The sequence below is a fragment of the Paraburkholderia sp. 31.1 genome, assembly GCF_014397645.1.
Lineage (GTDB): Bacteria > Pseudomonadota > Gammaproteobacteria > Burkholderiales > Burkholderiaceae > Paraburkholderia > Paraburkholderia tuberum.
Genome location: NZ_VZQN01000015.1, coordinates 114180 through 163381 on the forward strand (window position 1 = coordinate 114180; position 49202 = coordinate 163381).

At 60.4% G+C, this 49202-nt stretch carries 40 protein-coding genes and 4 pseudogenes (1 of these 44 only partly in view); 26 read left to right on the top strand and 18 right to left on the bottom strand.

All coding sequences use genetic code 11. From position 1 onward, the window contains the following. Nucleotides 1-161, top strand: the 3' portion of a protein-coding gene (gene folE / locus F6X37_RS14005) for a GTP cyclohydrolase I FolE (protein WP_187611726.1). Its footprint begins 475 nt before the window's first position; only the last 161 of its 636 coding nucleotides appear in the window; the start codon falls outside the window, past its left edge; it ends in the stop codon at nt 159-161. Between the two features lie 102 nt (nt 162-263). On the opposite strand, the gene F6X37_RS14010 is transcribed toward folE, so the two are convergent. The 4 genes from F6X37_RS14010 to F6X37_RS14025 all read right to left on the bottom strand — a co-directional run bounded on the left by F6X37_RS14010 (nt 264) and on the right by F6X37_RS14025 (nt 3449). Further along, nucleotides 264-806: a nuclear transport factor 2 family protein gene (locus F6X37_RS14010; protein WP_184032187.1), complete on the bottom strand. Its 543-nt coding sequence runs from the start codon at nt 804-806 to the stop codon at nt 264-266. An 11-nt stretch (nt 807-817) separates the two neighbouring features. Beyond that, nucleotides 818-1132: a hypothetical protein gene (locus tag F6X37_RS14015; protein ID WP_187611727.1), complete on the bottom strand. Its 315-nt coding sequence runs from the start codon at nt 1130-1132 to the stop codon at nt 818-820. 480 nt (nt 1133-1612) lie between these two features. Further along, complete coding sequence (locus tag F6X37_RS14020) at nt 1613-2398, bottom strand: SDR family NAD(P)-dependent oxidoreductase (protein WP_090808728.1); 786 nt, start codon at nt 2396-2398, stop codon at nt 1613-1615. Between the two features lie 151 nt (nt 2399-2549). Next, nucleotides 2550-3449 (bottom strand): LysR family transcriptional regulator, encoded by a 900-nt coding sequence (locus tag F6X37_RS14025; protein ID WP_090808726.1) that lies wholly within the window; start codon nt 3447-3449, stop codon nt 2550-2552. A 229-nt stretch (nt 3450-3678) separates the two neighbouring features. Here F6X37_RS14025 and F6X37_RS14030 point away from each other — a divergent pair, with 229 nt between their 5' ends. The 5 genes from F6X37_RS14030 to F6X37_RS14050 all read left to right on the top strand — a co-directional run bounded on the left by F6X37_RS14030 (nt 3679) and on the right by F6X37_RS14050 (nt 9074). Continuing rightward, nucleotides 3679-4107, top strand: coding sequence for a carboxymuconolactone decarboxylase family protein (locus tag F6X37_RS14030; RefSeq protein ID WP_008917662.1), 429 nt, complete (start codon nt 3679-3681; stop codon nt 4105-4107). Continuing rightward, the gene (locus F6X37_RS14035) at nt 4058-5131 is read left to right on the top strand and encodes a phytanoyl-CoA dioxygenase family protein (RefSeq protein WP_262419906.1); all 1074 of its coding nucleotides are present in this window, start codon (nt 4058-4060) and stop codon (nt 5129-5131) included. The genes F6X37_RS14030 and F6X37_RS14035 overlap by 50 nt, the downstream gene beginning before the upstream one ends. 264 nt (nt 5132-5395) lie before the next feature. Further along, nucleotides 5396-6313, top strand: a complete 918-nt coding sequence (locus tag F6X37_RS14040; RefSeq protein WP_187611728.1) for an NmrA family NAD(P)-binding protein — start codon at nt 5396-5398, stop codon at nt 6311-6313. Nucleotides 6314-6361: 48 nt separating this feature from the next. Further along, a complete protein-coding gene (locus F6X37_RS14045; RefSeq protein ID WP_187611729.1) occupies nt 6362-7255 on the top strand; it encodes an alpha/beta fold hydrolase in 894 nt (297 codons plus the stop codon). Between the two features lie 22 nt (nt 7256-7277). Next, entirely contained in the window at nt 7278-9074 is a 1797-nt protein-coding gene (locus F6X37_RS14050) for an AMP-binding protein (RefSeq protein ID WP_262419907.1), read from the top strand. A gap of 18 nt (nt 9075-9092) precedes the next feature. Here F6X37_RS14050 and F6X37_RS14055 read toward each other — a convergent pair whose 3' ends face one another. From F6X37_RS14055 to F6X37_RS14065, 3 genes are all read right to left on the bottom strand, one after another. Continuing rightward, on the bottom strand, nt 9093-9968 hold the full coding sequence (locus F6X37_RS14055; protein ID WP_187611730.1) for an enoyl-CoA hydratase-related protein: 876 nt from the start codon (nt 9966-9968) through the stop codon (nt 9093-9095). Between the two features lie 43 nt (nt 9969-10011). Next, a complete protein-coding gene (locus F6X37_RS14060) occupies nt 10012-10299 on the bottom strand; it encodes a spirocyclase AveC family protein (RefSeq protein ID WP_262419908.1) in 288 nt (95 codons plus the stop codon). A 175-nt stretch (nt 10300-10474) separates the two neighbouring features. Continuing rightward, complete coding sequence (locus tag F6X37_RS14065) at nt 10475-11617, bottom strand: phosphotransferase (RefSeq protein ID WP_187611731.1); 1143 nt, start codon at nt 11615-11617, stop codon at nt 10475-10477. A 341-nt stretch (nt 11618-11958) separates the two neighbouring features. Between F6X37_RS14065 and F6X37_RS14070 the strand changes: the two are divergent. Both F6X37_RS14070 and F6X37_RS14075 read left to right on the top strand, forming a co-directional pair. Continuing rightward, a pseudogene (locus F6X37_RS14070) lies at nt 11959-12159 on the top strand (NAD(P)-dependent oxidoreductase); the annotation flags it as partial. A 119-nt stretch (nt 12160-12278) separates the two neighbouring features. Continuing rightward, on the top strand, nt 12279-13010 hold the full coding sequence (locus tag F6X37_RS14075; RefSeq protein WP_262419909.1) for an SDR family NAD(P)-dependent oxidoreductase: 732 nt from the start codon (nt 12279-12281) through the stop codon (nt 13008-13010). Between the two features lie 233 nt (nt 13011-13243). Here F6X37_RS14075 and F6X37_RS14080 read toward each other — a convergent pair whose 3' ends face one another. Both F6X37_RS14080 and F6X37_RS14085 read right to left on the bottom strand, forming a co-directional pair. Further along, nucleotides 13244-13828, bottom strand: coding sequence for a hypothetical protein (locus F6X37_RS14080; RefSeq protein WP_187611732.1), 585 nt, complete (start codon nt 13826-13828; stop codon nt 13244-13246). Beyond that, nucleotides 13825-15288 carry an MFS transporter gene (locus F6X37_RS14085; protein WP_262419910.1) on the bottom strand — a complete coding sequence of 488 codons (1464 nt, stop codon included), beginning with the start codon at nt 15286-15288 and terminating at the stop codon, nt 13825-13827. Before F6X37_RS14085 ends, F6X37_RS14080 begins: the two co-directional genes overlap by 4 nt. A gap of 333 nt (nt 15289-15621) precedes the next feature. On the opposite strand from F6X37_RS14085, the gene F6X37_RS14090 reads away from it, so the two are divergent. The 3 genes from F6X37_RS14090 (at nt 15622) to F6X37_RS14100 (ending at nt 20949) form a co-directional block, all read left to right on the top strand. Beyond that, the gene (locus tag F6X37_RS14090; RefSeq protein ID WP_187611734.1) at nt 15622-16776 is read left to right on the top strand and encodes a helix-turn-helix transcriptional regulator; all 1155 of its coding nucleotides are present in this window, start codon (nt 15622-15624) and stop codon (nt 16774-16776) included. Between the two features lie 686 nt (nt 16777-17462). Next, entirely contained in the window at nt 17463-18920 is a 1458-nt protein-coding gene (locus F6X37_RS14095) for an NCS1 family nucleobase:cation symporter-1 (RefSeq protein WP_187611735.1), read from the top strand. 988 nt (nt 18921-19908) lie between these two features. Then, nucleotides 19909-20949 (top strand): AraC family transcriptional regulator, encoded by a 1041-nt coding sequence (locus tag F6X37_RS14100; protein WP_187611736.1) that lies wholly within the window; start codon nt 19909-19911, stop codon nt 20947-20949. A gap of 175 nt (nt 20950-21124) precedes the next feature. Here the strand turns inward: F6X37_RS14100 and F6X37_RS14105 are convergent, their stop codons facing one another. The 6 genes from F6X37_RS14105 to F6X37_RS14130 all read right to left on the bottom strand — a co-directional run bounded on the left by F6X37_RS14105 (nt 21125) and on the right by F6X37_RS14130 (nt 28728). Continuing rightward, nucleotides 21125-22363, bottom strand: coding sequence for a porin (locus tag F6X37_RS14105; protein WP_187611737.1), 1239 nt, complete (start codon nt 22361-22363; stop codon nt 21125-21127). A gap of 283 nt (nt 22364-22646) precedes the next feature. Continuing rightward, a complete protein-coding gene (locus F6X37_RS14110) occupies nt 22647-23984 on the bottom strand; it encodes an MFS transporter (protein ID WP_187611738.1) in 1338 nt (445 codons plus the stop codon). Nucleotides 23985-24148: 164 nt separating this feature from the next. Further along, nucleotides 24149-24847 carry a carboxymuconolactone decarboxylase family protein gene (locus F6X37_RS14115; protein WP_316251964.1) on the bottom strand — a complete coding sequence of 233 codons (699 nt, stop codon included), beginning with the start codon at nt 24845-24847 and terminating at the stop codon, nt 24149-24151. Between the two features lie 190 nt (nt 24848-25037). Continuing rightward, on the bottom strand, nt 25038-26093 hold the full coding sequence (locus tag F6X37_RS14120) for a 3-keto-5-aminohexanoate cleavage protein (protein WP_187611739.1): 1056 nt from the start codon (nt 26091-26093) through the stop codon (nt 25038-25040). Between the two features lie 454 nt (nt 26094-26547). Then, complete coding sequence (locus F6X37_RS14125; protein WP_187611740.1) at nt 26548-27756, bottom strand: CaiB/BaiF CoA transferase family protein; 1209 nt, start codon at nt 27754-27756, stop codon at nt 26548-26550. 150 nt (nt 27757-27906) lie between these two features. Continuing rightward, entirely contained in the window at nt 27907-28728 is an 822-nt protein-coding gene (locus F6X37_RS14130) for an SDR family NAD(P)-dependent oxidoreductase (RefSeq protein ID WP_187611741.1), read from the bottom strand. A 726-nt stretch (nt 28729-29454) separates the two neighbouring features. Between F6X37_RS14130 and F6X37_RS14135 the strand changes: the two genes are divergently transcribed. Next, a complete protein-coding gene (locus F6X37_RS14135; RefSeq protein ID WP_187611742.1) occupies nt 29455-31134 on the top strand; it encodes a fatty acid--CoA ligase in 1680 nt (559 codons plus the stop codon). 300 nt (nt 31135-31434) lie between these two features. Here F6X37_RS14135 and F6X37_RS14140 read toward each other — a convergent pair whose 3' ends face one another. Next, a complete protein-coding gene (locus F6X37_RS14140; RefSeq protein ID WP_262419911.1) occupies nt 31435-31875 on the bottom strand; it encodes a transposase in 441 nt (146 codons plus the stop codon). Between the two features lie 333 nt (nt 31876-32208). On the opposite strand from F6X37_RS14140, the pseudogene F6X37_RS14145 reads away from it, so the two are divergent. Further along, nucleotides 32209-32772, top strand: a pseudogene (locus tag F6X37_RS14145) (transposase); the annotation flags it as partial. Nucleotides 32773-32998: 226 nt separating this feature from the next. Next, a complete protein-coding gene (locus tag F6X37_RS14150; protein WP_187611744.1) occupies nt 32999-33367 on the top strand; it encodes a hypothetical protein in 369 nt (122 codons plus the stop codon). A 27-nt stretch (nt 33368-33394) separates the two neighbouring features. On the opposite strand, the gene F6X37_RS36840 is transcribed toward F6X37_RS14150, so the two are convergent. Continuing rightward, nucleotides 33395-33547, bottom strand: a complete 153-nt coding sequence (locus F6X37_RS36840; RefSeq protein WP_410451335.1) for a LysR family transcriptional regulator — start codon at nt 33545-33547, stop codon at nt 33395-33397. Between the two features lie 56 nt (nt 33548-33603). Here F6X37_RS36840 and tcuA point away from each other — a divergent pair, with 56 nt between their 5' ends. The 8 genes and pseudogenes from tcuA to hfq all read left to right on the top strand — a co-directional run. After that, nucleotides 33604-35007, top strand: a complete 1404-nt coding sequence (gene tcuA, locus F6X37_RS14160; protein WP_187611745.1) for an FAD-dependent tricarballylate dehydrogenase TcuA — start codon at nt 33604-33606, stop codon at nt 35005-35007. Next, nucleotides 34994-36163, top strand: a complete 1170-nt coding sequence (tcuB, locus tag F6X37_RS14165) for a tricarballylate utilization 4Fe-4S protein TcuB (protein WP_187611746.1) — start codon at nt 34994-34996, stop codon at nt 36161-36163. The genes tcuA and tcuB overlap by 14 nt, the downstream gene beginning before the upstream one ends. Nucleotides 36164-36294: 131 nt before the next feature. Then, entirely contained in the window at nt 36295-37608 is a 1314-nt protein-coding gene (locus F6X37_RS14170) for an MFS transporter (RefSeq protein ID WP_187611747.1), read from the top strand. Nucleotides 37609-37627: 19 nt separating this feature from the next. After that, nucleotides 37628-39055, top strand: coding sequence for a CoA transferase (locus F6X37_RS14175; RefSeq protein WP_187611748.1), 1428 nt, complete (start codon nt 37628-37630; stop codon nt 39053-39055). Between the two features lie 1062 nt (nt 39056-40117). After that, on the top strand, nt 40118-40570 hold the full coding sequence (locus F6X37_RS14180; protein WP_187611749.1) for a hypothetical protein: 453 nt from the start codon (nt 40118-40120) through the stop codon (nt 40568-40570). Nucleotides 40571-40755: 185 nt separating this feature from the next. Next, nucleotides 40756-41463, top strand: coding sequence for a phosphate signaling complex protein PhoU (phoU, locus tag F6X37_RS14185; protein ID WP_184060934.1), 708 nt, complete (start codon nt 40756-40758; stop codon nt 41461-41463). Between the two features lie 60 nt (nt 41464-41523). Further along, nucleotides 41524-42045: pseudogene (locus tag F6X37_RS14190) on the top strand (OB-fold nucleic acid binding domain-containing protein); the annotation flags it as partial. A 309-nt stretch (nt 42046-42354) separates the two neighbouring features. Then, nucleotides 42355-42603, top strand: a pseudogene (gene hfq / locus F6X37_RS14195) (RNA chaperone Hfq); the annotation flags it as partial. A gap of 23 nt (nt 42604-42626) precedes the next feature. Here hfq and F6X37_RS14200 read toward each other — a convergent pair. Next, nucleotides 42627-42890: an XRE family transcriptional regulator gene (locus F6X37_RS14200; RefSeq protein WP_184055994.1), complete on the bottom strand. Its 264-nt coding sequence runs from the start codon at nt 42888-42890 to the stop codon at nt 42627-42629. A gap of 817 nt (nt 42891-43707) precedes the next feature. On the opposite strand from F6X37_RS14200, the gene phaP reads away from it, so the two are divergent. The 4 genes from phaP (at nt 43708) to F6X37_RS14220 (ending at nt 48989) form a co-directional block, all read left to right on the top strand. Beyond that, complete coding sequence (gene phaP / locus F6X37_RS14205; RefSeq protein ID WP_187611751.1) at nt 43708-44280, top strand: TIGR01841 family phasin; 573 nt, start codon at nt 43708-43710, stop codon at nt 44278-44280. 1280 nt (nt 44281-45560) lie between these two features. Next, nucleotides 45561-46112, top strand: a complete 552-nt coding sequence (locus F6X37_RS14210) for a hypothetical protein (RefSeq protein ID WP_187611752.1) — start codon at nt 45561-45563, stop codon at nt 46110-46112. Between the two features lie 373 nt (nt 46113-46485). Further along, the gene (locus F6X37_RS14215; protein ID WP_187611753.1) at nt 46486-48261 is read left to right on the top strand and encodes an SWIM zinc finger domain-containing protein; all 1776 of its coding nucleotides are present in this window, start codon (nt 46486-46488) and stop codon (nt 48259-48261) included. 380 nt (nt 48262-48641) lie between these two features. Next, a complete protein-coding gene (locus tag F6X37_RS14220; RefSeq protein ID WP_187611754.1) occupies nt 48642-48989 on the top strand; it encodes a response regulator in 348 nt (115 codons plus the stop codon). The last annotated feature ends 213 nt before the right edge of the window (nt 48990-49202 follow it).

Below are 49202 nucleotides of genomic sequence, written 5' to 3' on the forward strand. Positions count from 1 at the left end.
AAGCCGCGCATCAGTGCATGAGTACGCGAGGCGTGCACAAGCCCGGCGCATCGCTGGTGACGAGCCGAATGCTGGGCGCATTCCGTGACGATCCTTCCACCCGCCGCGAGTTTCTGTCGATTGTCGGTCACAGCACGATTGCGCCATTACCCAATAGCTGAAAGCCAACGTCGGCTTGCTGCCGACGTTGGCTTTCATGGCAAATCGATGCTGGGATCCGTGGTGCCGTGGTGGCAAGCGTCGTTGCAGGCTTGCGTCTGGCCTTAAACCTCGCTGGGTTGGCGCGTCTTTAAAGGCCGTTCGTAAGAGACGTCTTCACGATTTCGTGCACTGACGCCATTGCCCATCAGGATTTCTCGCCACGCAGTAGGCACTTCCGCAGGGGTCAGTTCGTTGATCGCTTCGGAGATGCAGACGCGGGCGGCAATCGCCCACACGCCATCACGCTTTTCGAAGCGGTCGATATAGCGCCCCACCGCTAGCGTGTCTGGCTTGACGCGATTTTCTCCGAAGAAGAGCCAGTACGTCTCCCCGTGCGCCTCGTCGCCCTGCAATTCGACGCTGTGATTGAACACCATATGGTGGTGCGACAACTGATGCTCGGTATGGTACGCAAAGGCCCAGTCGACGAATTCCTCTGCATCCCCGACGAATGCGCCGTGGTCGTCGATTGCGTCCGGATGGTACGCCGACAGCGTCAACTTCCGGTCCATGCGATCGACCCCGCGGCAATAGCGGTGTACGCATTCGAGTATGTCCTGCTTATCCAACAGTGCTTCGACGCGCGCGCTCAGTTCTTCATTCATGGCTTCTACCGTTAGATAGTCATGGCGACAAAAAAGACGACCGCACCGATCACGGCGCCAATGAAGCAACAACCCTCGCCTGTCGACAAATCGGCTTCCTGCGCTCGCGCACGGCTCGCAATCGCACATCCGATGATGCCCGCCAATGCCGTCGCCCCGAGCACCGCAAACATCATCACGACGTCGAAGAGCGCGGACCGGCCTAGCTCTTCCATGCGCACATCGCGTTGCAGCAGCCAGACCGCCGCCGCCGAAATCGACAGGAGAATGAGTGGGAGCCATACTCTACGCGCTTCCCGAGCGCTCTCGCGAGTCAGCGTTTTCATCGCGCCCGGCCCTCCGTCCGCAGCTTGCCCAGAGCACGAGGCGCCACCGCGCCCAACACGCGCGCCGCCCAATTCGATTGTTTTGCGCGAGCCGATTCGTCCGACGACGGAGCGCCCTTTTCAGCGCGCTGGCGACGATAGTCGTACGTATAGTCCGCAAGAGGACCACGTAAATCGCTGTCGAGCAAGTACATCGCATGTCTCCGATCAGGCTTATGCCTCTCGGGCGCTTGCATGGCGCCTCTTGATGAACATCCTAGGCGATGGAATATGGTTATGCAACAAGTCGTTCAATTAATGGCGTCGGTGTTTTCACTACCCGACAAGGCACAGACCGACGCGCATGCGCGAGCGCCCGCTGCACACACATGGACGTGTGTGCGAACGGGTCGGCACAATCAATCGGGGAAAGGGAATGGCAGCGCCAAGCCGCGTTCTCGACGCAGCTTAGCGATTCGAAAATGACACGCAGACGAGTGATCAGGAGACCTGGAAGCCGCCGTCGACAGCGAGAAGCTGACCGGTGACGTAGTCCGATGCCGGCGACGCGAAAAACAACACTGCCCTGGCGATATCGGAGGCGACGCCGATGCGGCCCAGCGGCATGCGGCCAGGTTGGGTGATCGGCCCGTGAGCCTGATGAACCTTCGTCGATGCGGCGGCGCCCTCGGTTGCCACGCCGCCGGGCAGCACTGCGTTCACGCGAATTCCGTCTGCTGCGAATTCGAGCGCTGCCACCTTGGTGAGGTTGTTGACACCCGCCTTCGACGCGCCGTAGTCACCGTTGTCGAAAATCACCGGCTGCAGCGAAGCCACCGACGAAATATTGATAATGGAACCGCCGTTTTTGGCACCTTGCATTCGCTTGATCGCTTCTCGCATGCAGAGGAAGGTGCCGCGCAAGTTGATGCCGAGCACCTTGTCCCACTTTTCTACCGACGTCTCGACGAATTTCGTCTTCGGATAGATGCCCGCGTTGTTCACGAGAATGTCGAGGCGCCCAAGTTTGGCCTGCACCGTTTCGTACATCGCAAGAATCGACGATTCATCGCTGATGTCCACTTTGATCGCGATAGCCTTGCCAGACGCACTTTCGATTTGGCTGGCCGTCTGCTGCGCCGCTTCCTCATTCAGGTCCGCCGCGACCACCGCCGCGCCCGCCGACGCCAGCAGCAAAGCCGTCTCGCGGCCGATGCCTGAGCCTGCCCCTGTTACCACCGCCACTTTCTGATCGAGATTGAAAAGACTCGCCACATTCGTGCTCATTGCTCCTCCTTTGGCTCGCCGCGCGAGCGGGTTATTTTCTGAACGTCATTCGCAAAGATAAACACACCACTTTGGCGTGTCAAGATGAACGAGAAGCGGATGACGAAAGGAGCAGCATGGACGAAGCTGTCGAGCAGTGCGATTGCGCGTATCACCCCGCCGCCGGCGACGCGATATCGCGCATGATGTCGAGCATCGAACGGTGGTAGGGCTTGTGAGGTCTATCGGCCCACACCAGCGACACCTCAGTTTCGCCTGAAGCCGGAACATCCTCGATGTCGACGAAGGCGACACCCTCCACGGGCAGGTATCGCGCCGAATCCAGCATCAGACCGATGCCCAGTTCATGAGACACGAGGTTGAGCATCGTGTATGGATGGCGCGCTTGCTGGGTCACCCGCGGCGACAGCCCCGCCTCGCGGCGCGCTGTCTCGAACGCAGCGAACAGCGGCTGCGACATCTGCTGAGGGAACATGATGAGCGGGTATCGCGCGAGATCCGCGATACGAATTGAAGGCTGCGCCGCCACGGGCCACTTCGCCGGAACCGCGGCCACCACACGCAGACGCTCGATGACCACGCTTTCCAAACCGGAGACGTCCGCCGAGCTGGTGACTACCACGCCCAGGTCGATGCTGCCGTTTTTCACGCTGGCGACGGTCAAAGCACTGCCGCGCTCGATCAACCGGACGTCAACGCCCGGCCATTGCTTGCGAAGCCCCTGAATGGCTAGCGGCATGATTCGCAGCGCACACATCGGCACGAACGCTACGCTCAGGCTCGCCAGTTCGTCGGCGGCTTGCCGCACGCGCCGCTCGGCCAGTTCCGCTTGCGCGATCAGTGGCTTCGCTTCCGCGAGCAACGCGGCTCCGGCGGCTGTGAGCGAAACGCCTCGCGGTGTACGTTCGAGCAGCTTGATACCGAGCTGCTCCTCCAGCCGCATGATCGACTGGCTGAGCGGCGGCTGCGCCATGCCCAGGCGCGCAGCCGCACGGCCAAAGTGCTGGGTCTCCGCAACCGCAACGAAGTGTCTGAGATGCCGCAATTCCATGACGTGATATGGCTTTGATATCGGGTGTCCCCAGCTTATCGCCTTTGTCCCGTTGCGGTGCACTACGGACGAACCCTGGTCATATCGGGTGCGCACTATCTTGACGTCCAGCACCGTTCAACATACATTTTGGAATGTCGTTCTACAATACGAATAACGACCAAGGCGGCTCGGGTGAGTCGCATCCGCTATCAATAGCCGCGCCGCCGCGGTTAAACAGGAGACACAAGTGAAGAGCCTCGAAGAAAAACTTGCCTATGGCTTAAAGGTATTCGGCGAAATCATGGGTGAAGACAAGGCAGCCGGCTTACGGGCCGCAAGCGAGTCCACCGGCTTTGGATCCGACATTTCACGCCTTGCCATCAACTACGCGTTCGCGGATGTCTGGGGCGACGACAAACTCGAGCGCAAGCAGCGCAGCCTCGTCACGCTGGGCATTCTGATCGCGAGCCGGCAGACGCTCGAACTGAAGAACCACGTCCGCATTGCCGTGCGCAACGGTCTGAGCGCACGCGAACTCGAAGGGGTGCTGATTCAGGCGCTTCCGTATGCCGGGTTCCCAGCCGTCGCCTCCGCGACCACGGCCGTTCTGGAGACACTGCGGGAACTTGGCATCGACACCACGACCCGCACTTCGGAAGAACGCGGATTGCTGTGAGCCGACATCAGAGCGCCCCCGCGACCAAAGGAGACAATTTATGAGCACACCAGGCGTGGATATCGTGCCGACGATGCGCGAATTCAACGTTTCCAATGACCTGCTCGGCAATCACGCCGAGTTGCAAGAACGCTGGAACGAAGACGGCTACCTGTTCTTTCGCGACGTTCTCGGCCACGAGCCGCTGGAGCGCATGCGCGGTCTGCTTGTTGATCACCTCGACAGCAACGGCTTCGTGGACCGCAACGACCGAGACGTGCGATGGACTGGCAAAGACCGCGAAAATTTCAGCTTTTTTCCCGTGAAGGCGATGAACGAGCAGCGTGCGGCACGCACCGTGATGGAAGACCCCGCGGTTCGTGCATTCTTTCAGCGGCTCTTCGGCGTACCGCTTTATTGGGTACCTTTCACCGAATACCGCACGTCGCCGCCCGCTATCGACAAAAGCCGCACACGGTTCGACTTCATTCATGAAGATGCGATCTACAGCGACCGCCTCGATTTCATCATCTGCTGGATTCCGCTCAGCGATATCGATGCGCAAGTCGGCGGATTGGCCGTCGCGGAAGGATTGCATAAGCTTGCGTGCCTGCACAGGAAGGACGGCGACAAAATCGTTCCCATCGATCTCGCGAGCGTGCCAGAAGACGCATGGCGCCGCACGAACTACCGCCTGGGCGACGTCCTGTTGATGAGCCGACGCACGCCGCACTCTGGTCTCAGCAATCATTCGGACCGTTTTCGTCTGTCACTCGACACGCGCATCCTGCCGCACGGCGGAAGTTTCCCGTTTGAGCCCCGCCTGCCCTATGTGGGCACGCTGACGTCGATCGCATCGGACCAGATCGTCGTGCGCGACGCGCATGGTGAACATGTGTTGCGACTCGACGACACGAGTTATCTGCGCGGCCTCCAGGGCAACCGCCTGCGCGCAGACGAAATTGCCGGCGTTTATCAGCCGGGATCCGAGGTGATCGTTGCACATGAAGGCGGCCTCGTTCAAACGCTGCGCCCGCAGCATTGATCGTCGTGTCAGGCGCAAAGACGAAGCTTCGTCTTTGCGCCTCGCGCCATTCGCCTTGCTCTCTGGCGTGGCAACTCTGAAGCATCGATCACTGGCATCCTTTGCTCGCGGTTTTATGAACATCGTGCTAATATCGGAACGATACGCTTGTGAGCACCAGGCCGCGAGCCTGCAATGGCTGTCACAGGGTTAGCGGCATCGCGCGCAAGCCGCCCAGGCGTGACACGCCTGGCCAACGTCTAACGTTCGACCTCGGGACAAGTCATGATCGATTCATCCGCCGCGGTACTCGTCATCGGCGCCACTGGCGCACAAGGAGGCGCCGCGGCTCGCCATCTTCTTGCGGCTGGACGCAAGGTACGCTTCCTGACACGAAATCCGGACTCGCCGGCTGCGCGGGCACTCGTCGACATGGATGCGCAGGCGCTACGGGGAGATCTGGACGACCGCGACTTGCTCGCAAAAGCGATGGAGGGCGTCGGTTCCGTCTTCTCCGTTCTCCTGACTGATTTTGATCGCAGCGACAGGGAGCGCCGCCAGGGTTTTGCGCTCGTCAACGCAGCGCGCAACGCGGAGGTCCCGCAGTTCGTTCACACCTCCGTGGCGCAGGCCGGCAATCATGAGACGTTTCCTGGCTGGAGCGAGAAACGTTGGAACCGAAAATACTGGACGGACAAATGGGAAGTGGAAGAGGCCGTTCGCGCCGCGGGTTTCGAATCGTGGACGGTCTTGCAGCCTGCATTCATGATGGACAATCTCGCTGAGCCGAAAGCGGGCGCGATGTTTCCGCACCTGCGCGAAGGCTTGCTGCTCAGCGCGTTGCTACCCGACGCACGACTCGACTGGATTGCCGCCGACGACGTGGGCGCGCTCGCGGCCAGCGCGCTAAACGATCCGCAACGCTGGCACGGTGAGACTGTGCCGCTGGCATCGGAAAGACTCACGATGTCTGAAGTTGCGAATCGCCTCGGCAACGTTCTGGGCGCACAGATCAACGTTTTGCACGTGTCACCGGATGAAGCCCGAGCAAAAGGTCTCGCACCCGGATGGGTGAATGCACAGGAATGGATCAACGCAGTCGGGTACCGCGTCGATATCGATTCGCTTTCCAAACGTGGTGTCCAGCTCACCCCGATGGTGGACTGGATCGATGCGAATCGACAGCACATCGTACTCGCATAGCTGGTCGATGGACCGCGTGTGCAAGCCTCAGGTAATGGAAAATCCGCAATGAATGATCGTGTGCCCTCATGGTTCGACCACGCCATGGCCCAGCCGCGTCGATCTCACTTCACCGAAGGCGGCGGGGTGACTGTCCATTATGTCTCGTGGAACGCCGCAGACACCGGTAAGCCGCCACTTGTCTTCGCACACGGTTTTCTCGGGCACACGCACTGGTGGGACTTCATTGCGCCCTTCTTCATCGATCGCTTTCGCGTCTTTGCTCTGGATTTCCGCGGCATGGGCGACAGCGCCTACAGGCAGGAATACAGCGCCGACGTTTTCGTGCGCGACCTCGTCGCTGTCGTGGATGCAATCGGCTCTGGACCGTGTGTCGCGGTGGGCCACAGTTTCGGCGGATCGCGTCTGCTCCAGGCGTGCGCGACCTTTCCCGATCGTCTCTCGCATGCAGTCGTGCTCGATTCGTATTTCATGCTACGCGGCGAAACCTTGCCTGCAGTGGAACGACGCCCGCCGCCCCGCCCCTATCCGGACTGGCATACTGCACTCAGTCGCTTTCGACTCATCCCGGAACAAGATTGCGAGCCGTGGCTGCTCGAGCATCTCGCGCGGACATCACTTCGTCAAACCGCCGACGGCTGGGTATGGCGCTTCGACCCGAAGTTGCGGAATCTCCAGCCGGTCGAAGGCGAAGAAGACCTGCTGACCCGCATCGCGGTTCCCGTCAGCTACGTGCACGCCGAGTGCAGCAGCGTGGTCAGCGCCGATCGCGCGCGCCGCATCGTAGCTGCGATTCCCGGCGCGAAGGGTCCCATCACGATGCCACGCGCAGGCCATCACATGATGCTTGACCAGCCACTCGCGCTGGTGAGTCTCTTGCGAGCCTTGCTAGGGCCTGTTCACGCTAATAACGGGCTTGCGAACGTGCCTTTGCGCGCGTAGTGCAAGGAGAGAGGAGCGCCGTTTGGCCGAGCCAAACAAGCGACGACCGACGCCGCAATACGGGCGCAAAGGCACGTTCCCCTGTTTTAAAAAAACCTTCCAGGGGCTGGCCGCCAGAAGGGCCGATCGCCGCGTCATGCTCCTTGCGAATACGTCGAGTATTCGTTGCGTCGCAATCCTTGCGCTCGGCCCTTCTGGCGGCCAGCGCAAGCCCGTTATTAGCGTGAACAGGCCCTACATGAATTCCAATCTGCGCGAATCGAAAACTGCGCCGTGGTCGAGCGGTTTGCCTCTTGCGGCCCTGATTGCGCGCGCCGTCGCAAAGCACGGCGCGACGCCACTCCATTTTCATACCCAGGCCGGCGCCTATACTTGCACCACCGAGTCCCTGCTGCGCGACGCGAAAGAGATTGGCAAGGCACTCACAGCCCTCGGTCTGCGTCGAGGCGATGTGATCGCGATACAGCTTCCCACACAGCGCGAGACTGCGCTTCTGTATCTGGCTGCACTGGAGATCGGTGCGGTACTCGTGCCGATCGTACACATCTACGGTCCCGCCGAAGTCGGCTTCATCCTTCGACAATCCCGCGCCCGCGTTCTGTGCGTGCCCGATTTCTGGTCCCGAACCGACTACCTGGGGCGTGTCGCCGCGCTTGGCGACACGCCCGACCTCGAGCGCGTGATCGTCGTTGGCGATCGGGCGCCCTCGAACGGCATCACGTTTGGCGCGCTGCAACGACTCGCCGCGACAACGCATGAACAACGCCCTGCCGACCCGCCAACGTCGGAAGACATCTGCCTGCTGCTGTACACGTCAGGAACGACAGCTTCGCCCAAAGGCGTGCAGCACTCTCATCGCACAGTAGGCGCAGAGTGGCAGATTCCGTTCATCGACGGGCCTGGGCCGTACCTCACGCCCTTCCCTGCTGGCCATATTGCAGGCTTCAATTTCCTGTTGCGTCCATTCATTACAGGCACCGAGATGGTGTTCATGGACCGATGGGACGCCTCGCTTGCCGCGCGACTGGTCGATGAGTATCGCGTGCGCCTCTCGGGCGGCACACCGTTTCATCTCCAGGGGCTCCTCGAAGCCGCCCGCCGCGACGGGCGCAGCCTGGTGTCCCTCGCTTCTTACGGTCTGGGCGGCACGGGTGTCACGCCCGAGCACGTCGCCATGGCCGATCGGGCCGGCTTCGCGGGAACCCGCGCGTACGGGCTGACCGAGCATTCGACAGTGAGTGTCGGCTGGGCCGATTCGCCTTTTGATATCCGGGCCTGCACGGACGGTCGCATTCAGCCCGGCTCGCAGGTGCGCGTTGTCGACGAGTTGGACAGCGACCTGCCTGCCGGACGCGACGGCGAGATTCTGATCAAAGGACCGGAGCTGTTTGTCGGCTACACCGACCCGGCGCTCAATGCGGCCGCGTTCACTCACGACGGATGGTTCCGGACCGGCGATATCGGCCGTCTCGACGCAAACGGCTGCCTGACCATCACGGACCGAAAGAAGGACATCGTGATTCGCGGAGGAGAAAATATATCGTCGCTCGAAGTAGAGCGAGTACTTGCCACTCACCCGGCCGTGCGCGATGTCGCCGTCGTGGCGCAGCCAGACGCACGATATGGAGAAAGAGTCTGTGCGGTCGTCGTCTTGCACGAGCGCACGTCGCTCGACCTGATCGCAGTCCAGACCCACTTTGCCGGCGCGGGCGTGGCGAAGCAAAAGACGCCCGAGCAACTTTGCATCGTTGCAGAGCTGCCGCGCACGCCTTCGGGAAAGGTGCGAAAAGGCGATCTGCGCAAGCACCTTTCCGCGTAGTAGCAAATCAGCTGGTGCTTATCGAGCGGAGCCGTCCCGGCGCGACTTGAAAAACCGATCTCGTTGCATTGACACCTGATCGGACGAAACGAGCCGATCGTAGATCGCACGCGCTGCGGCCATGCCGGCATCGAAATCGGGCGACTCGGCTGCGGCGGCGATGGCATCCAGACACTGGCTTTCTATTGCATCCCTACAGCTGAGGCGTGAGCGCGCTTCAGCGACAATGGAAACCGGATCGCTATCAGGCAATGGCAACCGGCGAATCAATGGCAACGATGTACCGCCTATCTTCTCACGCGCAAGCTCGATCGCAAGGCGCGACATTTCATGCTCATCGCCATCGACGATCCGGTCAAATAACGCGGTGCCCCGGAAGGTTCCCGCGCGCACGATTTGAGCACCAAGAATGAATTCGATCGACTTCGCGAAGCCCAGCACACGCGGCAAGCGCTGCGTGCCGGACAAAGGGATCACGCCGAGCTTGCATTCGGGCAGACCGATCTGCGCATTGTCCGCGACCACACGGTAGTGGCACACCAACGCGGTTTCCAGACCACCGCCAATGGCAAACCCGTGGATAGCGGCTACAACCGGCTTGTCGCTCGCCTCGATCACCGGATGAACGTGCAGCGACAATGCTGGCCAAGCTGTGGCAGCGGAAGTGCCGAACTCGCGAATATCACCTCCCGCGGAAAAGCCGCGTCCACTGCCATTGAGTACGATCGCGCGAACCCGCGCGTCGCACCGGGCCGCTTCAAACGCAGCAACGAGTCCGCGACGGATTCCCAGACCTAATCCGTTGACTGGCGGATGGCTCATCGTGACGATAGCGATTTCGTCTTCTACACGATACTCGACGTCGGCGAAGCGATGCGGCTTGCAATGCGTCATCGGTTATCCGCTGTGGCGTTTGACGATGGCGGGCACTGTGCGCCTAACGGTTGTTAGCGAGCCAGCTCGGCATATCCGCCGGCCACGGATCGGCATACACCGCGTGCACACCCATCGCGCTCGTGTAGGCCAGATTCAGTAGGTTGCAAAACGCGATGAAAGCCAGCACCCGAAGCGCCGTGCGCACCGCTGGATGGCACCCGGCACGATCGACACCTCGCTCGATGACCGTATATCCGTCTTCGTCGACGTTCAGCAGAAGGAAGGCCGACGCCACGAAAGCAGACGAAAACAGCGTAGGTGAGGATTTGTGCAAAAGCGAAAAGCGCACCGAGCCCTGCCCACGCATACACGCTGGGCCAGGTTGTGCTGCGTCGAGCGACCATTTCCGACATGCTTTGCCTCCATTATTATTCCGCGCAATTCACATTTATGAATATCGATCGTAAAAATGTACTCCCGCGGAAGTGGCGACGTCAAGTGCGTGTCGCTCAGCGCCTGGTGGGTTATCGGCCCATGAGGTCATGAATCTCGTGATCGAGTGCCGCCATCGCGAATCGGGGCGCAACTGCACAATTGTTGACTTCGACCTGCCACTCCACCGGATTCACGAGCCAGAAGAACAGCCCATAGACGATGTGGCGCCGGTAGGCATCTAGCGCGCTTTCAAATGACGGCGGGTTGTTGACGCCGTGAAAGGCGAGCCGCTCAAGATAGTATTCGAGCAACGCGCGCTCCCATCTCGGCCGATCCGCGATATCCAGAGCCGATATCAGGAAGTACGTGACGTCATGAGCCCACGGTCCGCGTCGATATGACTGCCAGTCGAGAAAGCCGGGCGTGCCGTCGCGGTCGAAATACAGGTTTCCGAGGTGAACATCGCCATGGAGAAACGTCATCGGCCCGATGCGGTCGAAAGCGCGCAGATCGAGGAGCGCCCGCTCCATCCAGTCACGATCGTGAAACCGCTTTGGCACGGCGGCCCCGCCCGGCAACTGTGTATAGCTGGCGAACACCTCGGGTTTCAACTGGCCCCAGTGATAGGTGCCGGACTCGCCATCGGGCAGCGGGTCTTGCGACGCGAGCCACGCCAGTTCGCCATCGCTTTCGAGCGCAGGCGATTGCCAGAACTGCGCGTGCCACCGCGCTTGCGCGTCCAGGTTTGCCGCCGCCTGCGCAAACGTCAGCGTCCGCTGCACGCGACAGAATTCCACTTCCCGTGAACGTAGATCCTCGAGGATCACGATCGACTGCCCGCTTCGACTGTCGGTCTCTGCATAGAAGCAGGCAGGCACATTTGCACGCAAGCAGGGATGGACTTCCTTGAAGAACTTCGCCTCGTATTCGTATATGTAGGCGTTCAAGTTCCGGTACTCGGGAACGAAACCGCCTTTGACGATCAGAGACTCCGGCAAGCCAAGCTCGCGCCCTGTTGCGTTGTAAGCAAGACGCACCCTGACTTTGGTAGCCGTGCCGTACATCACCTCGTCGATGGCCAGTGATTCCACGGCTACCCCTTCATGGCTGCGCGCGAGCGCCGACGTCAGCCACGAAGAGGTGATGTCCTCAACCTGCAAAGGAAGCGTGCCGGTATCTGGCTGCGGTCGGTGCGATTCCGTCTGGGCGGGGCTTCTTTTCGCAACATTCATCTTGGCGCCTCCTGTGAGGTTGTATGTGCGTTCGTGCCGACATCATCATTGCCGGACCGACGTTCTCTACGCGCATGTTGCGCGGCACGTCTGAAGACCCGCAACGAGGGAAATCCCGGCTGGTATTATCGTTGCGTTTTTAGAACGGTGTGCGTATTTTCGCTCACCGTTTCGACGAGGCCCGCTAGCACCGCGCTGAGTCGCTTCATTCCTGCCGTTCGTTAGAGCGCGGGATTAGTGAAACCAGTTCACTCTAATTGTTCCCCACGGTAACCATTGCGCGTCGGACGTTGTCGCTAGAATTCGTAAAAAACGACACGCAGCCCCCTGGAGATAACTCGATGACCACATCCTTGCTTGAGCGGCTATTCGGCATCAGCGGAAAAATCGCTGTCGTGACTGACAAGGGATGCAATTCCAGCATCGATATCGCCCCTGTACTGGCCGAGGCTGGCGCACGGGTCGTAGTCGCCGATCACAGCGCAGCGCACATGCAATCGGTCGTCGACAAGATCGTTTCGGCGGGCGGCGAAGCAATCGCTATCGAGGCAGACGTGGAACGTGAAGCCTCCGTGATTGCGTTGTTCAATCAGGTCAGCGCAGCCAGACTGAAGCGAACCGAACAGCGCGACCTTCATCGACACTCAAAACGGAGCATTCCATGTTTAGTGAAACACAGATCGGCGCGCACCTCGCGCAGAGGTTCAATCTCACGGGCAAGACCGCCGTTGTTACCGGCTCTGCGCAAGGTCTCGGTCGCGAGACTGCGCGACTGCTCGCCGAGGCCGGCGCCAAGGTCGTGATTGCCGACTTGAACCCCGATGCGGCGTCTGCAACAGCGTCGGATATCGATGCGGACGGCGGCATTGCGATGCCATGCAAAGTCGACGTGGCCGACGAAGCATCCGTCAAGGCACTATTCGCAGCCGTCGATACGAAGTTTGGCGGTGTCGACATTCTGATCAACAACACGGCGCACCGTTCGAAGGCCGAATTCTTTGAAATGTCCGTCGAACAATGGGACCAGATGCAAGACGTCACGCTGCGGGGCACGTTCCTGTGTTGCCGAGAAGCTATCACGCGCATGAAGGCGAACGGCGGCGGCTCGATCGTCAACATCTCCTCCGTTGGCGCGCTTCGACCCACGCTGTGGGGCGTCAACGCCCATTACGACGCCGCGAAGGCCGGCGTGGACAGCATCACGCGATCACTGGCCAGCGAGTTCGCGGCCGACGGAATCCGCGTCAATTCAATCCTTCCAGGCGGCATGGCCAGCGAGGGCCGCAAGAACATCAGCGCGACGTTCAAGATTCGAGGGCCGATCGTAGGCGCAGGACGGATTCCGATGGGACGAATGGCCGCCCCGGTCGAGGTTGCACAGAGTGGGCGATGAAGCCTTCCACCGCGACAGGGAGGTGGAAACTAGAGACACGAGCGCACCGGTACGAAAAGAAGCATCCCATAAGCATAGTGACATTCATTCAGGCCGCAAGTCGGGCTTGAACGTGGAACATCGCGCGTGAAACAGCGGCGGAGCGAAGCCGCTGTTTTCCAAGCGATTCCGGCCATGCGTCATAAGAGTCAGCGAGCCTCCCGCTGCCCCCGCGACGATCCGTCGAGGCACGGTCAAGCGTGGTCGATACGCGTTCGGATGAAGTGGTCGAGCGAATTCGCGATGCCGATATCGTGGTCACGAAGAATGTGAAGTTGAGCGCCGAGGCCATCGAGCAGGCGAGGAGCCCCCCGTTTATCGAATTTGCGGCTATCCGAGCAAACCGGCCATTCGAATGACGGCTTCGTCAGATGAGCGAGCGGCGGCAAGTGGCCGAACCCAGTCCCACGGATAGCTTGCGTGACAGGACTAAACGCGGCGGGCCGCGACGGCCGCCCTCGACCCACTTCAGCCAAGGATACAGCGGCCGTTCGCCGAGGTGCTGTAGGTGACTGTGGAGGCGAAACGGTGGTCATCTGCTCCCGTCCGCAAACAACATTTAATGAGGGGTCGATGTTACTGACACAGACGCGATCACATCTTTCGCGACGATGGACGGTGGGTCGCTGCAAAACGCTGGCGGTCCGGTTGCTTGCGGTGCCGGTCGAGGCTTCGTGTATGGCTTCTGCTACCCGGTCCAGTGCGGCATTGATGACGGTACGGCCGCTATCCGTTTCCGGATCGGCGTCCATCGCTGGGCGGTACGTTAATTTGGTCATGATGGACGCTCCCGGCTACCACTTCGCCTCGGCATACCGAATATGATTGCCGCCATTGCGAGCAGGGCCATTGTCACGTTAAACCACAGTGCAGCGGCAGCTGCGAATCGAAGCTGATTGAATCCGAGGCCAGCCAAGGATTGTGTCGGCGATACGCCATTGACCTCTGTGAGAGCCGTAAAGATGGCCGCCGATATCGCCACGCCAAACGCGGTCCCCAACGATGACGCCATCTTGTAGATTCCTGACGCCGTTCCGGACCTCGAATCCGCGACGCTAGACAATGCGGCATCCGTGGAAGGTGTTGCGTAGATGCCTAGCCCGACGCCGAACAGAGTGAAGCCGACGAATGCGACAGTCACGTACTGCGCAACAGGCAGATACGTGAACGTCGTGAGCAATAGACCTCCCCCCGTGGTCGCACAGCCGAGAATCATGGGCCGACGTGGTCCGCCCCAACGTTGCTGCAACTTTTCGCCGACCCGGATCATTATCAGGATGGCGACGAGGTACCCCGCTGTCATCGAGCCAGACTGCAGCGATGAAAGTCCGAAAGCGTCCTGAACGAGCAATAACACGATGAGTAACGCCCCCGCGACCCCGTTCAGGAAAAAATTGGACAGCGTCGCGGCCAGGTACACGGTGTTGCCGAATAGTCGAAAATCGACCAATGGGTGACTGCAGTAACGTTCGGAGAGAATGAAAATGGCCACAGCCAATGCGAATGCGGCAGACAGAGCGAGTATGACCGGACTTAGCCACCCTAGCTCCGCGCCTTGCGCGACCACCATGTTGAAAGCCACCGTTGCAACGAGGAAGGCGCCTAATCCGGTCCAGTCGATCGGCGCTGTGCTGCACTCGACGACTTTGCTCTCAGGTGTTCCACGAATGAGCGTCCAGCTCGCGACCGCAACAACGATTGACATCCAGAAGATGGCGCGCCATCCCATCGTCGAGTCGACTACGCCGCCTAGGAGTGCACACAGGCCCGATCCTCCCCACGAACCGATTGACCAGAAACTGAGTGCCCGCTGACGAGCCTCGCCGTCGTAATAAGCCTTCATTAGCGACAAGGTCGCCGGCATAATGCACGCCGCTGACACGCCCTGAATGATGCGTCCGGCCATCAGAAAAATTGCGGTACCGCACGGGGTGGCTGCAATGAGCAACGAACCGGCGGCGCTCAGTGCGAGCCCCGCGTACGTCATTCTCATACGGCCGAACCGGTCTGCAAGTCCGCCTGCGACGACAATAAAGGCCGCGGAAAACAGCGCGGTTATGCTTACGGCCATATCGCCGACACTGTTGTTGATCCTTAGCTCGGTCCTCATGGAAGGCAAAACGTTGAACGTCGTCTGAGCGAACAGCCAGAAGGTGACAACCGCGAGCACAATGCCCACGATGAGTCTATCGTTGCCCTTGTATGCGGGGTTGCCGGCCGTATTGGTGGAATGGGCCAATTTTGTTCTCCGCAGTATTGATACCGGCAGGCGACATTTTGCCGTCGCGCCTTTGCACCGACATGGAGCGCCGACAGTCATATGCCGGCGCGCTTGCTCGCACAAAGGCCTTGAAGAGCATCGCTGCTTCGTTTCGCTACAGGATGGTTTAAGTACCGAGTTAACCGACCGTCAGCCAGGAGCAGACTGTGGTTGCGCGCTATCCCGTTCGAGCGTGCGGCATATCTCACTCGAATCGGATCCGACGGGAATATTTGCCTATACTTTCGTCCAACCTACATACGCCGAACACTCCCATTTGGGAGGGAAATCGGATGCCGGAGGGAAGTAAGCATGACGCGCGTCGAAACTATCCATCGAGCGATTCGGCACATATACGGGGCAGTGCTCGCCCCCAATGACTGGCCGACTGCGCTGACCTCGATCACGGAGGCAATCGGTGCGCAGAAGGTGATGCTGAATGAAACGATTGCCGATGCTGCCGGTTTGGCTGTTTCCATGGGGATAGTCCCCGTCAATGCGGCGCGACTTCAGCACGAGTTCGAAACCCGTCTTCCGGACTGGATCAAAGCCATACCGGTTGGCACTCCGCTGCGGCAAACGTCGGCGATTTCCGATGCGGACTTCAGACGTTCGGATATTTACAACGAAGCAGTTCGCCCAGAGGGCGGCTTCTATGGAATTGTTGCGCCGCTTGTACGGCTGCCTGGACGACAGATTCATTTTTCTGTCGGGCGAAATCTGGGTGCGGTGGATTTCAGCGACGCGGATCTCGATGCGGCGAATCTCATCGTCCCGCACCTGAGGACGGCGCTGGAGATTCAAGGCCGTCTGGCTGCCGCCGATTTGCGGGCCCAGGGTGCGCTCGACGTTGTCGCTGAACTGAATGTCGGCGTGATCCTGCTCGACGCGGCCATGCGTCCGGTTCTCGTGAATCCCTGTGCCGAGGCACTCGCCGCACGTAGAGACGGTTTGCTGTTGAACAGGGAAACGGTCATTGCTTCCCAACATTCCGACACGGAGGATTTGCGCCGCGCCATCGCGACTGCGGCCCGCTGGCACGACTTTAGCCGGGACGGTCGCGAAACGGCAATACGGCCCGCAGTGCCGATGCGTTGCTGTCTGTCGCGCCAGCCGCCACGTCCACCGCTCATCGTCAGCGTTATGCCTGTCTGTAGGGCTGTTAGTCTGGGCGAACGGAATCTCGCAGCGCGGGTGGTTCTGTTTGTGATGGAACCAGACAGAGCGTGCGACATCGATCCGATCGTTCTCGTCAAGACCTTTCACCTTACCCGTCGCGAGGCTGCGCTTGCCAACCTGCTTGCGGGTGGATCGGACCTTGCGGAAGCGGCTTCGCGGCTGGGCATCGGCATTGGAACGGCAAGAGGCTATCTTAAGCAGATACTTGCCAAGACCTATACGCACAGGCAGGCCGAACTTGTTGCACTGCTCCTGCGTAGCAGTACGCAACTAACTCAATGTAGATAACAGCCGCCGGATGTCCTCGCAGCTAGAAGATGGGTTCCTTACCGTCAACGCAGGGGCCAGGGCGGACAACGACGCGACGCGCATCATCCGCTCGGAGAATGTCTGCTGTTTTGGGCCGAACCGACGTTCAACTGTCCGCGTAAACGCACGCGCCAACGGCCGCAACTGGCCGAACCCGGTCCGACAGCAAACTTCGGTGAGGGGGCTGAGCACCGCCGGTTGCGTTTCGGCGGCACCCGATCCACTTCTACCATTTGAGATCGCATCTGAACTGACGAACGCCAGCTGTCGCCCGATGCGGGACCATCGGAGGTCAATCAAACACGGCATTTGAATCGGGCTGCCCTCACATCGAACCCTTCGACGAGGGGGGGCCTCCGGCCATCTCCACATCAACGGCCCCATAGATTGCGAGCGGGACGCAGCAACGGTAAGCATCGCGCAATTTTATTGATTTGCGCGGTCACATGGACAACAACGACGAATTTGCGATTGCGCTCATTGTGCGTGGGATCGGATTGTTGGCTTGCGCCGACATGCCTCTCGATTAGGGTTAACCCATTCAGAGCTGTGCCGCAAAGTACATACAGTTCTTGCATACGAGCTTGCTTCAGACGCGGGGGCATCGCCGCCCAGGGTCGTCTGGCGGTGGTTCCTCATTTCCACGAACTCAAAGGAGACGACAGATGGAAATCCGCAACCCTTCCCCCGGCCTCTACAACGAAGATCTCGCACCCGCCAGGGTGCGCAACTGGGGTGCCTTTAGCATTTTCAACGTCTGGACCTCGGACGTGCACAGCCTCTGGGGCTACTACCTCGCCGCCAGCCTGTTCTTGCTGTGCGGCAGCTTTACCAACTTTGTGCTGGCGATCGGGCTCGGCTCACTCGTGATCTTCGCGCTGATGAATCTGATCGGCTACGCCGGCGAGAAGACCGGCGTGCCATACCCGGTGCTTGCGCGCGCCTCTTTCGGCGTGTGGGGCGCCAACCTCGCGGCGCTGGTGCGCGCCGTGGTGGCCTGCTTCTGGTACGGCGCGCAGACAGCAGCGGCTTCGAGCGCGATAGTCGCGCTGTTGATCCGCAGCACCAGCCTGATGGAGTTCCACAAGGGCACGCACTTTCTCGGCCACTCGGGGCTGGAAGTGATCTGCTACTTCATCGTCTGGGCGCTGCAGCTGCTCATCATTCAGAAGGGCATGGAAACGGTGCGCAAATTCCAGGACCTGGCCGGTCCGGCGGTGTGGATCGCGATGCTGATCCTGGCGATCGGCCTGTGCGTCAAGGCGGGCGGCTTCTCGTTCGAGCATGGCATTCCGATGGACGCGCTGCTCGAGAAGACCAAGGACGCCGGCGTCAGCGGCGAGCCCGGCTCGTTCTGGGCGCTGATGGCCGTAGGCGCGACCTGGATCACCTACTTCGCGGCGCTGTACCTGAACTTTTGCGACTTCTCGCGCTACGCGAAAAACCGCGACGCAGTCAAGAAAGGAAATCTGTGGGGCCTGCCGGTCAACCTGATTGCGTTCTCGCTGGTCGCCGGCGTCACCACCATCGCCGCCTTCAAGGTGTACGGCGAAGTGCTGCTGCACCCCGAGCAGATCTCAGCCAAGTTCGATAGCTGGATACTGGCACTCATCGCGGCGGTGACTTTCGCAGTCGCCACGCTAGGCATCAACGTGGTGGCCAATTTCGTCTCGGCGGCGTTCGACATCTCCAACACGTTCCCCAGGCAGATCAGCTTCAAGAAGGGCGGTTTCATCGCCGCAGCCATCGCGCTGGCGCTCTACCCGTTTGCGCCGTGGGAAGGCAACGCCGCGCACTTCGTCAACGCCATCGGCGCCACGATGGGCCCGCTGCTGGGAATCATCCTGGTGGACTACTATCTGGTGGCCAAGGGCAACGTCAACGTCGCGGCGCTCTACCAGGAGCACGGCGAGTATCGCTACGAAAGCGGCTGGAACGTCAACGCGCTGGCCGCGGCGGCGGTCGGCAGCGTGTTTTCGACCTTCCTGCCCAACTTCACTAACCTGCTGCCGGCCTGGTGGAATACATATGGCTGGTTCTTCGGCGTAGCGATCGGCGGCGGCATGTACCTGGTCATGGCGACGCTGCGGCCGCGTACCGCGATCGCCACTACCCGCGTTTAAGGCTCTTTCCATCCCGATCAGGTAGGGTCAAGCACTGGCACGGCACCGCCGGGTGCCTCCCGGAAGCGGGCGGTCGGTCACGATAGCCGCGTGCGACTCGCGAATCGCAGATTTGGCCGACGATCCGCCTGATGGCATCGTTCAAAGAATGGCACTTTCGGCCACAACTTGCCGTTCAGCGAGCCGGGAAATCTGCCGTTGGAGCGGCCGCATTACTCCGGAACCTGACGGACGAGCTACCCGCACAATTCGGCCATTGCCGTTATTCGAGAATCGGCTTTGGTCAGGCAGCTGAGCGTCACTTTGCGGACATTCGCACCTCGGCGGTCGCGAGTGATCAGCCTCACTGAGACTGAACGCGTGCTTACGACCCGTTGCTGCCGGTCGAGTCGTCGCGGTTCCAAGGGCAGGTATCGGAGCGATTCGGACGCTCATTTTAAAACCTTGATTCCGAAAAAGATTGAGGTGGTGTTTCAGTTGCGACGAGAGCCGTCGCGTTGCGCCAAGGCGTGTCGCTGGTTGCCAGCCTGATTTCCCCTTCTGGCACAAACCGCCAGATGCACCTGGCGCAGCTTCATGCTCGCGATTGCGCGATGTCTGGTCAGATCAACGGATGCGGCGAAGGCTCGCTGGCCGCTTCGTCAATGGAGGCATTTCCAACGTGATCCGCAAGAACCACTTCGTAGTCGCCAGCGCGTCGCCGATCGCGCAGCGGGGGGCACCATCAAGGCGACATAGAGGCCAAAACGTCATGGTCATGTCTTGCGCAAGCGCGTGAATACGAACGCGTTGTGCTTCTTTCGTTTCCCACTGCTGTGACGCCAGTCGGTCGCTTTGTTGATAAAATCATGTCCGGCAACACCTCTGTTTCTTCAAGTGAAATCACCCAGGAACCGCCAAAGAGCGCGCGTTGCCCGGCACTACGATATCGCGCCGCCATCAAGATCCTGAACCCCTTAATGCACGAACTCCGGCAGGAGACCCAAAGATGAAGGGCGCATCCAAAGAGGAGAAGTCCATCCCGATCGGCGCGCTCAATTCGCTGCCCGTCGTCATGCTCGAACACGGTGTGGACCCATGGGCGCTTCTTGAATCCTTCGGTGTCACCCGAGAAGCGATGGCTTCGCCGTTGACTCCTCTCGCCACGGTAACGCATGGTCGGATCCTGGAAGCCGCAGCAAAGCGGATGCGCTGCGAACACGTAGGATTGCTCCTCGGCCAACGTGCGACGCTCGATAATGTGGGGCCGTTGCGTTTCCTTGTCCTCAATGCGCCAACAGTGCGTGAGGCGATCGAAAGCCTTATTCGTTTCTGCGGACTCTGGTATCGGGGATTGCACGTTCGGATGACTGAAGACGAAGGCTACGCCTGCATGTCGGTTTCGATCGACCCAAACATTCCTGGTGCACGGCATTTGCTCACGGCGTACCTCGCGGCAAATGTCCGGATTCTGGAGTTGATCCTCGGTCGGGCGTGGCGGCCGACTCTCGTACGGATCGCGTTCCCCAAGCCAAAAGCAAGCGCCTTGTACGAGCAATATTTCCAGGCGCCGGTCTGGTTTGGCCAGGCTCAATACGAGGTCCTGTTTCCACAGTTGCTGCTCGACCAGCCAAGGTCTAGTCACGACCGGCAACTTGCGCGTTTCCTTTATCAGCACATAAGTGAGCTGCAGGATCGCCAGGGCGGAGACTTCAGCTCTCGTGTCAGAGAGGTGATCGAAAAGCTATTACCTGATGGCTGTACGTCGCAGAAAGTCGCTGAGTTCTTCGCGATACATCGGTTCACGCTCTATCGCCATCTTGGCGAACTCGGCACCAGCTATGACTCAATGTTTGAAGATGTCAGACGCAATCTGGCAGATCAGTTGCTAAGCCAGACGGATATACAGATTGCCGAAGTGGCGACGCGGCTGGGGTATGAGAATCAAGGGAACTTTACGCGGGCCTTCAGGCGGTGGTACGGCTGTACTCCCAGCGAGTGGCGCAAGTCCAAAGCACGCGTTCGGGCTGGCTCCGTCGACGCGCCGTGAACCGCACCTACGCCCGAAGCCAATCCGGGATAATTAGCTTCGCACGTTGAATACGATACCTGCGGTTCAAGTCTGCCTCTGCTGAAGCTCGCGCGGCATTGGTGCCGCGCCGTGCGACGGGCGACGAAACAACCGGCCTGCCGAGGCATGTCGCGCGAGCCGGTTTCTCAACCGGTCAGAAGTTATGACGCAATCCGATATTGACCGCCGCCGTGCCCATTCCCGGCGCGACCAGTGCGCCATAGGTAATGCCTTGAGTCATAACGCCGTGGTTATTGACCCAACCCACCTGTGCATAGGCGACGGTTGACTTGGAAAGGCTGTAGTCAGCTCCGGCCGCCACTTCGAGCGAAGTGTTCTTTGAATCGTTTCTGTCCTTGATGTAGTAGAGACCACTCGAAACATTGAACGCCGGCGTGAACCGGTAGCCGAGGCCGACTGAATACAGATCGAGGCTCGTACCGCCATTCGGATTCAGCGCACTGCGCGGAGCCGGATTCGCGCCATTGCTATATGACGCCGAAACCGAGAAGTCCTTGATCGTGTAGAGCGCGCCAACGTACCAGTAGCGGTTATTGTTCAGCCCATTCGCGGGCACTGCCGTCGCGGCCGTGGACGACACCGTCGTGAACGGATTCGTATCGTGTCCGGTGTAGTACAGCGCAGCGAGCCTCAGACCATAGCCTGAGTATTTCAGCACCGCCGACTCGCGCGTGCCGCCCTGAAAATGTCCCCCGACACCGCCCGGCGCATATTCCAGATCAGCGCTGAAGCCGTAGAACTTCGGCGATCTGTAGACAATCGCGTTACTGTCGTATAACGCGCCGATGGGTCCATTGGTGCTGGTGCCAGGCCAGCCCGCCGCTGAGTTCAGGCCAATCCAGGCACCCAGAATACTGCCGAAATACTGTGCGTGGCGAGCGTCCGTCTCCCCCATCGCATAGATCATTGGCGCAATCTGCCGACCTGCATTGATCGAGCCAAACGGGCCACTTACGCCGGCTGTCGCGATCTGGTTGAAGAACCCCGGGACGGCCGCCGTGTCCGACTGACCATTCTTTCCGGTGCCAGTGTCGAACGTGCCTTGCAGCCTGAAGTTTGCCGCGTAACCGCCGCCTAGATCCTCGGTTCCCTTCATACCCCAGACACTTGAATAGATGCCCCCGTCCTTGAAGCGATAGACCGCCCCGAGGTTGCGCAGCGCATTCGCGACCGAAGCCGCCGCAGCCGGCGGCAGACGAGTACCCGGCGGCAGTCCAGTCAACGTCGAAGGGTTGGCGCTAACGACCGCCGCGGAAGTGCTCTGATACAGCAGACCCGAGTCAAGGACGCCATACAGCGTTACTGACGAGTCCGCGTGAGCCGAGTTCCCGATCACGGCTATAGCGGCTGCAGCTACCCATTTCAACTTCATACAGTCTCCTGATTGTCAATTGCATTGGTAAATCTACAACTGCCTGCGTGCGAGACTGCTCACGCCATACGCTTCACATGGCGCCGCAATCCTTCTCTTAATGCCGGTTCGCGCTCTATACATTTCGGATGTCTAAGTGGCTCGCTTACGCCGGTCAAGATGAGACAAGCGCTGATCCCAGACTGTTACGGCGACTTCGAACGGACGGCCGTCCTACCCTTTCCAAACGGACCCCGGCACTCCGCACGGGCCGTGTTATCGGAAATATGAATGACCACAGGCCTTACTGGCGTTCACGAAGCCGGGCGGCCGGTATGCCGGCGAGCAGCGCGACGGTGCCGATCAGCAACATGCAGCCGATGACATCAAACGCGACATACAGGCTGCCAGTACGCGCTTTGATCGCACCAACCGTGATGGGACTCAGTACTGCCGCCAGCGAACCGATGCTGCTGACGAGCGCAATGCCGCCCGCCGCGGCCCTTGCGCTGAAAAACGCTGGCGGGATCGTCCAAAAGAGCGGTACCGCGGCCAGGCATGCGGCTGCGCCAATGGTCATGAAGACAGTCGAGAGCAACACGTTGGCTTGCAGCACATGCATCACCCCGAACGAGACCGCGGATGTCAGCATCGTCGCGGCGAGGTGCCAGCGGCGTTCGAGCCGCCGGTCCGAACTCCGTCCGAGCAGATACATCGAGGCCAGCGCGAGGAGGTAGGGGCCACTCGCTATCAAGCCAATGCGGTGCAAATCGGTGATGCCGCCCTCTTGCAGCAATGAAGGCATCCAGTACGCAACCGTGTTGGTCCCCGAATAGAGCGCGAAAAACACAATGCCGGGGACATAGGCCCGCGGGTCCCGCACGACCAGTCCGAATGACTGGCTTTCGTGCGTGCGCGAGTCCTGATCCAGCCGAAGGTTCTCGGCCACAATGACCTTTTGGCGATCGGTAAGCCACGTGACGTGCGAAGGACTGTCGTCGAGCCAGAACCACGCGAATACGCCAAGCGCAATTGCGGGCAGTCCTTCGAGGACGAAGAGCACTTGCCAGCCCTTCATGTCGTACCAGCCTTCGAGACCGGTCATGATCGCACCGGCGAGCGGCCCGCTGACCATCCCGGCGACAAATCCCGACATGAAGAAGATTGCGGTCACGCGCCCCCGTTTCCATGACGGAAACCAGTAAGTGAGGTAAAGGATCACGCCCGGAAAGAACCCTGCTTCCGCGACGCCCAAGGCGAAGCGGGCGATATACAGACGCGCCGGTGTGTTGACGAAGCAGGTCAGCGCGGTGACCATGCCCCACAGCACCATGATGCGCGTGAGCGTCGCGCGCGCACCGACGCGCTGCATGTACAGGTTACCGGGTATTTCGAACAGGATGTAGCCGACAAAGAACGCGGTGGCGCCAAACGCATAGGCTGTATCGCTCAGACCGAGATCGTGCGCCATGCGCAACTTGGCAAACGAAATGTTGATCCGGTCGATCGAGTTGACCGCATAGGCGAGAAACAGAAACGGCAGCAGGCGCCATGCAATCCTGCGGTATGTCTGCCGCACTTCGGGTGACGTGCGCGACTCGCCCATTGCTGCGGCCTGGGGCTGCAAAACGCTATCACTCATGGTGTCTTCTCCTCTGAACAAGGCGGCTCGCGTGACTGGGCGCCGCTTCCATCACAGCATTTGATGCGTCGGCGTCTGGGCCCTGGACATCGGGTTATCGCAGACTCCGCCCCGCTGCTTCGCAGGCGCAGACACGGAGCCTGCACGTCCGGTTAACCTCGTTCTCATCGGCGAGTTCGTTCGTATTCTTCAAATTCCGCCTGAAGCAGCGGCACGCCGAGCTCGCAAGCTTCGATCCCCTGGAGGCTGACGATCTTCAGCACTTCGAGAATCTGCTCCCGGCTGGCACCCAACTCGAGTGCTGCGCGGATGTGACGGCGTGTGCCATGCGCATACAGATGGGTGATGGCGGCATCACCGGCGATGCACAGAAACTCGATCCATAGCGGCGGCAAAATGTTGTCGGTCCACAACCCCAGTCCCATCGCGAGAAATTTCTCAAGGTACTGCGGGTCCCAGCGATAAATCGTTTCCCACAACGGGTTGAACATACCGTTCGCGCGCACCTTATCGCACACAGGCGTGGCCGAAGCGGGAGCGGCTTCGTCGGCAATACCCGCGTGCGCCAGCTCTTCGGCGAGAATCGGCACCCCCAGCGCGCAGGCATGAATGCCGATCACGCTTGCGAGCTTGAACACCTCCATGATCTGCGCGCGGGTCACGCCCAGGTGCAACGCATCGCGCACGTGGCGGCGAACGCCGGGACCATACAGATGGGTCGCCGTCACATCGATGTTCAGCCGGACGAGTGCGGCCAGTTGTGGCTCGAGGACGTCGCTCGTCTGCGTGCTCTGGCCGAGCTTCATGAAGGACTCGGTCCATGTGGGGTCCCACTGGGCGAGCGGGTCCAGCGTGGCGTCCACGAGGCCCGCGGCGCGCATCACGTCGTAGTTAGGTGTTGGTTGTTTTGCGGTCATTTGACTGTGTGTACTGGAAGATGGAGGTTGCCGCGCCGCGCGAGACTTTTTCAGCCGATCAATCGCGCACCGGCTTGCCGATAACCGATCGGCCGCCCCGCTCCTGGGCCAGGACTCCGGCCGATGCGCTCGTGGTTTAGCCGTGGCCCGGCACCGTAAACCCGCGCTGGGCGGATTTGCGGTTCGGAGCCATACCGAGGGCCGCAACCGTCTCATCGGCGCTCTGATACCACTCGCCGATCTTGTAGATGCGCTTCGCATCTTCGCCGTTGGCGACATCGCGCCCCAGTTCGCGAGCGATCCGCACGGTCTGCTCGATCTGCTGGACAGACGTCATGCGTTCGCCCTTGCGTCCCCACAGGTTGTCTTCGATCCCGACCCGCACGTGCAGACCCATCGCAATTGCCATCGCGTTCATCGGCAAGACCGCGCGCATTGCGCTCTCGATGGTCAGCACCGAGCCGTCGGGCGTACGACGTACGAACTCGATCAGGTCGGCGGGATGCAGACCCGCTGCGCCGCCGCCGATTGCGACGTAGTTGAGAATCAGCGGACCGGTGTACAGGCCGCGCCGGATCAGCCGTTCGACGCTCTCAAGTTGATGGACATGGCCCAGCATGAAATGCGGCTGGATGCGCGCTTCCGAAAGACGCCGCAGGTGTTCGATAAAGAACGACGGCTTCGCATCGACGACCATTTCCGAATACGCTTTGAAGTACTCAGGCTTTTCAAGGATGGTGCCGGCGACGTCGTCGGGTGTGAGCAACTCGCAAATGTTCATCTGGCTGGAGTTGATCGTGATGGTGACCTGGTCGGGCTTCGGGTTGAGCTCCGCGAGCATGTGTCGCGTATCGTAGTCGAGCCACTGCGCGTCCTTCCCTTCGCCTTCCGGCGCAAACGAAATCGAACCGCCAACCTGCAGAACCATCTTGGGCACCGCTTCGCGCAGCAGGCCCAGCATCTCGTTGAACTTGGAGAGGCGCTTCGAGCCCTTGCCTTCTTCTTCCCGCACGTGCACGTGAAGGACGGTGGCGCCCGCGTTATAGCAATCGACGGCTTTCTGGATCTGGGCATCCATGCTCACCGGAATGTCGTCCGAGTCGGTCGGCAGCCATTGCGGTCCGTACGGCGCAACCTGGATCACGAGTTTTTCCTGAACTTCGGGGAAAAGGCTATCGTCGAGAAAATTCATAAGCATCTCCAGTAGTAAGGGATGACCGGCCGCGTGGGCTGATCCGTCCATTCAACTTTAAGGAAATGCAGGTCCCCCCATTTATCATGTCGTCATGTGGTTTTATCATGCTGTCACAGCAAGCATTGGGACTTACCCTCTTCGCTTGTCCGCATTTGCGGACGATTGCTAACTCGTGCGCTTGCTTTCCGTAGGCCGGATGCGAGTGCGCAGTCATTGCGCGCGGCGCCAGAAAGATACTGCGGTGCAGTGTCGCAGAATGTGCACGGACCGGGCGCCGGGCAATGGCTCGGTGCCGGGGGGCGTCGTTCAGGCTTGAGAGGCGGGAGGTCGATGCGAAGAAGAACGATGCGGTGCGGTGTCGCCGGTATGCCCTGGTAGATGTGACGAGTGCATCGCGCACGTCACTGGCGGTTTCATTGACGATTCTTCGATTTCGCCCGAGCGAGCATGATCAGATGACGCCGGCGGCCTTCAACTCGCGCAACCGCTCAGCGGACACATCGAGCAATTCACCCAGTACTTCAGACGTTCCTTCGCTCAATGGCGGGGGGATGCGACGCACCGGCAAGCGCTTGCCGTCGAAGCGGTATGGCGGCGCAAATACATCGATCGCGCCGGCCACTGGATGCGGATGCGACGTCACGAGTCCGGCATCGCGGACGCGTTTTGACGTCAATGCTTCGTGCAAGCCCAATACTTCACCGCAAGGGATATTCGAGCGGACCAACCGATCAAGCAGGCTCTCACGCGTGCGTTTAGCAAGTTCGCGATTGACTTCAGGAAGAAGCGCATCGCGATGCTTTGACCGGTCGAGGTTCGTCTGAAATCGCGGATCGGCTGCAAGGTCCGGTCGCTCGATAACATCGCAGCAAAAGCGGGAGAACTGCGCGTTGTTGCCGACCGTGATCACGAGCGGGCCGTCGGCAGCGTCGAACACACCGTAAGGAACAATCGACGGATGCGCGTTGCCGTAGCGCGGCGGATCGCCGCCCATCAGCAAGGCTTCGAGGCCGTAGTACGCGGTGATCATCAATCCACAATCGAACAGTGCCATCTCGATCGAGCGGCCCTGGCCCGTGCGTTGCCGCTGATACAGCGCGGCCAGTATCGCCTGCGCTGAGTACATGCCGGTGAACAGGTCCACGACCGCCACGCCAAACTTCAACGGCGGCTGATTCGCCTCACCATTGATACCCATCAGGCCCGCTTCCCCCTGAACGACGAGGTCGTAGCCCGGACGCGTTGCTTCAGCACCGGTGTGGTCGTATCCGGAAATCGAGCAGTAAATCAGGTCTTCGCGATCGGCACGCAGATCGTCATAGCCAAGCCCAAGCTTCGCTGCACCACCGACCTTGAAATTCTGGATGACGATGTCGCATTCTCTTGCCAATGCGCGCGCCAATTCAGCACCTTCTATCGACTGCAAGTTGAGGCTGACGGAACGTTTGTTCCGGTTGACGCTATTGAAATAGGCCGTTTCGGAAGTACCGACTCGCAACCCCCAGTCACGCGTGTCGTCCCCCCTTTCCGGATGTTCGACCTTGATGACCTCGGCGCCCAGATCGGCCAGCACCATGGCGCACCAAGGTCCGGCAAGAATGCGGGAAAGGTCCAGGACGCGCACGCCCGCTAGCGGTAGCGCCGTTTTGTCAGTCTGCAACGTGTCTCTCCGTGTTGAGTTGTATACGACAGCATTCGTAGATACGTCACAAGACGATAAATGAAGGATGATTCACCAGACCGGCCGAGCATTCGGCTGGGGAATTTCGGCTTGGCAGCCGTCGTACATTTCGATTTCATATAACAGTGGTCAAATGACCGAGCCGCCGTTCGGGCTGACCACCTGACCTACCAGGTAGTGCTCACCCGCCAGATAGACGACAGTCGACGCGTACTCTTCCACAGTACCAAAGCGGCCCAGCGGGCAGCTTTGCCACAGTCGATTGCGACCTTCGTCGCCGATTTTGTCGAGATAGTCGTTAAATGCCGGGGTGGCCACTCCGCCCGGCGCCATCGCGTTGACGAAGATATTCGCGCCGGCCACTTCGAATGCAACCGACTTCGTGAATGCAATCACCGCTCCCTTGGTTGCGCAGTAATGCGGGCTATGCGCGCTCTTGATCGACAGTCCAGCAATCGACGCGATATTGATGATCTTCCCGTCGCGCTGCGGCTCCATCAGCTTCAACGCCTCCCGTGTGCAATAAAAGACGCCGTGGACATTGACGCCCCAATAACGGTGCCACTCCTCATCGTCAATCTCACTCGTGAACCCCAGCGACTGGCGCGGCACCGGCGTTTGCATGTACGCATACAGCTTGTTGCGACGCTCTGTGTCAATTGGACGATTAGGAGTCAGCGCTGCATTGTTGACCAGAATGTGCAGTGTCCCAAAGCGCGCGACGACCTGCGCGAACAGATTGCTCACCTCCGAACTGGACGAAACATCGCATCGCAAGGCGAGGCATTCGGCACCGCATGCTTCGACTTCGGCGCGGGCTTCTTCCAGCGACTGATCGTTGACATCGCAAATCACCACGCGTGCGCCTTCTTTGGCCAGCGCTACCGCACAAGCCTTGCCGAGCCCAGGCCCCGCGCCGGTAACGAGTGCCACTTTGTCTCTAAATTTCATCAAGCAACCTCTTAAAGGGTAATAAGGTGATCAATCGTGCAACACCCTTGTCGCAACGAGAAACCGCGCCGGACAGGCGTCGCGTCTTGATTCAGTGTAAGGACGCAGCTGATTTCCCATTATTCTTTTCGTCACGCATTTTTATCTTTTCGTCACTTTAGATCTAGGCGACACATCTTCCGGGCATTGAACCGCATGCCCGTCTTGTAGAGGCAGACTGTCAGATTCGACATCGACGTCGACAATTGCGCGAGAAATGTCAACCCGGCGACCGAGCGTTGATGGGACGCGCGATGGTGTGCGCGCCAATCGATCAGAGATAGCAAATATCTAGTGGAGAGCAGTTAGGAAACTCGGGCAATTTCCAATGCGAAGAGTGTCGAAATGATCAGCATCAGTTACAAAATGATGAACCCGCTCTGGGAAACCTCTCTACAGTTGCCTGCACTAGCACAGCAAGGCTGTACGTGATGACGTTGCCCGGCCGGTATCCAACGCCTGCGGAACAAGCATTGGTCAACCACCTGCGCGGACCTGTTACATCGTTTTCCGATGTCTGGTTTTTATGATTCTCGTATTCGTGGTTTCTGCTCGTCTTCCTCAGCACTCCGCCTCTTTCGATTGGAATAGGCAAAAGCGATACGGGCGATCGACGATTATCGACGTAAAGCTTTTATGATCTAACTTTCCTAGTCGATACACATGACACAACCGGAAGGTGCCGTAATGAACCGACAAACAGTACAAGAGCAGGCGATGGATACGAAGGTATCAGCCTATGCGTACCCACTATTGATCAAGCAGTTGCTGCATACGCCGCTCGCCCATGCACCCGAACAGGAAATCGTATATCTCGGCAAGCGAAGGCTGACTTATTCGATCCTGCCAGAACGCATTGCGCAACTGGCAAACGGTCTGAGCAGCCTTGGCGTAGAACATGGCAGCACAGTGGCAATCATGGATTGGGATAGTCATCGTTACCTCGAATGCTATTTCGCGGTACCCATGATGGGAGCCATATTGCAGACCGTCAACGTCCGCTTGTCCCAGGCGGAGATCTTGTACACGATCAATCATGCCGGCGCCGAGGTGCTGCTCGTTCATACCGATTTCCTGCCGACGATCGAAGCGATCAAGGAGCAGTTCGAAACAGTGCATACCATTGTTCTGATCGACGACGACGGCGTGCAATGCACACACACGATCCGGTTCTCCACCGAGTATGAGGCGATGCTCGCCGCAAGCTCGCCGAGGTTCGACTTTGCCGACTTCGACGAAAACACTCGCGCCACTACGTTCTACACGACGGGCACCACCGGATTACCAAAGGGCGTCTACTTCACCCATCGCCAATTGGTTTTACATACCCTTTCAATGATGGCCGCACTGGCTAGCCCTGTAAGTGGCCAGCGCTTTCATCGCGGCGACGTGTACATGCCGCTCACGCCAATGTTTCATGTACACGCATGGGGCATGCCCTACGTCGCGACCATGCTGGGTGTGAAGCAAGTCTATCCCGGCCGCTACATTCCGGACCGATTGCTCCAACTGATACGCGATGAAAACGTCACGTTCTCGCATTGCGTCGGCACCATCCTGCACATGCTGCTGAGTTCGTCGTTGTCCAGACATATTGATCTCAGCCACTGGAAGGTCGTGATCGGCGGCGGTGCGTTGCCTCATGGTTTGGCGCGCGCGGCGCTCGAACGGGGCATCGACATTTTCGCCGGATACGGCATGTCCGAAACCTGTCCCGCCCTCAGCCTCGCGCAACTGAAACCGGGGGACGCTACGCGCGATGCCGCCGAACAGTTGCGCTTGCGCTGCACTACGGGCCTGCCGTTACCGCTGGTTGAGCTACGCGTTGTCGACGAGCAGATGCGCGACATGCCGCACGATGGCAAGGCGGCGGGTCAAATCGTCGTGCGCGCGCCCTGGTTGACCCAAGGCTACCTGAAAAACGAAGCGGCCTCCGCGCAACTGTGGGCGGGCGGCTATCTGCATACGCAGGACATCGCCAGCATCGGCACCGATGGCTATTTGCAGATCACAGATCGTCTCAAGGACGTGATCAAGTCCGGCGGCGAGTGGGTGTCCTCGCTCGAAATCGAAAGTCTGATCTCCCAACATCCAGGCGTTGCCGAGGTTGCCGTAATCGGAGTCCAAGATACGAAATGGGGCGAACGCCCGGTGGCGTTGATCGTGCTCGCAGAGGACCACACTCCTCCGGTCACCGAGGATGAAATCACCAGGCACGTCCTCATGTTCAGTGACAAAGGGGTAATTTCCAAATATGCGGTGCCGCAGATCGTCAAGTTCGTCGACTCGCTGGAGAAGACAAGTGTCGGGAAAATCAACAAGAAGCGGTTGCGCGAACAGTTTCCCCAATCAATAACTGGCAGGTGACGCTACGAGTATTCTCGAATATTAGTTACAACACTTCCGGTGTTGTCGATCGCGAGGTGGGCTTTTCGGAATGGGTCGTCGGCGCCCAGACACGCATCGACGTCTTCGTGCATTGCGTCGGCGAGACCCAGTGGATTTACGTCAACGCGGAGCATGGGGACCGAGTATGCCCTTATGTATGTCGGCACGATCGCGCATGGAATGCCGAACACCCGACGCACTGTCCGGAGGCCGAACGACCGTTAGCGAGAGTGGAGCCGACGAATGAATGTCCACTCAAGCGACTTGGCGAACGTCTCTTCATGGCCGACAACTGCCTGCCGTCGAACGAAGGCTGGGCAGCGCGTCGCGCAACAGCGGTGATTCGTTGCGGTTGCCGGGAGCGCTGATGAGTGGAGCAATGACGTTGCAGTTGCGATCGCACAAGGCCACCACCTTGTCGCCCTTCAGATGCTTGTGCCCGCTATACCCGAGATTGTCGCCGCCTTTCTTCGCCGCCGTCGTGGTGCCGTCGCCGTGGATGACCGAAAGGTCAAGCAGCTGGTCCTGATGAAGTTGCTGCACCGAGCCCGAAAAGATGGCATCGATGCAACCATCGGCCTGCCAGCGACGAAACGTGCGGTAGATGCGCGAATAGTGAATTTCAGGGTGACCTTCTGCTGCATTCCTGTCGATCGGCAGCATCTTCCATTGGCAACCCATGTACAGTGCCTGCAGGATGTAGTTGAAGATCTTGTGCAAGGCCAGCGTGGGGGAGGTCCGCGACGGCCCAGGCTCAGATGCGGCCAGACAAATCGCTCGAACTGCTCCAGGCGCAATCTTGTTGGAATCTCTTGCCAGTATGGGCTTCGGGTCATTCGCTGCGTCCAGAAATCTGGACTTTAGCCGATCTGGCTACTCTGAGCTGAAATCCAGTCCTGGCGCGGCTTGCAGACAAATTCCACGGCCGTCGAAAACCCGCAACCAGTTGTGACTGACGAAACGTCAGAACGTTGCGCAAGATTATTCGTAGCCCACGGATGCATGTCCCGCCTTCGCTGGCAGCTACCTGCCAGTATCACCGAACGCAGGACAGACAACCTATACCGCAAGATAGTCGGTCACGGAGTGCATGAAGCGGAGGCGGCGGAACTGGCTGTGTTGCTGATGCGACGTACCAGTCTGGCGGAGGGCCTGGCAGGACGTCCGCTGGTGCTGCACTCCGATAACGGCAGCCCGATGAAGGGCGCGACGATGCTCGCCACGCTGGAAAACCTGGGGGTCGTGGCCTCGTTCAGCAGGCCGCGTGTGGGTAACGACAACCCGTTCGCGGAGTCGTTGTTCCGCACCTGCAAGTACCGGCCCGACTACCCGCGCAGGCCGTTCGGCAGAATTGATGAAGCGCGGGCCTGGACGCAGCAGTTCATGCGTTGGTACAACCATGAGCACAAACACAGCGGCCTGAAATTCGTCACGCCGGCGCAGCGCCACAACGGCGTAGCCGCCGCAGTGCTCGCGCAACGTGACGTCGTTTATGCAAGGGCCAAGCAGCGCAATCCACGGCGTTGGTCCCGATCGACGCGCGATTGGGAATTGAAGGATGAAGTCTGGCTCAATCCGGAGCGCATGCAGCCGGAAGAACTAGAGCAGGTTGCTTGAAGTGACGCGACAACTGCGTTGACAACCGCCGTCATGGCCGGGGTCCTCTTCTTACAGGTGCGTGAGTTTGTTCACGACCGTCGAAAGCAACGCGTGGGTTGGACGCTGGCCGAAGTGGATGCAGCTTTGCACTGGGTTGCGACGGAGACCGGATTGGAGTCTTCTCCCCGGTCTATATAGTCGCGAATATAGTTGATACATCAACTGTATGACTGGAGGGGAAAAAATGGCGATGACCGGACACTTTGTCGCTACTCTGGGCGAACGGGTGTTGGATTTGATGGCGGACGGTGGCGAATGGACGGCGACGCTTCTAGCCAAGGCACTGGATGTAACCCGAGAGCGCGTCGGTCGGGTCATTTCTTCGCTGGAAGCCGACGGCGAAGTCCATCCGGCTGGCACTGGCGGAAAATTCAAACTTGGCCCTCCTCTCATAGGCGCGCTTCAGTCCGCGAAGATGCCAAAAAGCCAAAAGACGCCGCGCCAAAATGGCCAGCTGTGGATCCCGTTCTTTTCGCAGCATTTCACGCGATGGCAGGTGGTGGTGGCCGATGCATTGGGGGGGCGCCGCCTCTGCCACAGTCGCAAAGGGTGAGTCTTTGCGGGAGCCTGGAAAAGGCATTCATGTCGATGGCGATGGCACCGCAGACGTCGGGTGCGGTTGCGATAGATGCACCGTGTTGGCTGCCTTCCGGAAACTGCCAAGGTCCATTAGCGCGCATAATGCGACGAGATCGTCCAGATCGAAATGCTCATCGGACAGCGCGGGCGTGATTGGTGCTTATTTCCAATCGATCGATACCCTGGTTGGATATTCTGGTTGCAATTGACATGGTCGATGTCCTTGTAATCGGCGGCGGCAATGCCGCCCTCTGCGCGGCGCTGATGGCGCGCGAAGCGGGCGCTTCGGTGCTGCTCGTCGAAACGTCGCCGCGCGAATGGCGCGGCGGCAATTCACAGCACACGCGCAATCTGCGCTGCATGCACGACACCCCTCAGGACGTGCTCGTCGGCGAGTATCCCGAAGAGGAATTCTGGCAGGACCTGTTGAAGGTCACGGGCGGGCAGACGAACGAAGCGCTCGCCCGCCTCGTGATCCGGGCCTCGTCGAGCTGCCGTCCGTGGATGCACCGTCACGGCGTGCGTTTCCAGCCGTCGCTGTCGGGCGCGCTCCATACGGCGCGCACCAATGCGTTTTTCATGGGCGGCGGTAAGGCGCTCGTCAACGCGTACTACCGCAGCGCCGGGCAGCTCGGCGTACAGATACGCTACGATGCGCCCGTCGACCGGCTCGAGCTCGACGGCCCGCGCTTCGTCGCGGCTTATGTGGCCGACGAACGCATCGCGGCGTGCAGCTGCGTGCTTGCAGCCGGCGGCTTCGAATCGAACCGCGAGTGGCTGCGCGCCGCGTGGGGACAGAACGAGCGCGGCGAGTACCCGGCCGACAACTTCCTGATCCGCGGCTCGCGCTTCAACAACGGCACGCTGCTGCGCTTCATGCTCGACGCCGGCGCGGACCGCATCGGCGACCCGATGCAGGCTCACATGGTTGCGATCGACGCGCGAGCGCCGCTCTACGATGGGGGAATCTGCACGCGCATCGATTGCGTATCGCTCGGCATCGTCGTCAACCGGGAGGCCGTGCGCTTTTACGACGAAGGCGAGGACTTCTGGCCAAAGCGCTATGCAATCTGGGGCCGGCTCGTCGCGCAGCAACCGGGCCAGATTGCCTATTCGATAATCGATGCAAAAGCCGTCGGCCGTTTCATGCCGCCCGTGTTTCCCGGCGCGCGGGCGAACAGCCTGCGGGAACTCGCCCGCGCGCTCGACCTTGACGATGCGCGCTTCATGCAGACGCTCGACACCTACAACGCGGCGTGCCGGCCCGGCACGTTCGACCACACGCAGCTCGACGACTGCCACACCGAAAGCCTCACGCCGGCCAAGACACACTGGGCGCGTCCGATCGACACCGCGCCCTTCTTCGGCTATGCGCTGCGGCCGGGCGTCACCTTCACCTATCTCGGCCTGAAGACCGATCAGACAGCCGCCGTCCACTTCGGCGGCGTCCCCAGCCCGAACCTGTTCGTGGCGGGCGAAATGATGGCGGGCAACGTGCTCGGCCAAGGTTACACGGCGGGCGTCGGCATGAGCATCGGAACGGCCTTCGGCCGCATCGCAGGGAGCAACGCGGCCGCCGCAGCACGCGAGGAACACGCAGATGCAGCCGCTTGAGATCCTGATCCGCGATGCCCGGGCCGCGGCGGATGGTTCGTCGTTCGTCCCACCCGCCGCCACCGCGGAGAACGAAGTCGCGCGCATCCTGCAGATCTGCAATGCATGCCGCTATTGCGAAGGCTTTTGCGCGGTATTTCCAGCAATGACACGGCGTCTGGAGTTCGGCAACGCCGACGTGCATTACCTCGCGAACCTGTGCCACAACTGCGGCGCGTGCCTGCACGCGTGCCAGTACGCGCCGCCGCATGAGTTCGCGGTGAACGTGCCTCAGGCGATGGCTCGCGTGCGCCTGCGCACGTACCGCCTTTACGCGTGGCCAAGCGCTTTCGGCAGACTTTACGAGCGCAACGGGCTCGTGGTCTCGCTGGCGCTCGCCGCCGGCTTCGCGCTGTTCCTGATTCTCGCGCTCGCGCTGCGCGGCACCCTATGGCGCGCCGCGCCCGGAGGCAGCTTCTACGATGTATTCCCGCACCGGCTGATGGTCGGCGTGTTCGCGCCGGTGTTCCTGTTCGCGGTCGTTGCGCTTGGCGTCGGCGTGCGGCGCTTCTGGCGCGAGATGGGGCCCGGCGTGGCGAGTGCCGCGGAAACGGCCGAGGCCGGCGCGGCGGTGGCCACGCTCAAGTATCTCGGTGGCGGCCACGGCGACGGCTGCAACAACGACGACGACCGCTTCTCGCTCGCCCGCCGACACTTCCATCAGACCACCTTCTACGGCTTTCTGCTGTGCTTCCTGTCAACGAGCGTCGCCACGCTCTATCACTACCTGCTCGGTCTCGAAGCGCCGTATGCGTACATGAGCCTGCCGGCGCTGCTGGGCATCGCGGGCGGCATCGGCATCACGGTCGGCACGCTCGGCCTCGGATGGCTGAATCTGCGCCGACACCCGCTGCAGGGCGATGCGCAACAAAAACCGATGGATCTCGGCTTCATTGCGATGCTGCTGTTCATCGCCGTGAGCGGACTCGCGCTCGCCGCGTGGCGCGCGAGCGCGGCGATGCCTACGCTGCTCGCGCTTCATCTGGGCGCAGTGATCGCCTTGTTCCTGACGATGCCTTACGGAAAATTCGCGCATGGGCCGCTGCGCGCGGCAGCATTGCTCAAGTGGGCGATCGAGCGCCGCCAGCCGAATCGCCTGAGCCTTGCCGACGATTGACGCAGTAGACTGCAGACAGAGAATAGCTTTAATTAATAAAGGCACGCAGAAACGCGAATGATGCGGACCACACGCCGACGGGGCGCACATCACGCTCCAGGATACGGTTAACGAGCGCACGGAGACAAAAAATGGCAACAGTCGAAAAAGGTGTAGCAGCGCCCTCGCAGCAGCAGATTTTCAAGGTTGCGCTGGCCAGCATCATCGGGTCGGTCATCGAGCAGTACGACTTCCTCGTCACGGGGATTATCGCCGCCACCGTCTGGGGCGAGATCTTCTTCAAGCTGCCCAATCTCGCCGCCATCGCGGCCGCGATCGGCGTGTACGGACTCGGCATCGTGATCCGCCCCGTAGGCGCGTTCATCTTCGGGAACATCGCCGATCGCAAAGGCCGCAGGGACGCGATGGTCTATGCGCTGTTGCTGATGGGCGTGAGCACGCTTTTAATCGGACTGACGCCGACTTACGACAGCATCGGCGCCGCCGCCCCCATCCTCCTGATCCTGTTCCGCCTGGTGCAGGGCATCAGCTTCGGCGCCGAATTCGGCACCGCTGCGACGTGGGTCGTCGAGCAGGCGGCGAAGTCAAAGCGTCGCGCGTTCTGGGGAGCCTGGGTCGGATTCGCGATCCCGCTTGGCCTCCTCCTCGGCTTCGGCTCGGTCATCCTGGTCAAGTCGCTGATGTCGCCCGAGCAGTTCACCGCCTGGGGCTGGCGGATCTTCTTTTATGTCGGCTTCGCGGTGGCGATCGTCGGCATCGTGATCCGGACCCGCACCATGGACAGCTTCGTGTTCGAGCGCTTCAAGCATGGCGCCGAAACGCTCAAAAGTCCGGCCGCTCGCGTGTGGAAGGAAATGCCGCTACGCATCTTGCGCACGTCGCTCGTGAACGCGATGTTCGGCGGCGCGTTCTTCCTGAGCTTCGTGTTCGGCACGAGCTACATGAAAGCGGTCGGCTTCGCCGGAACACTCGCGGAAACGATCGGCCTCATTGCTGCCGCTTCGATGCTGGTGTTCATGATCATCGGCTCGCTGCTCGCGGACATCATCAACCGACGCACGATCCTGCTGATCTCGGCCGTGGTCTTCCTCGTGTGGGCGATCCCCTATTTCTACCTGATCAACACCGGCAACTTCTGGCTCGCGGTGCTCGCCGAGGTGATCGGCTTCGGCTTCGTGTTCGGCTTCGGATATGGCGCGATCCCGACCTTCTATACCGAGAACTTCCCGACGCGCTTCCGCGCGTCGGGCGCGAGCGCCGCCTATCAGGTGTCGCAGGTCTACGGCGGGGGGCTCATTCCGATCATCGCCGGCCTGATCCTGCATGCGTACGGGATCCATCGAGCCTATATTTATATCGGTCTCTTCGTGATGGTCTACGCCGTGGCGGCAATCCTGGCGATCCTCGCGACGCCGGAAACCAAGGGCGTCGATCTCGAATTCTGATTCGGCAAGGAGCAACGCGATGTCGTCTGCCTCGCTCGCCCTGACCCGCACCCTGTGGAATGCGCTCGGCGGCCAGGCCGACGATGTCGACCGACTCGCCTTTCGCGGCACCGGCAGTCTGCCGTCGGCGTTCGCAGTCACCGACTTCGCCGCCGCGTCGGTCGCCGCCGCGGCGCTCGCAGTCGACGAACTGCTCGCGCATGCGCATCCGCACGCCGCGCGCTCGCTCTCGGACGAGCCCACTTCATCCCCCTTTCAGACCCGCCAGCCCGCGGCTGTCGAAGTCGACCGGCGGCTTGCCTCGTTCTGGTTTGCGACGTCGCTGCGCCCGGACGGTTGGCAGGTTCCCCCGTTGCGCGATCCATTGACGGGCGACTACCCGACCCGCGATGGCTGGATCCGCCTGCATGCTAACGCGGCTCATCACCGGGCGGCCGTGCGTCGCACGCTCGGCGCGGTCGCCGACCGCCACGCGGCCGCCGCGGCCGTCGCGACATGGGAAGGCGCCGACCTCGAACAGGCGATCATCGATGCAGGCGGTTGTGCCGCGCAGATGCGCGACGCCGACGCGTGGCGTACGCATCCACAAGGCAGCGCGGTAGCGGCCGAACCGGTCGTCGCGTACGACAAGGGGCCAACTGGCACCGTGCCTGGCTGGCCCATCGCGCTCAAGCGACCGCTTGACGGCGTGCGCGTGCTCGACGTGACGCGCGTGCTCGCCGGGCCAACGGCTACGCGCTTTCTTGCGGGCCTGGGCGCGACGGTCTTGCGCATCGATCCCCCGGACTGGGACGAGCCCGGCGCCGTGCCGGACGTCACGCTCGGCAAGCGCTGCGCCCGGCTCGACTTGAAAACGTTATCCGGACATACGACGTTTGCTGGGCTACTGGCGGACGCCGATGTGCTCGTGCACGGCCTGCGCCCGGGCGCGCTCGACCGGCTCGGCTTTGACGCGGCCACGCGCGAGCGCCTCGCGCGCGGGCTCGTAGACGTCAGCCTCGATGCTTACGGCTGGAGCGGACCTTGGGGGATGCGTCGCGGCTTCGATAGCCTGGTGCAGATGAGCAGCGGCATCGCCGACGCGGGAATGCGCTGGCGCGCATCCGCCTCGCCCGTCCCGCTACCGGTGCAGGCGCTGGACCACGCCACCGGCTATCTGGTGGCGGCCGCGGTGCTGCGCGGCCTGAAGCGCCGGCTCGAGCACGGCATCGCGACGCGCGCGCGACTCTCGCTCGCCCAGACCGCAAGACTGCTCATCGACTTCAACGCACCGTGGGACGACACCTCGCTCGCCTCGGAATCCGCAGCCGACGCGAGCGCGGCGATCGAATCGACTCCATGGGGGCCGGCTCGCCGCATTGCGGCGCCGTGGCGGATCGCCGGCGTCGACGTGCACTGGGATTTGCCGGCTAGCGCACTAGGCAGCGCGCCCCCATGCTGGCCCTGAAGTCTTGCGCATGCGCTGCCGATGAACTGTCGTAGGGATCCATTCGTTAAGCCTCGCGGCTCCCATCCTTATCGACGAGGCGGCGGCGCACGAGCTCCGGATGGCCGGCGCAATACAACCCGGCTGCGGCGGACAGCCTGGCTAAGTGGCACAGGGCCGCCGATTGCCGGCGTTTGCGCTTAAACTTCCGCACCCACCCCGCGCTCGCGCTGAACGAAGCCGACGCGGCCAGCCTGGAGTTGGACGAGGCGTCGATCGCGGCAGCAGTAGCGGCCTACCAGTCGGTGTCACGGGGTGTCCTCGAGAAAATGCTGCCGCGCAGGCCATCTCCCGTCCGGTGACGGTAAAGCGACGACGCCATCCCGGCCACCAGCCGCCTGCGTGGCGCAGATAATTGATATGTCAACGAAGGACGATCGAAACCCCGTCTCCGGGGCCTTGCCGCGCAATGGTAGTCGCGGTTAGAAAGGCCGCAGCCCTATTGCGGCAAGACACACCTGTTCCAGCGGCCTGGCGCTGCTGGCAACGATCAACGGCTATCCTCAGACTGCATCCGACGCCCAACAGTGGGTCCCGGCACAGCCATGGTGCCCGAGGCGATTGGCCGGTGGCTCGATCGTTGCCGTCACGGCATCACGACCACCGAACGCCCTTCACTGTCCGCCGCACATAACAATGATAAAGAGAGCGATAGTGAGGGCTCCGAGCGCGACCACTATCCATGTAACGCAGTCATCAGTGGAGTATCACGCTTCATTGGGCCGTCGTCCTCAGTCAGGGAGTCGAGCCAAGCTTGCTTCGCGGCGTCTTTCTCTGCTTTGTACTTCTCGACGGCGGCGACATCGATATTGAGCGTGCCGCATGGGTTTCTCCGCAACAGGTCGCACAAAATCAATCTTTTCAGCTACTTGTCCGCTTGCCCGGGAATTGTCCACAGCCTTGCAAACAGATTGTGTGGACAACTTGATGGTCCTGGCATGAGGGCGGCATCTCGAATGCGGTCTGGCAATCGCAAATTAACGGTATATACTGTTTATACCGTTTATCAGTCTGGAGATGGTCATGAGTGAACCCAGCGTGAGGAAGCCGACGAAGAAGGCCTTTCACTTCCCGAAGAATGTCAACGGCCATGCGAAAGCCGATGAGAAGCCAGCGGATGAGAAGAGCATGGCCGCAGCCGCAGCGCCAGATGCCCAGCCGGCTCCGACGAAGGTCGGCAAACAGAAGCGCGCGAAACCCGTTGAGGCAGCGCAAGTCAGTCCGGCAGCCGAGGTGAAAGCGAAACGCGCGAAGAAAGAGAAGGTGGTTCGCGACAGCTTCACGATGCCGAGGTCCGACTACGAGAAAATCGCGGCGCTGAAACAGAAGTGTCTCGACGCAGGCGTCTCGGTGAAAAAAAGCGAGCTTCTTCGCGCTGGTCTGCTCTTGCTGGACTCGGCCCCCACCGCCGAGGGTCTGCTGGCAGCTGTTTCTGCGGTCGAAACCGTCAAGACTGGTCGACCAGCAAAATCGTAGCTGTACCATGGTCCGAGCGGATTGCCCGTGCGGGCCGGGGTTCGCCGCTGTGCTTCACTGAATGCTCCTGCACGGTTCCTGGAACATCGGCCACTGTTCCTACGACGCGCGCCATGACGTGATGGAGCGGTCACGAAACCGCGCGGCGATTACAAAAACAGCTGGGTTGGCTGGCACGGATTCCTATGCCCGATAACCACCTTTCCAGTCGATTCGACGCTGACATCAACCACGTATTGTCCAAGGTTTTCGAGATGGGCGGTTTCGTTGAATCGCAAGTCATGAATGCGATGCAGGCGCTTAACCACCTCGATTTGGACCTGGTCGACAGAATCATCGCCGACGAGCGTCGAGTCAATGCCATCGAAGCGGAGGCCGATGAAGAGTGCATCAACATCATCGCGCGGTACCAGCCGGCTGCACGCGACCTGCGTCTGCTGATGGCCATTTCGAAAATCGTCACGAACCTCGAGCGTGCTGGGGATGAAGCGCGGAAGGTCGCTAAGCGGACTCGACGAATTGCAGAAGACCACAATGCACCGACCATCAATGTCGCGGAAATCGCGTTATCCGGTGAGATGGCCATGACTATCCTCCGCGGTGCGCTTGATGCATTCGCGCGCCTCGACACAGTTGCCGCAGCACAAATCGTCCGCGACGACGACGCTATCGATGACCAGTTTCGTTTGTTCGTCCATGAGCTGGTGAAGTACATGATGGAGGCTCCCCGAATCATCCCCATCGCGCTGGACTACCTCTTCATCGCAAAGGCCATCGAACGCATTGGCGACCATGCGACGAACATAGCGGAATTCATTATCTACGTAGTCAAAGGCAAGGACGTGCGCCACGTTTCCCGTGAACAACTCGAACGCGAAGCATTCGGTCAATGATAGAGCGTGAAAGCAGGACGAAGCAGGGAGCGCATCGGTCGCGAAGACGGACTGACAGCGATGCGCTTCTCCTCGCCTTCGCAGTTAGTACGGGATGCACAACGCCATGGCGTCAAGGTGCTGCCGGTCGATGTGGCCATCAGCGTTTGGGACTCGTCGCTTGAGCACAGTGCTGGCATCGTCGCTGACTATCGGTCTGTCGGTCTTACGCTTGGTCGACATCCGCGCGAACTGCTGCGGCCGGAGTTGCTCGCAAACCGGCTGATGCCAGCGTCGACTCTGCGCACCTATCGCGACGGGCGGCTCGCACGAGGCTGCGGTCTTGTTACCGCACGGCAACGGCCGGGCACTGCGAAGGGGGTCATGTTTGTTACGCTTGAAGACGAGACCGGCAACGTGAATGTAATCGTGTAGCCGAGCCTGCTCGAGAAGCAGAGAAAGGAAGCGCTCGGCGCATCGCTACTTGCCGTGTACGGAACATGGCAATGCGAAGGTGAGGTTCGACATCTGGTCGCGCAGCGCCTTGTCGATATGTCTCACCTGCTTGGCGGCCTGATTACTGCGAGCAGAAATTTTTGCTGACTTACCAACGTGCCTTTGGAATCGGCATTTCCTTTCAACAGCCATATTTCGATTTCCCTCGTCAGCACAAGAGGCGGCTTTTCGACTACGTTGCCTTGCGGCGCTGTTGCTCGCGATGGGTTATGTGGTCCGCCAGCAGCCGTCGCATTGTGGCCAGCAACACCGGTCCGTCCACGGGTTTGCGAAGGAAGCCGTCGTAATTGATGAAGGCCGGTGGACTGGCCGCTTCAGGTATCGCCGGTACAATCTAAGGACCTAACACTTTGACTTCGAACATGGCCGGGACGCCCAGGCGGACAAGACGATTTTTTTCAGATGCTCTTGAACGACAAGACCACCGTAAACGTGTTCCTCGTGAACGGCATCAGACTGACCGGTCAACTGGCCGCTTTTGACCAGTTTGCAGTTCTGCTGGAGTCTGGCCCGGCTGCGCAACTTGTCTTCAAACATGCCATTTCGACCGTGCTGCCGGTCAATGGCAGGAGCCAGGCACGTGACCCGACCGAGGTGCCGGTGAGTGGCGACAAGCCGAACCGCGTGCGAGGCCGTGTCCGATGAGAACTGCCATGACATGCTGTCGCTTACGCTTGACCTGCACATAGCCAGACGACGTCCACGTCGAGAAGTTCGGAAAGGCGCGCACAATCCGTGCTCTTCGGAACGGTAACTCCGGCGCGCCAAAGGGTCACCTCGTGTTCCGGTACGCCGAGTGACCTGGCCACCCGACCGGAGGTCACCCTGGCGCGCTTGATGGTCATGTCCAGTCGTGCAGCGAAGGCCCGCCTGGAGCCGTTGTGTTTGAGAGTGCCTTGCAGATGTACATCAAGATTCAGACGACGATTCATGACGTGCAATGCTCCTGTAACTCATCGTGACCAAACCTACGTGCTTCAGGCTACGAAGGTGTGACACGACTTCGACGTTGATGCTTGCGGTCGAACGCCATCAACCGGGCTGGCATGCCGTTCGCGTGAACTTCACTGCACCTGAACGCCCGTTGCGGCGCGCCTTCCCCGCTCTGAGTTAACGCTTTAAATGCCCGGTGTAATCGACACGGATACCGTTTTCCCTATCCCGTACGTGGCCAGAAGTCACTCCGCCGCTTTCTTCGAGTGAAGTAGCAGCGCAATGACAACGCTCGCAGACGTAGGTCTGTCGGAAAACCTACCCGGAGGTCGGCACCTGTTCGTGCGTCACCGGCCTTGGTCACCACCGGGTGCCGGAAGTTCCGCTGGCGAAATATCTGCTTGCGTGGAAAAGAACGGCGCGCTGTTCCACGACCTCGTCACCCATCGTGATGATGGTCTCCGGCGAAAGCGCATCGCGATAAGGGCGCAGACGCATTCAGCAGGTGGCGGCGAGAGAAAAAACACCCTTCTTCAAGGGTGCCCCAGATAGGCAGATTCAATTGGCGCCCCGACCGCTGCCGTCCTGTAATTGAATTTTCGGCGTTTGCGGCTCCTGCATCTGTCGACGTCCGCAGAGCACCCTTACGCAGCCCAGCGCTGAGGACGTTGTGCGGGCTCGCGGCTGAGACCAATACGCCTGCGGAGCCGGTGTCGAAAATGCAGCCGACCCGAGAGCTTCCAGACGAGGCGCTTCATCAGTTGGTCACCGTTGCGGAACATGCTGGCGTTGGGCATACATCTTCCGGAGGCGAACATGACTGATTTTCAGAGACAGGCTGCTACAACCCAGCAAGCCAATCTTGACTTCTTTTTCGGCCTGGCCAGCAAAATGCTGGAGGGCGAGGAAAAGCTCGTCAGACTGAATCTGGATACGGCGAAAATGACGCTTGCCAATTGGCACCAACACGAGCAAGACGGGCTGGCGAAAAAGGACCGACAGGAAGTTACCGGTCTGCAAGACGCGCTGGCGCTGCACTCGGCGGAGAAGGTCCTGACGTACGAACGTCAGGTTGCGGAGATTGCGTCGATCACGCAAACGCAGCTAGCAGAGGTCGTCAATGCGCGGTACCAGGAGGTCAGCCGCCAAGTTCAATCGTTCGTCGAGAAACTCGCGCAAAACGCCCCGGTCGGCTCCGAAGCCACAATCGCATTTCTGAAACAAGCTATCACGCTGGCCAACACCACTCAGGAAAGCGTGCAAAAGGCCACGAAGCAGGCAGTCGAAGTCGCGCAAAGTAACCTGGACGCCGCAACAAAAGCCGCATTAGAGGTGACCGAAGCGGCTGACCAGACAGTCGAGAAAGCAGCAAAAGCGGCGAAGCAGTAATTTGAAGGAACGTTGAACCGGTGGTCGCACGGCGCGGCGAGCTAAGGTGAACATGCAATGCGTGGCGCCTTAGCCGCCGTCCGCGCCGGTCTCGCTGCTGGTTACAGGAAGAGACTCACTGTTCCAGTTGCCATCGTCCGTTCCCGACAAAATTCGAAGAGCGCATTTACTTCGGTGAGCGTGAGGGTTGCAAGCCTTGGCCCAATCGCAGTTACCAATGTGCTTTGATGAAGGAGCCGTGTCTTCAAGGGGCCGCGGCGGGTGAGCTGTCGCCTTGCTTTCCCGGCTCCGATGAATATCTTGTGTGCCCGGATTGGACCGGCATCATGCACATCAACCGGTTCCCCCTCCCATCTCGACGACGACAATCGGCGTCAGATTTGTTCGACATCCAGTTCCCGTCGCTCGGGCGGTCTTCACCTGCATAGCTCACACTTGCTCGATTTGTGCCGGGACGACCGACGCGCCGTGCGGTGGCGCCCCACGTGTTCGTGGACTTCGCCCATCCTGCGAAAAAATGCGGCTCAATAGCCGTGCACCAGCTCGAAACCAGATTGAATCCCGAGCGCGGCAAACTCGTGACCGTCATCAAAAGGTGGTGGCAGCCACCTGCGCGAGAGGGGGCTCTGCGGTTGACTTCCGCCTGTTGGCAGTGGGCGGGAACACGCTCCACCTGCCGTCATCGTGCCTGAAGAAAAACAACGCGCGCGCTCCGGCTGGTGACGACGTTTCGACGCACACATAGCGTCTCCCATTCCCTGCGGTGCGACTGAATCTGGTTACATGAACGTGCATCGTGGGAGCCGGTGCGAGCCACTTTTCGACCTGACAACGCAGGGACTGCCTGTTCGTGTTTTTCATGTTCCGCTCCAACAAGTTTTCGTTCAGGTAACGGGACGGTTTCTCACCGTTCATCTCCTTAACGCCGCAGACGCCCGCAATGTTGACCAGGGATTTGTGATTTCTGAAACGGGATATTTCGAGGTGAGTAGGCCTCGGAGAATTGCCAGGGGCTGGACGGCCGACGCCACAGTCCGGCTCGTCCCTGACCATCGAAATCCGCGCGCCCGCGTTGCCTGAGGGCGACTCCTGTCGCCTCGCCGTGCATCGGCAGTTCCGGGTTGCTGGTAAATTGACAGGATGGACGCTTTGTCAGACAGGTTCGCGGATAAGTCCGGGTTTTTGCCGCTCGAAGCACCGTGAGCACCGTGCCTCTCACAGTGCTTGCGCGACCGGCAAGCTAGAATCATGCTTCGACTCACGTAGAGAGAAATGAGCAGATGAATGATGCATTCGAGCGCCGTGCCTTGTTGCTTCACCTTGGAGACGTACTGGAGGTCGTGAGCTGTCTCCTGAAATGTGGCGATGGCCACGAGACCGTACGCGAACTGGCGGCAGCGCACGACCCGCTTGGAGGCTTCCCGCTCCTGGAACAGGTATCGCCGCGGATGACAGCAGAGCAGTTTGTTCAGCGAGTGTCAGACGCCTTCTTCGCATGGCCACGGGAATTGCTTGAGCCTGAGCTGAATCGCAAGCGTCTTGCTTCCACTGTTCGACGGAGCCTGTTTGCCGGCAACGTGGAGGGATGGCGTGCGTATGTCGCTGCGTTACGGGGCGAAGTTCCGTGGTTCGGCGCGGGCCTGCCGCCGCTGAAAGCCGGCGAGGGCGTGTGCACTGATTCGACCGATGGCAGTTCCGAGAGCTTGCAGGCGGACGAGGCTCCGAGCGCTGGCGATGTCGAGCGCAATGGCGGACAGTCCGGGGACCAACGGGAGAGCGTTGAAAGCAGCGGGCGAGTCTACCCCTCATGGCCGTGGAAGTCCGACGCGTAAGTTGTGGAGACGGCGTGAGAGTAGATGAACGGTTCTCTTGACCTGACGCCACGTCGCCGGTGATTTCGCTGCGTTCGTCGACGTCCACAGGGTCCGGATTGTGCGCGCCGATGCTCTACGGGAGCGTTACGCTTGGGGCGCTGACAAACCGTGTTGGTAGTATTCGTCGACTGCTTATATCTGTCGTATCGCTCAAGGAAAGACGTCGTACCAACGGGCGCGCCTGGTCCCTCCCGGAATCGAAATTCCTCCTGCATAGTCAGGGAATTTCTCATGCGACGGCGGCCTTTTGGGTGGCCGTTCGTTTTTCGGATTCCGGCCACAGCCGATTGGCTCGTGCATCCTTCCTTCTCGCATATCTCAAACGTACTCCATGTCCAGCCAGTCACCACTTCACGACATCATTACCCTCGCCGAAATCCAGTCGCTCGTGGACACGAAAACGTTCGGGCGCGGCAAGGCGTATTTCCACGAGGGCGTCGTCTCGCGCCTCGAAGAGCGCGATGGTGTCCTTCGCGCGAACGTACGCGGCACGCACCGGTACAGCGTCGAGCTTGGCGTAGGCGGCGACGGCGAGCTGACCTACGAATGCGACTGTCCGGTCGGCGAGGACGGTATCTTCTGCAAGCACGCGGTCGCGGTCGCCCTGTCGTGGCTCGAGAATACCGGCGCGGAAGTGTTTCATGCCGATGAGTCAGAGCCGGCAAAGCCTCGTAAAAAGCGCAAGACATACGAGGAGCAGATTCGTGAATATGTTGCGACGCTGAATGCGGAAGCCGTGCGCGAACTGTTGCTGGAAGCGGTCGAGCGCGACATGGCGCTGCGCGACAGGCTGTTGCTCGCGGCGCGTGCGGCGAACGCCAGTGACCTTCCGAGCATGAAGACCGCGGTACGACAGGCGACGCGCATTTCGCGGCCGCTCGACTGGCGCGAAGCCGGCGCGTACGGCGACGGCCTGATGTCGCTCGCGGACATGCTGCGGCAGCGGCTTGCCAGTCCTCAGGCCGCCCAGGTGGTCGAGCTTGCGGAGCTTGCGATTGCCGGCACCGAAGCAAGTCTCGAGCAGATTGATGACTCCGGGGGTGATGTGATGCCGGCCATCATGGAGCTTGCCGCCGTACATCTCGAAGCATGTCGTCAGACGCGACCGGACCCAACGAAGCTCGCGGAGCGACTGTTCCGGTTTCAGACCGACGGCGTGTGGGATACCTTCTACGATGTGTTGCCGGCTTACGCCGAACCGCTCGGCGACCTTGGGATTCATCGGTACCGCATGCTTGTAGAAAACGGATGGGACGGCCTGCCGGCACTGGCGCCGAGCAATGAGTTTCGCCCGTCGTTCGACCCGCTACGCATGCGACTGGAACGCGCGATGGAGGCGCTGGCCGACCTCGACGGCGATGTGGACGCACTGGTTCGCATCCGGTCAAAGGACCTGTCGAGTCCCTACCGTTTTTTGCTGGTCGCAGAGCTTTGCGCGAAGCACGGGCGCTACGACGAAGGACTCGCCTGGGCCGAACGCGGCCTCATGGAGTCAGGCAAGAACGTGGACCAGCGTCTGCTCGACTTCTGCATCCAGGAGCACCTGCGGCGCGGCGAATTCGAGAAGGCTGATGTGCTCGCGTGGCAGCGTTTCGGGATGCACCCGGGCGCAGAAGCATTCGCCGCCCTGATGGATGTCGCCAGCGCGACTGGCCAGCATGATATGACACGCGAGCGCGCGCTCAATCATCTGTGGAGTCTTGTTCGTGCTGAAGAGGCGCCGACCAAAGCGAAGCGCAATTCCTGGCAGATGCCGACGCGAACCGAACTGGTCAAAATCTTTCTCACCGGGCGCGAGCACCACACGGCGTGGAAGACGTTCTGCGGCGGTCCAGTGGCGACAACTATGTGGGCAACGATGGCATCCATTCGCTCAAAGACCCATCCGCACGACGCCATTGTCCTGTATCACCGCCTGCTGCCCATCGCCGCCGAAAGTGGCACGCGTAACGCCCGTTATGAGGAGGCGTTCGACATCGTGCGGACTATTGGGGGACTGCGAGCGCAACTGAACGAGCATGCGCAGTTTAGCGATGAACTCGATTCAATCCGACAGACCTATCGCGCCAAGCGCAATTTTATCAAGCTACTGGCGGTGCTCGGTTAGGTTCGCCAGGGCGAATCCTTTCCCTTCGGCGCGACTGTGACCGCTTTCGGCGCGGTCTTGAGCGCAGCAACAATCAACATACGCCAAAGTCCCACGCTGAGCTGCCATGTCGACATGATTGGTGTTCCACCAGCGTAGTGTTAATACTGGCTATGTGGCCGAGGGTTTTGCTGGAAAATGCTCCGAGCGCGTCGAGTCCAGTTCTCGCGCGAAGAGGGAGACGTCCGACGTTGCAGCGAGTTCCAGGACGAGCAAGCACCTTGGGCGCGAGCGCGGATGCGATGGTACTCCGCGTGGGTGTTAATCGCGGCACAGAACTGCATGACATCGCAAGGTGAGGCGACTGCCCTCGCGTGTTCTGCATGTTGGAGTACTTTCCGATGAAAGTTCTTCTGGTAGACGACTACAGCGCTACAACTGACCTGCTGGCCGACGTCGCATGCTCGATGGGGCATGCTGTGACGAAAGCGTATTCCGGTGCTGACGCATTGGTTGCGGTCGGCGGTGACGGCGCTTTCGATTTCATTCTCGTGGACATTGGACTGCCCGACATTAACGGCCACGAGTTGTGCCTGCGGCTCCGTGCATCCGAGAAATATGCGTCCCGGCGCATCTTTTCAATGACCGCGTATGACGACGTCCGCGAGCGCTTCGACATGTCGTGCTTTGATGGCCAGCTTTTGAAGCCGCTATTGCTTGAACAATTCGAGTCTTTGCTCTCAGATTGAAGCGCGCCGCAGCCGCCCTCTTGGTACGTTGAGAGGCTCGGCAAAAAGCGGTCGTGCAGCCATCTTGCTTTTCGTCCATCTACTAAGGAAACACTGATTTATTTGGTGCGACCGTCATCGCAGATGTGGTCGAGGGCGTTGTAGAAGAAATTCACGGGACGGACGATCGACGATGAAGCGGCAGATCAGCTTTGCGGAAGCGGAAAGTGCGGG

Bases quoted from the DNA above. Each gene is read 5' to 3' on its own strand.
- tcuB (WP_187611746.1), top strand. From the start codon at position 34,994: ATGCAGCCGCTTGAGATCCTGATCCGCGATGCCCGGGCCGCGGCGGAT.
- F6X37_RS14065 (WP_187611731.1), bottom strand. From the start codon at position 11,617: ATGAATGTTGCGAAAAGAAGCCCCGCCCAGACGGAATCGCACCGACCG.
- F6X37_RS14055 (WP_187611730.1), bottom strand. From the start codon at position 9,968: ATGACGCATTGCAAGCCGCATCGCTTCGCCGACGTCGAGTATCGTGTA.
- F6X37_RS14075 (WP_262419909.1), top strand. From the start codon at position 12,279: ATGTTTAGTGAAACACAGATCGGCGCGCACCTCGCGCAGAGGTTCAAT.
- F6X37_RS14175 (WP_187611748.1), top strand. From the start codon at position 37,628: ATGTCGTCTGCCTCGCTCGCCCTGACCCGCACCCTGTGGAATGCGCTC.
- F6X37_RS14215 (WP_187611753.1), top strand. From the start codon at position 46,486: ATGTCCAGCCAGTCACCACTTCACGACATCATTACCCTCGCCGAAATC.
- F6X37_RS14135 (WP_187611742.1), top strand. From the start codon at position 29,455: ATGAACCGACAAACAGTACAAGAGCAGGCGATGGATACGAAGGTATCA.
- F6X37_RS14080 (WP_187611732.1), bottom strand. From the start codon at position 13,828: ATGACCAAATTAACGTACCGCCCAGCGATGGACGCCGATCCGGAAACG.
- F6X37_RS14210 (WP_187611752.1), top strand. From the start codon at position 45,561: ATGAATGATGCATTCGAGCGCCGTGCCTTGTTGCTTCACCTTGGAGAC.
- F6X37_RS14110 (WP_187611738.1), bottom strand. From the start codon at position 23,984: ATGAGTGATAGCGTTTTGCAGCCCCAGGCCGCAGCAATGGGCGAGTCG.
- F6X37_RS14015 (WP_187611727.1), bottom strand. From the start codon at position 1,132: ATGAAAACGCTGACTCGCGAGAGCGCTCGGGAAGCGCGTAGAGTATGG.
- F6X37_RS14105 (WP_187611737.1), bottom strand. From the start codon at position 22,363: ATGAAGTTGAAATGGGTAGCTGCAGCCGCTATAGCCGTGATCGGGAAC.
- tcuA (WP_187611745.1), top strand. From the start codon at position 33,604: ATGGTCGATGTCCTTGTAATCGGCGGCGGCAATGCCGCCCTCTGCGCG.
- F6X37_RS14045 (WP_187611729.1), top strand. From the start codon at position 6,362: ATGAATGATCGTGTGCCCTCATGGTTCGACCACGCCATGGCCCAGCCG.
- phaP (WP_187611751.1), top strand. From the start codon at position 43,708: ATGACTGATTTTCAGAGACAGGCTGCTACAACCCAGCAAGCCAATCTT.
- F6X37_RS14010 (WP_184032187.1), bottom strand. From the start codon at position 806: ATGAATGAAGAACTGAGCGCGCGCGTCGAAGCACTGTTGGATAAGCAG.
- F6X37_RS14090 (WP_187611734.1), top strand. From the start codon at position 15,622: ATGACGCGCGTCGAAACTATCCATCGAGCGATTCGGCACATATACGGG.
- F6X37_RS14180 (WP_187611749.1), top strand. From the start codon at position 40,118: ATGAGTGAACCCAGCGTGAGGAAGCCGACGAAGAAGGCCTTTCACTTC.
- F6X37_RS14130 (WP_187611741.1), bottom strand. From the start codon at position 28,728: ATGAAATTTAGAGACAAAGTGGCACTCGTTACCGGCGCGGGGCCTGGG.
- F6X37_RS14095 (WP_187611735.1), top strand. From the start codon at position 17,463: ATGGAAATCCGCAACCCTTCCCCCGGCCTCTACAACGAAGATCTCGCA.
- F6X37_RS14200 (WP_184055994.1), bottom strand. From the start codon at position 42,890: ATGAATCGTCGTCTGAATCTTGATGTACATCTGCAAGGCACTCTCAAA.
- F6X37_RS14040 (WP_187611728.1), top strand. From the start codon at position 5,396: ATGATCGATTCATCCGCCGCGGTACTCGTCATCGGCGCCACTGGCGCA.
- F6X37_RS14020 (WP_090808728.1), bottom strand. From the start codon at position 2,398: ATGAGCACGAATGTGGCGAGTCTTTTCAATCTCGATCAGAAAGTGGCG.
- F6X37_RS14100 (WP_187611736.1), top strand. From the start codon at position 19,909: ATGAAGGGCGCATCCAAAGAGGAGAAGTCCATCCCGATCGGCGCGCTC.
- phoU (WP_184060934.1), top strand. From the start codon at position 40,756: ATGCCCGATAACCACCTTTCCAGTCGATTCGACGCTGACATCAACCAC.
- F6X37_RS14150 (WP_187611744.1), top strand. From the start codon at position 32,999: ATGGCGATGACCGGACACTTTGTCGCTACTCTGGGCGAACGGGTGTTG.
- F6X37_RS14025 (WP_090808726.1), bottom strand. From the start codon at position 3,449: ATGGAATTGCGGCATCTCAGACACTTCGTTGCGGTTGCGGAGACCCAG.
- F6X37_RS14220 (WP_187611754.1), top strand. From the start codon at position 48,642: ATGAAAGTTCTTCTGGTAGACGACTACAGCGCTACAACTGACCTGCTG.
- F6X37_RS14120 (WP_187611739.1), bottom strand. From the start codon at position 26,093: ATGAATTTTCTCGACGATAGCCTTTTCCCCGAAGTTCAGGAAAAACTC.
- F6X37_RS14170 (WP_187611747.1), top strand. From the start codon at position 36,295: ATGGCAACAGTCGAAAAAGGTGTAGCAGCGCCCTCGCAGCAGCAGATT.